The organism is Sphingobium lignivorans (assembly GCF_014203955.1).
Lineage (GTDB): Bacteria > Pseudomonadota > Alphaproteobacteria > Sphingomonadales > Sphingomonadaceae > Sphingobium > Sphingobium lignivorans.
Window position 1 is genome coordinate 1,872,872 of record NZ_JACHKA010000001.1, and the last position, 57,671, is coordinate 1,930,542.

Here is a 57,671-nt window from a genome sequence, read left to right on the forward strand (position 1 = left end):
GTATCTCGACTACACCGTGGATGATTATGGCGGGTTCCTGCGCGCCGTGGACGATCGCAATCTCGGCCGCCTGCGCAACCGGCTGATCCTCGGCGCCAATCTCCACAACGGCACGATGGATACCGAGCAGTTCGTCAATCTACCCGGCGCGGTGAAGGGCGACCTCACCCAATCCATGGTCGACAAATCGCGGAATGTCTCCATCTATGCCGAGGATTCGCTCTACGTTCAGCCCAACCTCGCGCTGATCGCGGGCGTCCAGTATCTGCACGCCACCCGCGATCGGCGGGACCGGATCGGCGCCGGCTCGGGCCGCCAAAGCTTCGACCTGTGGAGCCCGAAGTTCGGTGTACTGTGGGACGTGCAGCCGGACGTCCAGCTCTTCGCCAACATCTCGCGCAGTGCCGAAGTGCCGAGCTACGATGCGGGCATTTTCTCCTCGCCGACGACGAGCATGAAGGCGCAGCGCGCGACCACTTATGAGATCGGCACACGCGGGCGCAGCGGCATCATCGGCTGGGATGTCTCGCTGTATCGCTCGGATATCCGCGACGAGCTTCAATGCCTCACGCTCTTTCCCTGGGCGCCATGCACGACGACCAATGCCGATCGCACCGTCCATCAGGGGATCGAGGCGGGGCTCGACGCGACCATTCCGCTCTCGGCCTCCGGTGATAGCCTCGCGCTGACCGCGGCTTACACTTTCAGCGACTTCTTCTTCGACGATGACGCTATCTACGCCGACAATCGCATCCCCGGCGTGCCGAAACATTATCTGCGTGCCGAGATGCTCTACAAGCATCCGGGCGGCTTCTACGCTGGCCCGAATGTCGAATGGGCGCCGGGCCATTATTTCGCCGACAATGCCAACACGCTGACGGTCGATCCCTACGCGTTGCTGAACCTCAAGGCCGGGTTGGATCTTGGCGAGCGCTGGTCGCTCTATGTCGAGGGACGCAACCTCACCGACAAGCGATACATCTCCACGGTGGCCATTGCCGGCACAGCCAGCCCGACGTCGGAGATCTTCAATCCGGGCACGGGCCGGGCGGTCTATGGCGGCCTCCGGTTCCGCTGGTGACCATGCGCAGCCGCAACCTGACCTTCATCAAGCGCTCCTGAGGACAACCGACATGGCAACCGGACAGCCCCGCCCGAACAGCTATCGCACGATCTGGCGATGGCATTTCTACGCCGGGCTGTTCGTGCTGCCGTTCATCATCACCTTGTCGCTCTCGGGCGCGCTCTATCTGTTCAAGCCGCAGATCGAGCGCTGGGAGGAGCGGGGCTTCCGGGGATCGCCGGTCGCGACGCAGGTTGCGCCATCGTGGCAGGTGGACGCTGCGCTGGCCGCCTTTCCGGGTGCGCGCCTGCTGGACTACCGCTTGCCCGAGCGCGCCGGTGACGCGGCAATGGTGCGTGTCGATCTGCCGGATGGCGGAGGCGTGCGGGAGACGTTCGTCGCTGCCGACGGGGCGGTCGTGGGGAGCCTGAGGCCAGAGGCGCGCATCATGGCGCTGGTCAAGACCGTCCACAGCCAACTGATGATCGGCAAGGCCGGCAACTGGCTGGTGGAACTGGCGGCGAGCTGGGCGATCCTGATGATCGCGTCCGGCCTGTATCTCTGGTGGCCGCGCGGGCGGGGGATGGCCGGCGTGCTGTGGCCGCGGCTGACGGGCGGGCGGCGCCTGCTCTGGCGCGACCTGCATGCCGTCACGGGCTTCTGGATTTCCGGGCTCGCGCTGGTGCTGCTGCTGACCGGCCTGCCGTGGACGGACGTCTGGGGCAGCGGCTTCAACCGGCTGCGTGCCGAGTTGGGTTGGGTGAAAGGTGCTTCGCCCTGGGTGACCGAAGAGGGGGCGGCCGAGGAACGGCAGCCGATTGCCGCAGCAGAACCCCATGCGCCTCATCATGGCGGCCATTCCGGCGCCGGGCACATGGGCGGGAATGACGGCGCCTTTTCGCCAGCACTCTTCAACACGATGGTGGCGCGGGCACGATCCGAACGTCTCGCCTTTCCCGCCATCGTCACGCCGCCCGGCGCGCCCGGCCGGTTCGGCGCGCCCGGGGAGATGGCGTGGACGATCCGCTCCGACGCGGCCAACGTGCCCCTGCAGCAGACCATCCGCTTCAGCCGCGATGGCAGCGAGCCACTCTCCCGCGAGCGGTTCGGAGACATCCATGTCATCGACCGCATGGTGGGCTACGGCATCGCCTGGCATCAGGGACAGCTCTTCGGTCCGTTCAATCAGGCGATCGGCGTGCTGACCGCCGCCGGACTGATCACCCTGGCCGTCAGCGGCTTCATGATGTGGCGCCGGCGCAAGCCCGCGGGCAAGCTTGGCGCGCCGTCGGCGGCGGAAAGGCCGGGGCGCGTTGTCATCGCCATCCTGCTGGCCTGTGCGGCGCTGCTGCCGCTGCTCGCCCTCTCGCTGGTGCTCATCTGGCTCGTCGAACGCGCGGCTTTCCCCCGATTGCCACGGCTTGCCCGGTGGCTCGGCGCCGCATGACGAGGGCGAGCCCTAGGTCCAATCGACATTCAGCGCTAGCGGCCTGCAAATGGCGCTTTCCCGGTCTTCCGGTGCTCACGTACTTTGAGTACGCTGCGCGCCGGGTCCCGAAAAACCACCATTTTCGTCACGCCATCATCTGGAGCCGAAGGCGTCCGTAGGACAATGTCGATCAGCCCTAGCTGGCGCCGCCGATCGCCCCCGGGGTCAAGGCCAGCGCCAGGATGACCGCCGCGATCGATACATAGGCCCAGAGCCCCATGCCGGCCCATGCGATGCGCACCCCACCGCCTTCGACGCGATCGGCGCGCTGGATACGCCTGGCGTAGATCAGCATGCCAGTTACGGACAGGCCGGTGAGCAGCGCGCCGGCCAGGAACCAGATGATCTTGGTCGTCAGGCCGCCGAACGTGCCGAAGTGCAGCGGGTCCGCCATTTCCGAAATGCGCTGGTGGACGGAGAGGTCGCGGCCATCCAGCATGGCGGTCACGCGGCCGGTTGCCGGATCGACCGCCACGCCATTGGCGCGCTCGCGCACCAGCCAGGCGCGATCCTGCCCCAGGAAGATGACGCCATTATCCGGCGTGAAGCGGATCTCACGGATCGAGAGCGTGGGCTTCGCCGCGCGCACGGTGGCGACAAGCCGGTCGAGCGCGGGCCCTGTCACCGGCGCGGACGTGACAGCAAGGCGCGGCAGCTCCGGCACCGGCGCGCGCCCGCCGAGCGTCTCGACCAGATACCAGATGCCGGTCAGCGTCATGAGCGCTACGAACCACAGGCTCCACACGCCGGCCAGCCGGTGCAACTCCCCCTGGAAGCGCCGCGCGTCCCCACCGCGCGGGAGGCGCAGGAAGCCTCGCCACCATTTCTTGTAAGTGACGATGCCGGTGACGAGCGATGCCAGCAGCAGAAAGGCCAGCGAGCTGACGATGGGAATGCCGATCTTGGTCGGCAGCATGAGGTGCCGATGCACTTGCCGCAGGAAGCGGTGGACATTTGCCCAGCCATGCGTGCCCGTCACCTGCGCTTCCCACGGATCGACATAGACGCGGCGCGGCGCGCCCTTGCCCATGTCCACCCATGCCTCCACGGCGAACCACGGGTCGATCGGCGCATGGAGCGTCTGCAGGCGTCCCTCCGGCTCGGCGCGCGCGGCGGCCTGCGCGATCGCGCCCCAGCTGGCAAGCGGCCGATCCTGCGGCGTGACGCGCATGGCGGGCGTCACCAGCCAGTCGATCTCATGCGCGAACACGGCAAGCGTTCCGGTGGCGAGGATGAAGGTCAGGAAGATCGAGAGCTTCAGCCCCGCCCAGCTGTGCACGCGCCACCACAGGGAGCGCCGCTTGGGTGGTTTCACCGGTCGCATCGGCCGTCAGAACCGGACGCGCAGCTCGGCCAGGAAGGTGCGCGGCTCGCCGGGGAAATGCCCGCTCTGGGCGCTGAAGCCGGATGCGGCATAGACCTTGTCGAAGATGTTATCGACCCGGAGCAGGAGTTCGGCAAAGCCCAGCCCCTTGGTGATCGACGCGTCGAAAATGGTGTAGGGCTGCACCGACTGGCCAGAAAGACTGATGCGGCTGGACACATGCTCGCCGCCGAAGGCGAAGGCCGCGTCAAGAACGGGAAACTGATAACGCGTCCAGAAGCCGACCTTGTGCCGGGGCGCGTTGGCGAAGCGGTCCCCGACTGCATTGGTGATCGCCTGACCGGCGACCGTCCCGGTGATCCGGGTGTCGTTATAGCCATAATTCACCAGCAAGACCCAGTCGGGCGTGATGTCGGCGGCGAGATCCACCTCGAAGCCCTTGCTCGTCACCTCGCCGATCGGGGCGAGCTGGTCGACGCCGTTCACGGGCGGAAGCGAAGGATCAACCTGCAGGATGTTCCGGCGGACGATGCGATAGGCCGCGAGATTGGCCTGGAGCCGACCCTCGAACAACTGCGTCTTCACGCCGCCTTCGACCTGATTGCCGGTGACGGGCGCAAACGGGCCGCCGGCATTGGCATCCTGGCTGGCGGCCGCCTGCGGCTCGAAGCTCTGCGACCAGCTGACATAGGTCGAGATGTCCGGCAGCGGCTTGAAGATCAGGCCCGTGCGCAACGTGACGTCACCATCCCGATAGGAGGAGCGGTTGCTCACTGCCCCGCCGGTGCTGGTCGTCACCTTGTCCTCGAAATGATCGTAACGCACGCCGCCCACCAGCAGCAGGCTGCGCGTCAGGCTGATCTGGTCCTGCAGATAGACGCCCTGCCGCTTGGTCCGGGTATCGGTGGTGGTGAAGGGCAGCAGCGCTGCGCGCGCCGCATCGCCCTCCGCTGCGCCCCCATAAACCGGGTTGGAAAGGCTGAGGGACGTCACGCCCGTCCGCAGGATGCGGGAATCCAGCACATTCTTCTCGTCATACCAGTCCGCCCCGGCCTGGAACTTGTGCTCCATGCCGAGCAGGTCCACCCGGGCCGTGGCATTGGTCATGAACGAAAGGCCGTGGACCGGGCGGATCTGATCGCGGAACTCCCGGCGGACGAGATCGGGGTTGGCCGGATCGAGCCCGCGCGGCTCGTGATATTTCTGGGCCTCGCGCGCATCGAAATAACGCACGCCGGCGTCGAAGGTCACCCGGTCCCCCACGCTCGTCTCATAGCGGGCCTGATAGGCCTGGCTCTTGAGATGCAGGAAATCGGTCGGCTCATTGGCGTTCCAGCGGATATCCGTCAGGAAATTGCCGGCATCATCGACAAGGACGCCGCGCAGCCGGTTGGCGCGCAGATAATTGTCGTAGATCGTGGCCTGCAGGGTGAGCTTGCCGCCTTCATTGGTGCGGATCGCGATCGCACCGTCGGCGATCTTCGCCTTGTTCGTGGTGTTGCGCCGATACGGGTCCATGGCCTCGTAGAAACCGCCGACGCGATAAGTGATGATGCCGTCGGCATCGACGGGCCCGGTCGCCTCCGCCGAGATGCCGACGCGATCATAATTGCCGCCGGTGGCGACCATGCGCAGCGAGGATGTATCGGACGGGGTCTTGGATACGTAATTGATGATGCCGCCGGGCGATCCGGGGCCGAAGAACAGGCCTGCCGGGCCCTTCAGGACCTCCACCCGCTCGATGTTGAACAGCTGCGGGACCGAAAAGCCGATGAACGGATTGCCGCGCTGCCCGTCATAGAAGGACTGGTCCTGCCGGAATCCCCGGAAGGTCACGCCGGCATAGCTGAAGAAGCTGACGCCGGAGATGTTGCGATAGATGTCCGTTGCATCGCGCGCGCCCTGATCCGTGAACAGCTCGGAATTGATGACCTGCACGGACTGGGGAATGTTCATCGGGTCTTCCGCAGCCTTGCCGACCGTCGTCTGCTCCGCGCGATACAGGCGCTGAACACGGCCGGTGACAATGATCGTATCGGCCCCGTCGCTCTCGCCGGCATCAGCCGGAAAAGGCGCCTGCTGCGCGAGAGCCGGCACGGTAGACAGGGCGGCGGGCAGAACGACGGACGCAAGCAGGGTGTAACGGAAAACAGACAAGGCAGCCCCCTCGGAAGATTCGATAATGCGAGTTAGTCGCAACTATTGAAGGGCGCTTAGGAATGCAATGGCCTGTTTGTGGATTTTTCTGTTCGGGAATTGAGAGGGTTGCGCAAGCTGCGAAGGGCCGGAAGGCCGTATTGCCGCCTCGATCGTCAGGTCAGCGGCGGATGAAAGACGCCGTCACGGCGCTTGCGCCGCTTGCCATGGCGACGAGCAGGAAGATGACGGAGGTGGTGCCGCTGCTGTCCATCACCTTGCCGATCAGCGGCTCGCCAAGGCCGGCGAACAGATAGGCGAAGAAGTTCATGACGCCGACCGCGGTGCCCGCGCGGCGATGGCCGACGAGATCCGGGCAGAGCGCCCAGAAGCTCGCCTGTGGTCCATAGACGAAGAAACCACAGAGGAAGAGCACGGCAAGCCCGAGATGAACGGACGCGGCCGGAATGCCGTACATCAGCAGGGCCATCGCCGTGGCGAGCGTCATGTACAGGACGATGGCGACATAGCGGCGGGTCGCGAAATAGCGATCCGAGATGTAGCCATTGGTGGCGGCGCCGATCGCCATGCCGACCGGAAGCGCGATCGTCGTCCATTCCGGCGCGATGAGGCTTCCCGTGCCCGCCGCTGCGGCGCCGTCACCGCCGATGAAATGGACCGGAACCCAGACCAGCAGGCCGTAGCGGGCCGCGTTCTGGAAGCCGATCGCCAGGCCCCCCATCCATATCCGCCAGTTGGAAAGCACCGCCCGGTAGCGCTGCATCGAGCTTTCTTCGCTTGTCTCGGAAACGGCCTCACGCTCGGATGCATGCGGGGAACCGAAACCCAGATCTTCCGGACGCTCTCGCGCGACGAAGAAGAAGGTCAGCCCACCCAGCAGCATCAGCAGCACCGGGATGCGGAAGATCCAGCGCCACTCCATCTCGAAGATATGGACCACGAGTATGGAGGTCACGAAGCTGAGGACCGACGCCATGCCCGCCGCGAAGACATAGCAGCCGAACACCTTCCCCCGGTCGCCCGGCCCGAACCAGTTGGAGAGGACGCGGCTGCCGGGCGCCCAGCCCATCGCCTGAAAATAGCCGTTGAGGCCCCAGAGGAAGCCGAGGCTCAGCAACCCGGTCGAGAAGCTCACGGCCCAGTTCGTCGCGCATGAGAGGATCGCCCCGGCGCTCATGACCGTGCGGCCGCCCAGCTTGTCACCGAGATTGCCGTTGATGGCCTGGCCGATGGCGTAGCACCAGAGGAGCGCGGCGCTGACCCAGCCGAGCGTCTCCTTGCTGACGCCGAACTCCGCCTGAATGCCGGGAATCGCGAAGCCGAAGGTTTGCCGCCCCGTGTAGAAGAACAGATAGCAGAACATGGTCGCAAGCAGCACCTTGCGCCGTGCCCGCAGGAAGGATTGCCGCTTGTCGGACAAGGCGGCGATCATCGCGATCGAACTGGAGGAAGTCACGGCCGGGGGATCCTTGCTGTCGGCTTCCGCCAGAGGGACGTTCGCTGGCCGGGAGACATGTCTTCATGATGACAGCGCGACGGGAGCCCTTGCCGCGACCTCATCGCCGCAGTGGCGCTCACGCGACGGACCGATCAGGAAAGCGGTCGCGCGCCCCGATGAAATTGCGGCCGCGCGGACCGTCAAAGGCGTCGGCCACGATGCCGCGCCATGCCTCGCCACCGATGCCGAAAGCGGCAGGATCACCCGCAATGCCAAGATCGGTCAGCCTGCGGCGCAGGGCTTGCGGGGCCTGGGAGAGCGCGCCGAAAATCGATCCCAGCGCCGTGTCGCACGCATCATCCGCGCCGATCGCGGCGGCCATCACTTCCGGCAGGCAGAAGGAACAGGCGATCCCGTGAGCGACGCCATAGTCCAGCGTGATCGGGTAGGAGATGTTGTGTGCCAGCGCCGTTTGCGTGTTCGAGAAGGCAAGCCCGGCTTTCATCGCGCCGGATGCGAGCATGGAGCGGGCGTCCTGATCGTCGAGGTTCACTTGCAGCCGGGTGAGCGCCGCCAGCACATCGCCGGCCGCCGCAATGGCGAAGCTGCGCGTGATGGGATTTGCGTTGCGGTTCCAGAGGCTCTCGAGCGCGTGGGACAGCGCGTCCAGTCCGCTGGCAAGCGTGAGGGGCCAGGGCAGGCTCGCGGTCAGCTCCGGATCGATGAAGGCCGCTTCTGCATAAAGATCGTCCCGGTTCAGTGACAGCTTGCGCCCCTGCTCCGGATCCCAGATCGTCGCCCATTTGGTGAGCTCGCTGCCGGTGCCCGCCGTGGTGGGAACCGCGATGACCGGCAGCGCCCTGCCGCCAAGCGCGACCTGTCCATCCAGATAGCAGGCCACGCTCCTGAAGTCGCAATGGCCGGCCGCCAGGAACTTGGCCGTGTCCATCACCGAACCGCCGCCAAGCGCCACGATGACGTCTATTCCCTCAGCCCTGGCCTGCAGGAGGCCGCAGACATGCTGCAGCATGGCCAGGCTGGGATTGGGCATGATCGCATCGGCAATGGCGAGGGGCGGGTGGACATGGCCAAGCAGCCGATCGCGCATCGGCGCGAAAGGCGCATCTTTATGGGTGACCAGCAGCCATTGGCGCTGCCCGATCTGTTCCTTCACCCGATCGAACACACCGGCGCCGAAATGCAGGGCGACGGGATTGTGAAAAGACCATTGCCTCATGGCCTTTCGCCGACGGCAAGGCGCGCCTCGATCGCATCGATGATCGGCGGGAGATCGGCGATCGTGTCGATCACATAATGGGCGCCCGCCCGAACAAGGACCGGAAGGCCGCGACCCCGATGCGCATCCTGCTCGTCGGCGGACAATGCCGTCCAGTCCTCCAGCGACAGGCCGACTTCGTTGCCGCTGGCCAGAATGCCGATCGCCCACATGCCGGCCGCGCGACCGGCGGTGAGGCCGCTCGGGCTGTCATCCACGACGATGGCGCCGCGCACGTCGGCGAGGCCGAGCGCGAGAGCATTGGCGAGGATCATGTCGGGATAGGGGCGGCCGCGCGCGACATCGCTCACGGTGATGCAGCAATCCGGCTCATAGCCCTGCGCCGCCGCAAGGGGGATGAGCCCATCCATGATGCTGCGCGGATAACCGGTCGTGCTGCCGATCGCGATTCCTCGCTCGCGCAGGGCGCCGATCGTTTCCAGAGCACCCGGGATCAGCGCACTGTGAAGCGCGCAGTTCACCTGATCGATCCTCAGGAAATCCGCATAGAGCGCATCGACGTCCTGCTCGTCCGAGGGCTTGCCATGGTAAGCCAGCCAGCGCCCGGCGACGGCTTTATCGGCCAGGATCAGTTCGATGTGCGTGCGTTTCGCCGCCCCCATGGGCGCGCGCGCTTCCGCCTCGCTGATCGGCACGCGGGCGTTGGCAAACGCCTCCTGGAAAGCGGCGACAGGCGCGATGCATCCGAAATCGAGGACCGTCCCGGCCCAGTCAAAAATAGCGGCAGTGATCTTGCCTGAATAGGCGAGGGGGGAAGCAATCTCGTTCATCAACCTGCTCTGATGGTCTTGGTCAGAGCGGCTCTAGGGCGCGAACATGACAGTCATATGCCTGAAACATGCGTACCATATCGATTGATCGACCGATATTTTCGGTGGATTGGAAGCGGGCCTTCACGTGACGCTCACGCAACTTCGCAGTTTCATCGCGGTCGCGCGCTACAACGGCTTCACGGCTGCTGCGCGCGCCTTGCGCACGAGCCAGACGACCATCACGTCGCAGATCCAGGCCCTGGAGGAGGAGCATGGCGCTCGCCTTTTCGAGCGGCGGGGGCGGCGCATCGACCTGACGCCGGTCGGCACCGAATTCCTGCAGATCGCGCGGCAGATGATCGAGCTGGAGAATGACGCCGCGATCCTGCTGAAGGACAGCGGCGCCCTGCGGCAGGGAGCGATCAAGATTGGCGCGGTAAGCCCTTTCCATGTGATCGCCATGATCGAGGCGTTTCACAGCCAGTATCCGGACATCTACACGTCCATGAGGCTCGGCAACTCAGGCGACGTCCTCACTGACCTGGGCAATTATGCGGCGGATGTCGGCGTCGTCGCCCGGGCGGACGACGATGATCGCTATTATATGCAGCATTATGCGAGCTATCCGGTGACGGCCTTCGTGCATCGTGATCACCGCCTGGCCGCCAATGGCTCGATCGAGCTGGCCGAGCTCTCGAAGGAGCGCCTGCTGATGCGCGAGACCGGCTCCACGACGCGCCGGGCGCTCGAGGATGCCATGGCGTCGATCGGCCGCAAGCCGCGCATCGCGATGGAGATCGGCAGTCGCGAGGCGATCCGCGAGGCCGTGATCCGTGGCCTCGGCATCGGCACCGTCTCGCAATCGGAATATGTACCGGACGAGCGGCTGGTGCCGCTCCCCATCACGGGCACCGCCGTCGTCACCCACATCTATCTGTGTTGTCTTCGGGAGCGGCGGCGCAGCCTGCTGATCTCTGCATTTCTGAATGCCGTGACCCGGCGGACCCCCTGAAAATAACGCCGTCCCGCTCTTTCAGCATCGCGCTCCAATCCATCGAATTGTTCGGTGATTGTATCGACGGAACACGGGTAAATCCGCAGCATTGCGGTCACGCACCCTGTCTATCTCACCGGTCGAGGCGAAGGGCCGGGGCTGTCCAGAAGGCGAGCGACATCGCCTCAACCCCGGCCAACGCAGTCCTTTCCGGAACAATCAGGGGTCTCCACGTGAACATTCGACTTTCAGCCATGACCGGCAGCGCCCTTTTCGCGCTCGTCGCCGCCCATTCCCAAGTGAGTGCAGCCGAGGCGGCAAGCCAGTCCGACAGCGCGATCGCGCAGCCAACGCCCGGCGACGCGATGAGCGACACCATGGGCGAGATCGTGGTGACGGGCACCAACCTGCGCCGCTCCACCAGCGAAGGAGCGCTGCCGATCAGCGTCATAACGGCGGACGACATCGCGCTGCGCGGCGGCTCGACCGGCGCCGATCTGTTCGCGACGCTGCCCATGGCGGGTCCGCCGTCGATCAACGAAGCCACCATCGGGTCGCAGGCCGCGCGTGGCGATGTCATGTCCGTCGACCTGCGTGGCATTGGCGCGGGCAGCACGCTGATGCTGATCAACGGCCGCCGCATCGCCGCGCATCCGCTGTCCGGCACGGACCAGGGCGTGCCGGCCTTGTCTCCGAACGCCAACGTCATCCCCACCGCACTGCTGAGCCGCGTTGAAATCCTGCGTGACGGCGCATCGGCGATCTACGGCGCAGACGCCGCCGCGGGCGTCATCAATTCGATCGTTTCGCCCAACGCCCAAGGCGGGCGCCTCTCGATCGAGACGGCGCAGACGCAACATGGCGGTGCCGGCGAATATCGGATCACCGGATCGAACACGTTCAAATTCGGTCGCACGTCGATCGGCCTCTCGCTCGACCTCTTCAAGCGCGACAAGATGATGGTCAGCGACCGCGACTGGGGCACGCAGAGCGACTTGCGCCGCACGCGCGACCTGCCGGCGCCGTGGAACGGTCTTCCCGTCGTCGATCCGAAGACCGGCACGGCCTTCGCGGTCGACAATGATTTCGACAACAGCAGCACGATCACCAATTTCGGCCAGTTCCGACGGGGCTACATCCAGCCCGACTTCCAGACCTTTCTGAGCGGCCGGCCGACCGGCAATGCGGGAATCGTGACGACCGCCAGCCCGACCGGCGGTGTGGCGACCATGGCTGCGGACGGCACCTTCTTCCTTGTCCCGGACGGGAATGGCGGCATCAATTTCAAGCAGAGCACGCCGAGCCGGACGCTGGGCAATGTGGAGAACGGCTATTATCACAACCGGCTGCCCCACCGCACGCTGATCCCCGGGGTCGAGCGCATCAACGGGGCATTGTTCATCGAGCATGAGGTGAACGACAATCTCACCCTGTTCGGCGACGTGCTTTATTCCGGCTCGCGCGCGAACAGCCAGCGGGAATCCGCCAATCTCCAGAATGTGAACGAGCCGGGCATCTATGTCCCCGCGTCGAACCCGTACAACCCGTTCGGCGAACGCTTCTACAATATCGATGGCCTGCCCAATGCGGACGGCACGCCGCGCATCAAGGGGGCTCCGGCCGATGTGACGATCGCCGCAGGCACCATGCCCAATGGCACGAAGGACCGCTATATCCAGGTCGACTCCAGCTTCTACCGGGCCCTTGCGGGCGTCCGGGGCACGATCGGCAGCGACTGGTCCTGGGAAAGCGCGGTCATGATGTCGGGCGCCTACAGCCACGAGACCGAGACCAATATCTACCGCGAATCCCTCGTTCGCAAAGCGCTCGAGCGGACGGACGCTACCGCGTACAATCCGTTCCCGGTCACCTTCAAGGTCGAGAACGGCAAGATCGTGGTCGACAAGCCCTATACCAATCCGGCGTCAGTGACCGACCCGATGTACGATATCGACAATCGCTACGGAAAGACGCGGATCATCACCTGGGACGCGAAGCTCTCCGGCGAGCTGTTCCAGCTGCCATTCGGCGGCGGTCGCGTCCAGGCGGCGGGCGGCACGGAAGTCCGCTGGGAGAATTACGATGCCTGGAAAGCTCCCTATGCCGGCCTGAACCCGCCGGGATCGGGCGCGCAATTCCCCTATCTGCGCGAGAATGACAACGACTTCATCTCGATGAGCCCGAACGCGGACGTCAGTGCGCATCAGCGCGTGCTTTCCGCTTATGCCGAGATCGGCCTGCCGCTCATCACGCCCGCGAACGCGCTGCCGCTGATCCATCGCCTCGAACTGGGCGCCGCGGTGCGCCACGAGCGCTTCTCGATCCATGGGGAAAGCACGACGCCCAAGTTCAGCCTGTTGTGGAGCCCGACGCCATGGCTGAGCCTGCGCGGCTCATACAACAGGAGCTTCCGGGCGCCCAATCTCGCGCAGACCGACACGACGCAATTGCTTCGCGTGAACTACACGCAGGATCCCTATCGCTACAGCGTCACCGGCTTTGCGCTGGACGGCAGCGGCCCGCGCCGCACCTATCGACAGGGCAACAACAGACTGAACCCGGAACGCGCAGAGAATTTCGGCCTCGGCTTCGTGCTCGACGTGCCCGGCGTTCGCGGCCTGTCGATCACCGGCGACTATTGGCGGATGAAGCAGCGGGACGCGATCAGCGCGCTCAGCAATGCCGATGTGCTGGCGCTGGACGAGCTGGCGCTCGATCTGGCGACCCAGGCCGCGCTGGCCAGCGGAAAATCGATCGACCAGATCGACCTCGGCTCGGGGACCGGCGCCTATGCCGGCAGTGCCCGCGTCGTTCGCCGTGCCGTGACCGCCGCTGACCGGGCGGCCTTCGATGCCTACAACGCTGCGCAGACGTCCAACGCCTCGAAGCGGGCAGTCGTGGGTGAAATCGAGAATATGGTCGTCGACTATATCAACCTCGGGTCGCGCACCCTGTCCGGTCTCGATTTCGGCCTGCAGTATCGCTCGCCCGAAACGGCTTTCGGCCGCTTCACGATGCGTGCCGAGGCCACGCGCAATCTGCAGCGCGACGAGGACCTCACCGATGAAGGCGTCACCATCGATCAGCTGGGCCGCAACGGCTACGCCAAATGGATCGGCAATGCCGCCATTGGCTGGTCTAAGGGCGGCGTGTCCGTCAACTGGCTGACGACCTATTATGGCTCTTTCTCGAGCACCTCGGCGGCCACCACCGAAGCGATCTATGAAGCCCTCGGCCGCCCCGATTATATCAATGTCGTCGATGATAATGGCGTGATGCGCTATTATTACCGGGTGAAACCGGCCATCCAGCACACGCTGAGCGCCAGCTATGCCTTTGGCCGCACGGTGAATGACGGCAAGCCGCGCCACGCCCTGACGTTCACGGTGCACAACCTCTTCGATGCGGACCCGCCGGTGGCAGACGAAGACAATGGCTTCGTGGTCGGCACCGTCAATCCGCGCGGTCGCCAGTTCCGGCTCAGATATACGTTCGGCTTTTGAGGACCGTCATCGCCCGCTGGAAGGCAGCTTCGCGCTGCCTTCCATCCCCGCCAAGCCAGCACGGACAGCCCATGAAAATCCTTCGCCTCATGATCGGCGCGACCTGCGCCCTGCTTCTGGCCCAGGCATCCGCGCTTCCGGCATCGCCACCGGCGCAAGCGGATGAGAGCGTGCGCCGGGCGAATAGCGAGGAGAAGCCGCATCGCCCGGTTCTTCTCGTCAGCATTGACGGCTTCTCGCCTGACAGCCTGCTCGGGCCCGAAAAGGACCGGCCGAACCTCCCGGTGCTGCGCGGCCTGCTGCGCGAAGGCAGCCATGCCGAGCGCGTCGTCAACGTCAACCCGACCGTCACGAATCCCAATCACACGACGCTGGTGACCGGCGTTTCCCCGATCGAGCACGGCGTGTTCAACAACCGTCCGTTTGCCGCAACGGCCAGGCTGCCGGAGTCCTACAGTCAGTATGAGGCGATCAAGGTGCCGACGCTCTGGTCGGCCGCGAAGGAGGCCGGGCTGCGGACAGCCAGCCTTTACTGGCCCGTGACCCGGGGCGCCGCGCCGATCGATATCAACGTCAGTTCCGGCGATTCCAGCGACGACGAGCAGATCACCAAGGACGCGATCCGGATCATCACCGAATATCAGCCTCATCTCCTGACGGTGCATTATGTGTCGCACGACAAGGAACAGCACGCCCACGGACCGGGCTCGGCAGAGGGTCGCGCGGCGCTGGAACGGATCGACCGGGAAATCGGCAAGCTCGTGGCAGCGTATCGAGCTCAGAACCCGCAGGGCGTGATCGCGATCGTGTCCGACCACGGCTTTGACCGCACGACCCGGGAGGTCAACCTGAACATCGCCTTCGCGGATGCCGGGCTCATCACCTTCACCGACGAGACGCGCAGCGAAGTGAAGTCCTGGCGCGCCTTTGCATGGTATGTCGGCGGCAGCGCGATGGTCGTGCTGCAGGACCCCAGCAATCGTGCGCTGGAAGCGGAGGTGGCCGCATTTCTTGGAAAGCTCGCACGGCAACCCGAAGCCGGCATCGCCGCCATCCTGCCCGCCGAGGATCTGCGGCACAGCGGCTTGTCGGATCAGGCGCGTTTCGTGATCGCCCTGAAGCCGGGCTATCGCATGGGAAATGCGATGAAAGGGCCGTTCAGCCAGGCTTATGCAGGCGGCTCCCATGGCGCCTATTCGACCATCAACACGCGCCGGGACATGCACGCCGCTCTCATCCTGGTGGGCGAGGGGATAGCGGCGAACAGGAATCTCGGCACGATCGACATGCGCCGGATCGCCCCGACGCTCGCCGGATTTCTGAATGTGCCCCTTGCCGCTGCGCGGGGCGCGCCGCTGGACGTTGGCGAATGATCGGGCGATCGCTGAATTGGGATGAGGCGGCAGGCGCCCGACGCCCGCCGCCTCGCCCAGGTCAGAATGCGTGACGCATGCCGATGGCGACGCTGCGGCCGCGCAGCGGCGATTGATCCTTCACAAATGAGGTGTGCGCGAACGCCAGCTCGTTGAGAAGGTTGGTGCCGCGAACATAGAATTCCACCGCCTTTGCCCGGCCGAGATCGAAACGGTAGCTCAACGTCGCGTTGAGCATGTCATAGCCCGCCGTGCGCGTCTCATAAGAGGCGACCTTGTCCTGCTCGAACGTGTGATAATATTCCACATCGCCCGACAAGGGACCCGCGGTGAGATCATAGCGGGCGCCGATCCGCCCGGGAGGAATGCGCGGAAGATTGTCATCCTCGCTTTTCAGCCTGGCGTCCACATAGTCCCCGAAGATCGTCACGCGCGATTGCGGCGTCAGCTGATAGCTGATTTGCCCGTCGATCCCGGCGAAGCGGACGTTGGCGGCCGTGTAGATGAGAAAGTTGTGCGGGACCCCGGTTTCCGTCTCGGTCTCGATCAGCCGTGCGAAGACATAATCCTCGATATCCTGGTAGAACAGGCCCACTTCGAAGGCGAGCGGTCCGCCCCTCTTGCGGAAGGTCAGGTTGATCGCGTCCGTAGTCTCGAGCACATCCTCGGGCGCAATGCCGGCATCGTTGAGGAGGGGATTTCGGGCAGCGAGCCCGAGCTCGTAACTGTTCGTGGCGAGATTGTTCCCGCGCGCGTAAAGCTCCCGCACGCTCGGCGCTCGCTCGGTGTGCGCAAGCGACAGCGACGCGGCGAAGCCATTGCCGACATTCCATGTCGCGCCGAACGAGACCGAGAACGGATCATGCCTGACGGGCGGATTGCGGCTGAGAAAGGACTCAATCGTTTCGTCCTCGATCGCCTTCTTCCAGTCGGGGCCATAGAAATCGCGGAAGATCGTGTCGTAGATCGCTTCCATGTCCGGCGTCAGCGTGAACAGGAACTGCGGTCTTGCGGCCCGGATCCTGCGCCAGTCCTTGCGGGCGGCAAGCTCGACATCGACCGCGCCGAATGACCGGCGCTCGCTGAGGAAAAGGCCCACATTCTCCGTGAGGTGATAATAAGGCGGGACGGTGCCATAAGCATTGTCAGGGAACGGCACGTGAAGGTCTTCGACATTGATGCCGCTGAACTTGCCGTCGGTGTACTGAACGCCCAGCGTGCCGGTGAAGCCGAAGATCGGCTTGTGGGTCAGCTCGAGCCGCCCGTCCCAGACCTCGTTGGTGTAGCGGGTGAACAGCAGTTCACCGTCGATCTCGTCATGGACGTAGTCGGTATAGGATCCGCGAAGGCGCAGATGGGCAAGGCCGGGCAGAAGATCATCATAGTCCGCGCGCAGGTCGACCCGGTCGGCACGCAGCCTGATATAGGCCGTATGATCGTCGGATCCGCCGAACGGATCGTCGAACCCGCCATGCGCCTCGCAATGCAGATCGAGGCCATGAGTGTGGCACACGCCATTGATGTGGCTGTGACCGGGCAGGCCATACTCGCTTTCCATCCGGCTGTAGGACGCGCCGATATAGCCCTTTGACGTGACCCAGGATGCGCCGAAGGCATAGCTGGTGCTGTCTGCAAAGGAATCGCGCAGCTTGTCCGTGCCAAAGCCATTCGGCACATCATAATCATCGGCCCTGCGACGCGCGCCCTCGGCGTGGATGGCAAATTGCCCGAGCCCGGCGGTCACACGGCCGACGAGTGTCTTCTCCTCGTCGCCTGTGCCGAAACGCACCTCAGTAGCGCCGGTGAGGCCGCCGACCGGAACGACCTTCGGCACCTTGCTGTCGATCAGGTTGATCGCGCCATTGGTGGCATTCCCGCCATAATGGATCGCCGCAGGGCCGCGCTGGATCTCGATCGCATCGAGCAGAAGCGGATCGGCGGTGATGGCGTGATCGGGCGAGATCGACGACACGTCGAACAGATTGGCGCCATCGGTCAGCACCTCGATGCGCGGCAGCGTCTGGCCCCGGATGACAGGGCGCGACGCGCCGCCACCGAAATTGTCCAGATGTACGCCTGGCAGACCGGCCAGAGTCTCACCCAGTCCGCCCTGACGGCGATGGGCGAGTTCGTCACCGGCCAGAACCTGCACCGGCAGGGCTGTCTCTTCCGTTCTCAGGGACTGGCCGGTCACCACGATGTCTCTGCGCGCCGAACCACGCTCCCTCGGGTCCGGATCGTCACGCTCCACTTGCGGTTCCTGTGCCCATGCGGGGAGGGGGCCGGACATGGCGACCGTTGCGAGAAGCGCTGCTGCGCGATGGGAAATATGTCGTAAACGCAATGACTTTGCTCCGCCCTGAGTTGGAGAGCGGCGTGTATGATATGTTATATCGTAATTTCAAGAGGGATTGCGCTTTCTGCCCCCAGATATCAAGATCGACTTCATAGACCAGCCGCCCGTTCGCGAATGTCAGATAGTAGTTTGGCGGCTGGTTGAGGCGAGAATTGTCTTTGGGGACGATTTGCCCGCCTTCATCGACGTGCGTACCCACACGCGCGGTAGAGAGGTCCGGCGCATTGACGCCGATACGCCTCGCCTTCAGTGGCCGGAGAATTAATGCATCGACGGTGAGGCCTTACTGCGCATTGGCGTCGACCCGGTGGGCAAGTTGCTTGGCTCGACGGCCGGGCTCGCTTCCGACGTGTCCAAGGCCGCCGGGGCTCCGATCGGGGCGGCCACTGGCGACGGGATCACCGACAGCCAAGCCGAAGCCGTGAAGCGGCTCGTGCCGTTCCAATCCTATCTCGGGATGGGGCAGGTGCTCGATCTGCTGACGGCCGATGACTAGCTAGGCGCGTTTGCAATCAGCTCAAAGGCGACCCTTAGCGCAAGAGGGCAGAATGTCGTGTGCTCGGAAAGCACGTGCTCGATCACCGCTTTCACGAGTTCGCCCCGGCCTCTGCTTCTCCATTTGTTCAGCGCCGGAAACTTTTCGGCGAGAGCCGCTTCGAGGGCATGGTCGTCAGATTCGAGATATGTGCGGAAGACGTTCCCCTTCGCTCCGCCAAGGTACGCAACTTCCACTCGCTCGGTCGCTTCGGGGAACAGGGCCATTTGAATGGCGTCGATAAGCCGTTGTAGATCAAGAGACCCGAGGCTGGGAACTCCCGTGAAACGGTCAATATCCTCTAGCCCTTCTGGCAGTCGTCGCTCCTTCATCAGGAGCAATGCTACAAGCAGAGGGTCGAGCAAGACGTTTTCAATCCCGTTTCGCTCTCCTTCCGCCACCACCTTGATTCGGTCCGTGGAGACGGCATCGCCGTCCCAATCGACGATGCCGAAGATCGATGAGTTATCAAGCTCGGCCAGGCGATCGACAGTCTGCTTGACGATTGTGCACCCCGCGTTGATTTCGCCATTGTCCTTGTCACGCAGGCCGGTGGAAAGAAAGTTCAGTTCTCGATCGCACTCGATGTGCGATTTGATGAGCGTATAGACGCTCTCGTAGATCGCAGCATCGGTGTCGCTTTCTGCGAACACCTGACGACGGCCGGTATAGTTGATCGAAAGCGTAGGCACACTGGCCTGCTGCCGGTTTGGTGGACACCGAGATAGGGTGTTTTCACCTATCGGAGGCCCACAATGCAACGAAGGAAGTTCAGCCGCGAGTTCAAGCTTGAGGCGGTAAGGTTGGTCCGTGAGCGCGGTGTGGCAGTTGCGCAGGCGGCCCGCGATCTGGATGTGCACGAGAACCTGCTGCGCAAATGGGTAAAGGAGTTGGCCGCTGATCCTGGCCATGCCTTTCCCGGGCAGGGTCAGATGAAGCCGGAGCAGTTGGAGATCGACCGTCTGCGCCGGGAAGTGGCCAAGCTGAAGGCAGAGCGCGACATTCTAAAAAAAGCCGCCGCCTACTTCGCGAAGGACTCGATATGAGGTTCGCCTTCATCGCGAAGCACCGAGGGATCTGGCCGGTGGCATGGATGTGCGGGGCGCTCGGTGTCTCGCGGAGCGGCTTCCATGCCTGGCTCACCCGGGCGCCGTCACAGCGTGCCCGCGACGACGAGGTGATCGGCTCGAGGGTCAGGGCCAGCCATGTTGGCAGCTATCGCACCTATGGCGCCCGGCGTGTCTGGCACGACCTGCTCGCCGAAGGCATCTCCTGCGGTCTGCATCGGGTCGAACGGCTCATGCGAGCGCAAGGGCTGCGGGCCAGGCCACGCCGCCGTGGACTGCCCAAGGATCAGGGCGAACGCTCGGTCATCGCCGGCAACGTTCTGGGTCGCCAGTTCACGGCCGACAGGCCCAACCAGAAGTGGGTGGCAGATTTTACCTACGTCTGGACTGCCGAAGGATGGCTCTACGTGGCCGCCGTCATCGACCTGTTCTCGCGCAGGGTGGTGGGCTGGTCGATGAGCGACACGATGACCGCCCAGCTCGTTACCGATGCGCTCATCATGGCGATCTGGCGACGCGGAAAGCCCGATGCCCTGCTGCATCACTCGGACCAGGGTAGCCAATATACCAGCGAGCAGTTCCAGCGGCTCATGGCCGACAACGGCGTCACCTGTTCGATGAGCAGGTCCGGCAACGTCTGGGATAACGCCGCGATGGAAAGCTTCTTCTCCTCGCTCAAGACCGAGCGGATCGGGAAAAAGGTCTACCGCACGAGGGCGCAGGCGAAGGCGGACGTGTTCGATTACATCGAGTGCTTCTACAATCCGACCCGGCGTCACTCGACCCTGGGTTACCTCAGCCCTATCGACTTCGAGCGAGAAGCTGGGGTAGCCTAAATGAGCCTATCTCGGTGTCCACCAAACCGGCAGCAGGCCAACTGAAGGAAATGCCGCGATAGACAGGTGCCGTTGCCGAAATTCTAGCTGCACTTCCGATTCCCCCGTTTGGCTAACCCTACCTAAACTTGCTCTCCCATAAAAATGTTTTCGGAGCGATCACACGTTGGCGATGCCGTCCTCCCGAATTGGAATGCATGTGGAACACATAGCCGAAACCGTGTTCCAGCCATTTACGAGAGGGTGCGCTAAACTGCTGATTTTTGGGGAAGAAGTGGTGGACGCACTAGGGCTCGAACCTAGGACCCGCTGATTAAGAGTCAGCTGCTCTACCAACTGAGCTATGCGTCCACTCGCCAAACAAATGACCCTGCAATGCAACGGTCCCGTTCAGGAGCGGCGCCGTTAGCATGGGGTTTGGGTGTTGCCAAACAAAAAATGCGCGATGCGGTGATTGTATCGTTCCGGAGGTGAAGAGGGGGAGGGGACGGACTTGAAATGGGGCAGTGACGCCACGCCTGAGAGGCGAATGCGGGGTGGATGGCCGTTTCGGTCGCGCTCTGCGGGCGGGGGGAGGCGGTCGGTAGAATGCCAGCGTGCCCGGCAGAGCGATGCGGGCGGCCTGCGCGCCGTTGGTGCGTCGCATTCAGCACAGGCATCCGGCGCTTGTAATGACTTCGCCTGCGGTGCTGGGGGAAGCGCTCCGGCTGGCCGTCATGGTCAGCGCGCGAACCTACCCAGCGCGCCGCCCTTGCATTCAGGGCCAGCGTTCGCCCAGCGCCTTGCGGTTGCGATCGATGTTCATGATGATGCCGACGCACAGCATGACGGTGAGCATCGATGATCCGCCATAGGACATGAAGGGCAGGGGGATTCCCACCACGGGTGCCATGCCCATCACCATCATGAGGTTGATGGCGATATAGAGGAAGATGGTGGTGGTGAGGCCGCCGGCGACGAGGCGCGCGAAGCGGTCCTCGGTGCGCTGCGCCACGCGCATGCCCCAGCGCAGCAGCAGGAACAGCGCGATGATGAGCGCCAGTCCCCCCACCATGCCCCATTCCTCCGCCATGGTCGCGAAGACGAAATCGGTATGGCCCTCGGGCAGGTAATCGAGATGGCTCTGCGTGCCGTTCAGGAACCCCTTGCCGAACAGGCCGCCCGAGCCGATCGCGATCTTCGACTGGCTGATATGATAGCCAGCGCCCAGCGGATCGCTCTCCGGATCCATGAAGATCAACACGCGCTTCTGCTGATACTCATGCAGGAAGCTGAAGGCGATGGGGATGAGCGCCGCGCCCGCCAGCCCCGCGCTCACGAAGAGCCGAAGCGGCAGGCCCGCCAGGAACATGACGGTGACGCCGCCGAACCCGATCATGCTGGCCGTGCCGAGATCCGGCTGGAGGAGCACGAGAAGCACGGGCATGCCGATCAGCACCAGCGACGGCCAGATCGCCATGAACGTCCGGATGAAGGCGCTTGGCAGGAGCGCGTAGAAGCGGGCGACGGCAAGCACGATCGCCACCTTCATGAACTCGGAGGGCTGCAACTGCATGAAGCCGAGATTGATCCAGCGCTGGCTGCCGCCGGCAACCCCGCCGATGAGCTCCACCAGGAACAAAGCGACGAGCACCACGACATAGATCGGGAAGGCGCTCATCCGGATGTAGCGGAAAGGCACGCGCGAGATGACTTCCGCCATTACCAGGAAGATGCTGAAGCGGATGATCTGCATGCCTGCCCATGGCGTCACATGGCCGCCGGCGGCGCTGTAGAGAACGATGGCGCCGAACGAGGCGAGCGCGATCAGCAGCACGTACAGGCGCCAGGGGAGGCGCGCGATCGCATCGGGGACGGGGACCAGCCGGTTCATTCGGGGTCCACGGCGTTCTGGCCGGCGGGCCGAACGATCGAGAGAGAGGCTTCGTCCTCCGCCCCGAGATCGTCTCCGGCGACGGGGCCGCTCTGGCCGGCACCGGTGGCGCCGCTTGCATTGGCAGCGGGGTCGGACGCATTCCCGTTCCCCGTGGCGGCTTCCAGGATCGGCGCGGCGGCGGCGAGGCCCCGCGCGACGCGGAACTCGTTGAGCTGCCGCTCCAGCCGCTGCTGCGGCGTGCCGCCCCAGCTCCCTTCGAGATTGGTGAGCTTTTCCATCGCCTTGGCCGGATCGTACAGATAAGTGATGCAATCGCCAGAAATCATCGGCGCATCCTGGTTCCGGTCGAGATGGCCGCCATGCTCAACAATGCAGGCAATGGCATAGCGCGGATTGTCATGGGGCGCGAAGCCCTGGAACAGCGCATGGTCGCGCCGCTTGTAGGGCAGGGACGCGCTGCGCATGCCGCGGGCGGAGACGGCGCCCACCTGTGCGGTGCCGGTCTTCCCCGCGAGCAATATGTTCGGCACGGGAAGCCGGGCGGCACGTCCGGTGCCGCCGCCATTCACCACATCCTTCATGGCGTTGCGAATGACGGTGAGATGATCGAGCCCGATGCCCAGCGGCTGCCCTTCATGCTTCTTTCCGTCCATGAGAAGATGCGGCTGGAGATCCATGCCGGTGGCGAGCCGCGCCGCCATGACCGCCATCTGCGTGGGATTGACCAGCATATAGCCCTGGCCGATCGTGGCGTTGACGGTGTCGTAGGTCTGCCAGTCCTGCTGATATTTGCGCTTCTTCCAGGCGGGGTCGGGCACGGTGCCGTAGCTCTGGCTGGGGAAGGGCAGATCGAAGCGCTGGCCCAGCCCCAGCCGGCGGGCCATCGCAGCGATGGCGTCCATCCCGATCTTCTGCGCGAAATAATAGAAGTAGATGTTGCAGCTCTGCTCGATGGCGCGGTGCATGTTCACCCGGCCATGGCCGCGCCGCGAATGGCAGTGGAACAGGCGATTACCCACGCGCAGCGCGCCCGTGCAGGTGACCGTGTCGTCCGGCGAGAGACCCGCTTCCAGGAAGGACAGCGCGATCATGGGCTTCACGGTCGAGCCGGGGGGATACAGGCCCGCCAGCGTCTTGTTGCGCAGCGGGACATGATCGTCCTTCGAGAGCATTTCCCATTCGAGATGCGATATGCCGTCCGAGAAGCTGTTGGGATCGAAACTCGGCATCGAGGTGGAGGCGAGGATGTCCCCGGTCAGACAATCGACGATGACCACGGCCCCGCTCTGGGTGCCGAGCCGCCGACCGGCGAATTCCTGAAGGCCGGCATCGATGGTGAGCTTGATGGTACGGCCGGGCGTATCCGGGCGGGTGGTGAGATCGCGCACGACGCGGCCGCGCGCGGTGACTTCCACGCGCCGCGCGCCGGGCTTGCCGGTCAGGAGCGTGTCCAGCGATTGCTCCAGCCCCTGCTTGCCGAGCTTGAAGCCCGGCGTGATGAGCAGCGGATCCTTCGTCTTGCGATAATCCTCTGCCGAGGCGGCACCCACATAGCCAAGGAGATGGCCCACGGCAGGCCCGGCGGGATAATGGCGAGAGAAGCCTTGCGCGGGCGCGACGCCCGGCAGCTCGGAAAGGCGCACCGAGACGGCGGCATATTGCTCGTAGCTGAGGTCATCGGCGACCTGCACCGGCTGGAAACCGGCGGCCTTGTCCAGATCCTCGCCGATCCGGTCCACCGTGTTGGGATCGAGCTTGAGCAGGTCGGTCAGCTCGGCGATCACCTTGGGGCGGTTCTGCAACCGGTCGGGAATGAGGTCGACGCGGAAGTTCGTGCGGTTGGACGCGAGCGGCAGACCGCGGCGATCCACGATCCACCCGCGCCGGGGCGGCGTGATGGTGAGATTGACCCGATTGCTCTCCGAGAGGAGCTGGTATTTCTCGTTCTCGGCGATGGCGATCCAGCCCATGCGGCCCACGAGCAGCCCGCCGACCGTGACCTGCGCCGCGCCCAGGAAGAAGGCCCGGCGGCTGAACGTGAAGGACTGGCTGGCGTCGGTTACGGTCTTCTTGCCAAAGAGATTCACGGCAATCGCCATCTGTCGAGTGCAGCGCAAAGGCGCACGATGATCGGGAACAGACCGATACTATAGGCAATCTGCGGCAGGATTTGAATGATCGGCCCGCCATGGCCGGCAAGATGCACTGCCAGCCAGCCCCCGGCCAGCGCGAAGGCCATCGCGACGGACGCGACGAACCAGCCATGCCAATAGTCCCGCCAGGTGTGGCGCTGGCTCTCGAAATCGAGCGCAAGGAGAATGATTGTCCACAGGAAGATCGCGCTGCCGAGCGGTTGCCCGCTCATGAGATCGTCGAACAGGCCGAGCGGCAAGCCGATCCACAAGGGCCAGATATCGGGCCGCAGCAGGCGCCAGGCGAGGAAGATCATGAGGCCGAAGGGCGGCAGGAGCGGCGTCTGCGCGATCACCGGGGCGACCGCGACGATCATCGAGCCGATCATCACCGAGACGACCGGGGTTCCCCGGATGTGGAGGAGCGTCCGGTCCCGGCCGATGCGGTGATCGTAGCGCGGCACTATTCTGCGCCCGCATTGCTGGCTTCGACTTCGCGTGCCGCTGCCTCGCGGGCGGCCTCGGCGGGCCGATAGGGCGTCTGCACCAGCACCAGCTCCACGCGCGAGGGATTGGCGAGCGGGAAGGCGACGGCACGGTCCCCCTCCAGCCGCGCCACGACCGCGACGGGGATGTTGGGCCGATAGATGCCGCCGATGCCGGACGTCACGAGGATATCCCCGGGCTTGAAAGGATTGCGCTCCGTGTTGAGAGCGCGGATCTCCACCGTGCCGTCGCCACGGCCCGAACTGATGCCGGGAATATTGTCCGTCGTCCGACGCACCGGCACGACATTGCCCTCGTCGATCAGCAGCAGCACGTCCGAGCTGTTGGGACCGGCCCGCAGCACGCGGCCGACCAGCCCCTCCGGCGCGCGGACGGGCATGCCCGGCTGCACACCACGCGCGCGGCCGATGTCCAGACGGGCGAGGCGCGCGGCGCTGCTGCTCGTGGAGGATATGAGATGCCCGGCGGAAACCACGCCGGTCTCGCTCTCGGTCAACCGCAGCAGGCGCTTGAGGCGTGCATTCTCCTGCCGGATGGCCTCCGCCTCGATCAGCCGGGTGCGATTGGCTTCCACCTGCCTGAGCAGCGCCGCATTCTGCGAGCCGGCATTGATATAGGCCGCGACCGCCTCGTCCAGATTGCCGATTCCCACCACCACGGTCCGCAAGCCGCTGGACACGGGGCGCGTGATCTCGGCCGCAACGGATCGCAGCGCCGCGAACCCGGTCGGGTCGGCAATCGAGATCATGAGCAGCAGCAGGCCAAGGGCCGCGCCGGCAAGAGCGATCACATAGCTGGCGAACAGGCCATATTGCGCCTTCCGGTCATAACCGGGGCGCCTCTTTCCTGGTGGCGGCACGACGCGCCGCCCTTGATCAGGCAGTCTGGAGCACGCCGCGGAAGACCGGGTCCTCCATTGCGCGCCCCGTCCCGATCGCGACGCAAGTCAGGGGATCCTCGGCGACGGTGACCGGCAGGCCGGTCTCGTCGCGCAGTTCCTCGTCAAGCCCCTTGAGCAGCGCGCCGCCGCCGGTCAGGACAATGCCCTGATCGACGATGTCGGCCGCCAGCTCCGGCGCCGTGTTCTCCAGCGCGATGCGCACGCCTTCCACGATGGTGCCGATCGGCTCCGCCAGCGCGTCGGCGATCTGGCCCTGATTGATCGATATTTCCTTGGGCACGCCGTTCACGAGATCGCGGCCCTTGATGTGGATGATGGCGCCCACGCCGTCCGCCGGCTTCTGGGCAATGCCATATTCCTTCTTGATGCGCTCGGCGGTCGCTTCGCCGATCAGCAGATTGTGGTGTCGGCGGACATAGGAAACGATCGCTTCGTCCATCTTGTCGCCGCCCACGCGCACGCTGGTGGTGTAGGCAAGGCCGCGCAGCGAAAGCACGGCGACTTCCGTCGTGCCGCCGCCGATGTCGACGACCATCGAGCCGATCGGCTCCGTCACCGGCATGTCGGCGCCGATCGCGGCGGCCATCGGCTCCTCGATCAGGAACACCTGGCTCGCGCCGGCATTGCTCGCGGCATCGCGAATGGCGCGGCGCTCGACGCTGGTCGAGCCCGAGGGCACGCAGATCACGATTTCCGGGAAGCGCGGGAAGCGGCGATGGCCGTGCACCTTGCTGATGAACCACTTGATCATCTGCTCGGCGATATCGATGTCCGCGATCACGCCGTCGCGCAGGGGACGGATCGCCTCGATGGAATCGGGCGTCTTGCCCATCATCAGCTTGGCATCCTCGCCGACGGCCTTGACCCGCTTGACGCCATTGATCGTCTCGACCGCCACCACCGAGGGCTCGTTGAGCACGATGCCGTGGCCCCGGACGTAGACGACCGTATTGGCCGTCCCCAGGTCGATCGCCATGTCGCGGGAAGTGAACTTGAACAAATTGGAGAAAAACGACATCGAATGTCCTGTTCATGCCAGCGCGCCGGGACCGGCGCGTTTCGCGATCCTTTGGGAATGTCCGCTCTGGCGACTCCAACCATTTCAGGAAATGAATGGCTTTCGCTCGCGTAGGTCGCTCGCTTGGTCTAGTCGCCATCAGATGTCAATACGCCGCCTGCCCGAGACTCTGGTGAATCGCATTGCCGCTGGCGAAGTGGTCGAAAGACCCGCCAGCGCGCTCAAGGAACTGATCGAGAATGCGCTGGATGCGGGCGCCGACACGATCGCCGTGACACTGCGGCAAGGCGGCCTTGACGGCATCGCCGTGACCGACAACGGCCATGGCATCGCGCAAGGCGAGATCGCGCTCGCGCTGGAGCGCCACGCCACATCCAAGCTGCCCGACGAGGCGATCGAGCAGGTCCGCACGCTCGGTTTTCGCGGTGAGGCGCTGCCCTCCATCGGCAGCGTCTCGCGCCTCACCCTGTCGAGCCGGCAGCCGGGCGCCGACGGATGGCGCCTCATCTGCGACAATGGCGCCATCGCGCCGCTGGTACCTTGCGCGATGCCGGCCGGCACGCGCGTGGAAGTGGACGGCCTGTTCGCCCGCGTGCCGGCCCGGCGCAAGTTCCTGCGCAGTGCCCGCTCGGAATATGCCGCCTGTCTCGACATCGTGCGCCGCCTCGCCATGGCGCGCAACGATGTGAGCTTCGTGCTCGAGCATGACGGCCGGCGCGTGCTCTCGCTGCCCGGCGGGCAGGATCGCGAGGACCGCGTGGCCCAGATCATCGACCGGGAACTGGCGGACAATCATGTGATCGTCGCGCTGGAGCGTGAAGGCGTCTCGCTGGCCGGCGTCGCCTCGCTGCCGACATTCCATCGCGGCAGCGCGGATCATCAGTATCTCTTCGTGAACGGGCGGCCCGTGCGCGACCGGCTGCTGGTCGGCGCGGTCCGTGGTGCCTATGCCGACTTCATCGCGCGGGACCGACATCCGGTGCTGGCGCTGTTCCTGGCGCTGCCGGTGGAGGAGGTGGACGTGAACGTCCATCCCGCCAAGACCGAAGTGCGCTTCCGCGACCCGGCATTCGTGCGCGGCATGATCGTGAGCGGGCTACGGCGCGCGCTCGACGAGGCCGGGATGCGCGTCGCCAACCGCCCGGAGGCGGGCTCGGGCGATCTCTGGCAGCGCGAGCCGGCGGCCATGGCGGAGATGGCCGCCCTGGCTGCGCAGGGCATGCCGTTCGGGCCGAGCGGAGCGGGGGCGGGCACGGGCCCCGGAGTGGGCGCTATGTCCCGGGGCGGGGCTTATGGCGGCGCGCCGCTCCTGGGCGATCGGCAAGCGCGCTTCTCCGGTTTCGCGCCTTCGGGCCGTGCCGAGCCGGCGCCACCCACGGCTCCGGCGGGGCAGGACGCGCGCGAGTTTCCGCTCGGCGTGGCACGCGGGCAAGTGGCGCGGACCTATATCGTCGCGGAGGCCGAGGACGGCCTTGTCATCGTCGACCAGCACGCCGCGCACGAGCGGCTGGTGCTGGAGCGGATGCGCCGGGCGCTGGCCGATGGCGCGGTGGCTCGTCAGGCCCTGCTGCTGCCCGAAGTCATCGAGCTGGACGAACCCGCCTGCGACAGGATCGAGGCGCGGATTCCTGAACTGGCCGAGCTGGGCCTGGAGATCGAGCGTTTCGGGCCCGCCGCCATGCTGGTACGCGCCGCACCCGCGCTGCTCGGGTTGAGCGACGTCGCCGGGCTCGTGCGCGATCTGGCGGACGATCTCGCGGCGCTCGGCGATGCGACGTCCCTCAAGGCGCGGCTCGATCTGGTCGCGGCCACCATGGCCTGCCACGGCTCGGTGCGCGCCGGACGCATCCTCTCGGTCGCCGAGATGAACGCACTGCTGCGCGAGATGGAAGTGACACCCCATTCCGGCCAGTGCAACCATGGCCGCCCGACCTGGATCAAGCTCGCCCATGGCGACATCGAGAAGCTGTTCGGCCGCCACTGAGGGGCGGGTCAACCGCGCGGCTGCGCGCCTTACCCGTCTGCCGGGCGGCGTTTCTGCATCGCGATGGACATGAGGCTCAGCACCTCCTCGTCATGCTGGTTGATGATGCGGGTCTGCCATTTGAGGATGCCCATCTCCGGGCGGGAACGGCTGGCGATCTTCTCGATCAGTTCACTGCTGCCGCGCAGGACGTCGCCGGGGAAGACCGGGCGCTTCCAGCGTAGCTCATCGATGCCCATCGCGCCGAGCGACTGTTCCTGCCAGCCGGGGACAGCCTGCCAGCGCTCGACCATGGCGGCCATCATCATCGCGCAGGTGTGCCAGCCGCTGGCGGCCAGCCGCCCGAAATGGGTCTGCGCCGCCGCGTCCTCATCGAGGTGGAAGGGCTGGGGATCGTAGCGCCGGGCGAAAGCGATCACTTCCTCGCGGTCGACCGTGAAGGGGCCGAAACTGTCACTGATGCCCGGCTCGAGATCTTCCCAGTAATAGCTCATCGTCAGGAACGGCTCCCTGCCAGCAAAAGCCCATTGTCGGCCGCGGCTCAGCCAATGTCCAGAGCGACGGTTCGGCGCGGGACAGTCGCCGTCGCGCGTCGACTGAGCGTGCCGCCCGGCGTCGTTACCCGATCGAGCACCATGAAATGGGTGCGCCAGGCCTCCGGCGTCACCTCGCATATACTGTAGCCGCGCTGATCGTTCATGAAGCGCAGCTGGGGATTGTTGGCCATCATCATGTCGGTTCCGGTCCGCTTGTCCTGCCCGTCACCACCGCTGGAAATGGACGTGGTGACGCATTCGACAGCGACGGGGCGATCGCGATCGTACAGGAGTCCGGCGAAATTCTGGTGCTCGTCGCCGGTCAGCACGACGGCGTTGTCGACGCCCGCGAGGCGGCGCATCAGGCGATTGCGCGGGGCGTCATAAGCGGCCCAGCTGTCGAGATTGAGGATCTTCTCCGTCTCTTCTTCGGAGCGTCGCCTGTCGAGCGGCATCATCATCACCTGCTGGGCGAGGCAGGTCCACACGGCGTCCTTGCGAGCAAGGTTCGCGTCGAGCCAGCTTTCCTGCGCTTGCCCCAGCACAGTCGCCTTCGGGTCCGCCACGTCGGGGCAGAAAGGCCGGAAGCCATCGCCGCAAGGCTGGTCGGACCGGAAGCTGCGGGTGTCCAGCAGGTTGATGCTGGCGAGATTGCCATATTGCAGCGCGCGATTGGCATGAATGAAGGAACCGCGCGGGATCATCGCAGCGCGCACCGGCATATGCTCGTACCAGGCCTGCATCGCTGCCTGCCGCCGCAGGGCGAAGATCTCCGGCGGCACATCGCCATGCTGCTGGAAATCCTGCACCCAATTGTTCTCGACCTCGTGATCGTCGAAGGTCGAGAGGAAGGCGTGGCGGGAGCGGGCGGCCTGCAGATCGATATCCAGCAGATATTGCGCATAATGGGCGCGGTAATCATCCAGCGAATACAGCACCCGGAGCCGGTGATCGCGCACCTTGGGCACGGGCAATCCCTGCTGGAAAGCATAGTCCGAGCGATATTCGTAGATGAAGTCGCCATAATGGAAGACGAAGGCCAGGTCTTCCTGCGCGAGATGCCGATAGGCAGTGTAGAGACCGGCTTCGTAATGCTGGCAACCGCACACGCCGAACCTGAGCGAAGAGACCGGTGCGCCCGCGCGGGGCAGGGTCCGTGCGCGGCCGAAGAGCGAGCGATCCGATCCGAGGCGAAAGCGATACCAATAGGGCCGGTCGGGCTCGAGCCCGGTGACTTCCACATGGACGCTGTGGCCCAGCTCCGGCCGGGCCGTCGCCGTGCCGCTGGCGACGATGGTCGCGAACCGGTCATCGCTGGCGACTTCCCACAGGACTGGCAGGGCGGACATGGGCATGCCGCCATGCGGCGCGAAAGGCTCGGGCGCCAGCTTCGTCCAGATCACGAAGCCGTCCGGCGCGGGATCGCCCGAGGCGACGCCAAGCCGGAAGGGCGTGTCCGAAAACCAGTTCTGCGCGCGCACGATGGCAGGCGCGCCGGCGATGCCCAGCGCAGCAGCCGCGCCGCCGGTGGACAGGAAATCTCTACGTGTCAGCATGGCCGGATGCATTAACCGCCAAGTGTGACGGGTCAGGGACAGGCTGGCGAGGGTGAGGCGGCGTCACCACTCACGCCTGCGCCAGCGTCTCCCTTTGCGAGGCCAGATGCGCGGCGCGGGCGGCCATGCCGTCGCACATGCGGCCGAGCGCTTCCAGCATGAGCTTGCGCACCTGCGCGTCACCGGGCTGGATCTCGCCCATCGCGCGGCTCATGGCGTCGATCCATTGCGTGGCGGTGGTTCGCGCAAGACCCGGCAGCACGACATGCATCGACATGATGCAGGCGCCCGGCCGCTGCTCGAACCAGTCCCGCGGCCCACCCGTCCATGCGACCAGGAAATCGGTGAGCGATGCGACCATCGGCGCGAGCTCTGGCCCGTGCATGGCGCGCAACTCCGCATAAGCCGGATCGCTGTCCATGATCTGGTAGAAGCGCTCGACAAGCCGGGCGATCGCCGCGCGACTGCCCAGGCGCTCAAAGGGGGAGGCGAATTCATCCATGGAGCGGCGCTATCATCCGCGCCGCATCCTCCATTTGATCGGGATCAAGGCACGCCGAGCTGCTGTGAATGCTCAGCTGTGAAGGAAATGCATGACGTCCCCGTCCTGCACCACATAGGCCTTGCCCTCGGCGCGTAGCTTGCCCGCCTCGCGTGCCTTCGCTTCGCCGCCGAATGCCACGAAATCGTCGAACGCGACGGTTTCAGCGCGGATGAAGCCCTTCTGGAAATCGCTGTGGATCTCACCCGCGGCCTCGGGTGCGTGCGCACCCTTGTGGACAGTCCAGGCCCGCGCTTCCTTGGGACCAACGGTGAAGAAGGTGATGAGATCGAGCAGCTCATAACCCGCCCGGATGACCCGGGCGAGGCCGGCTTCCTCGAGGCCCATGGCCTCCAGAAACTCGGCGCGGTCCTCAATCGGCATCGTCACCAGATCGGCCTCGATGGCGGCGGACACCACGACTGCCTGCGCGCCCTCGGCCTTCGCTTTCTCGAACACGCGGGCGCTGAAATCATTGCCCTGCGCCGCGCTCTCTTCCTCGACATTGCAGACGTAAAGCACCGGCTTGGACGTGAGGAGCTGCGCCTGGCGGAAGATGCGGGCTTCTTCCTCGTCATGGGGCTCGACAAGGCGGGCGGGCTTGCCTTCGCGCAGGAGATCGAGCGCGCGGCCCAGCACGGCGGCGGCGATCTTCGCTTCCTTGTCGCCGCCGGTCGCCTTCTTCTGATAAGCGGGCACGCGCTTCTCAAGGCTTTCGAGATCGGAGAGCATCAGCTCGGTCTCGACCGTCTCGGCATCAGCAATGGGATCGACGCGATTGTCGACATGCTGGATGTCGTCATTCTCGAAACAGCGCAGCACATGGACGATGGCGTCCACTTCCCGGATGTTGCCGAGGAACTGATTGCCCAGGCCCTCGCCCTTCGAGGCGCCGCGCACCAGACCGGCAATGTCCACGAAAGCCAGCTGGGTGGGGATGATCTTCTGGCTGCCCGCGATGGCCGCCAGCTTGTCCAGCCGGGCGTCGGGCACCGCCACCTGCCCGACATTGGGCTCGATGGTGCAGAAGGGATAATTGGCAGCCTGCGCCGCCTGCGTCTCGGTGAGCGCATTGAAAAGGGTCGACTTGCCGACATTGGGCAGGCCGACGATACCGCATTTGAAACCCATTGGACGTCCGTTCGATAGAGCGATTGGCAGCCCATTAACGCCGGGGTGGGCGCAATGCCAGTGCGAAGGGTATCCCGCTCGCTGCCGTCGCCTGCGCCTTCATGGATCCTGTTCACTTGCAAACGCGGCCGGTGTAGAAGATCGAGGGGTTCAAGGGGGGACGTATGAAGCCGGCTATATGGTGTCCATTTCTGTTGTCGCTGGTGTCGCTGGCGATTGCCGGCGATGCGAGCGCGCAAGACGTCGCTCTTCCGACGCGTCTCGCACAATGCCAGCCGCAGAACGCGGCGGCGGATGCTGCCGAGATACGCTACCGGAACTGCTTCCCCGATATCCGCGAGAGCAGCTACGCCGCCGCCTATATCAGCTTCAACAACGACCGGATGAATCTCGACGCCTATCTGGACGGGCTCGAACGAAACCAGCGGAGGAGCTTTCTCACCTTCCTGAGGTCGCTTTTCGTCTCCAACACGGACACGGTGCTGGTCGTCGCACGGATCGTTGCAAAGCCCGGGGGCGGACGGCCGGACGAGCTGGTCGGCAGCTACACGCTGATGAAGATCTTCAAGAGCGATAGGGGCGGCGACCATTTCTCCGTGGAAAAACTGACCAAGGACGGGTTCGAAGGCCCGATCTTCTCAGCGGATTCAACTTCGAGGGTGGTCGTCCAGATTTCCTATGCGGCGGAGCACCGCGCGGAATCCAATGTCAGCGGCGCCATCAGCCAGCTGGGCGACTTGCTCGGCGGCATCAGTTATCTGCGGAAGATTTCCGCGCTCGCCGCCGACAAGAAGGCCGAGATCAAGCGGCTCGACGATCTGATTACCTCCAAGTTCAACCGGAATGCGGATTTCGGCAATGCAGTCGACCTGGGGCTCGACCCTGCCGGGACGCAGGCCTTCTACGGACGGCTGACGCTCGGCAAATATCTGGACAGTTCTGCGGGCGGCAATCTGCATGTCGCCGTGGTGCCGGTGGCTTCCGTGCTGGTGAACAATGCGCCGGTAGATCCATCCAGCATCCAATATGGCGATGGCCGCTGGGATCCGGTCGCGACCCGGCGGATAAGCGACCGCTACATCGATGGCCTGCCGCTTTCCTCCCATGTTCGCCAGGCAATGGGCGACGATTATCTGCTGTTGAGCCGGGCAGCCGACCAGACGACATTCAATCGTGTTTGCGACAGGCTGTCAGAGTTCCTGAGCGATCCGGCTTTCGGTCTCTCCGGTACGGACAGCATGGCGGCCACCTGGGCCTTCATTGCGGGCAACCCCTTACTGAAATCTCCGCCGGTGCGGGCGAATTATTGCCTGAGCGCTTTCGAGCAGCAAGGCATCCTGGAGCGCCACGGCCTCGGCTTGCCTCCGCTTTCCATCGTCCCGGATGCCAAGTTCGACAGCCTCATCGCCGCAGCGCAGCTTTATGCGGCAAGGGCCGATGAAAGTGCGATCGCGGCCCAGCAGGAAATCAACCGTGCCCTCGTCGCCGAAACGCGCGCGGCCCTGATCCCGCCGCCGGAGGGCTATTCGTCGAAGCCACTGGGAGGTCATCGTTATGCGGGGCAAACCGTCGATCCGGTCGAGCCATTCCACGGCGTGGCAACCGAGACGATGTCCGGACGGGAAGGCAATCGATATGAAGGGCAGCTCACGCTTGCCGGCAGCGGGCTCATCTACGAAGGACTGGGGCGTTATGTGGTCAGTCGTCCCGGCACCGCCGGCTGGGAGTATCGCGACTATACCGGGGACTTTCAGGCCAACTGGTTCAGCGGAAACGGCGTGATGCGCTGGCCCGACGGGCGCGAGTTCAAGGGGCAGTTCGCGCGCGACCTGCCAAGCGGCTACGGGATACTGAGTTATCCCTCGGGGGAGCGCTATCATGTCCGAATGGTGGACGGGCTCCCGAACGGACCCGCCGTGAGAGAACAGAATGGGGAGCGCCGGGGCGGCAACTGGATATCGGGCACCTTCGTGCCGGAATGACCCGGGGATGATTATCCCCCGGCAGAATCATACAATGGCGCAGGCACCGGCGGCAGGGGGTCCGCCGCCGGTGCCTGCCATCGTTCAGTTGCCGACCGGCTGGTTGTCCGTCCGCGTGACCACCACGGTCGAGGACCGCGGCTGCTGGCCCGCCACCGGCCAGTTGCCGGTCGGGTGCTGGATGTTCACGAAGAAGGTCCGCAGGTCCGGCGTGTAGGCGAGGCCGGTGATCTCGCAGCCTTCAGGCCCCACGAGGAAGCGCTTGGACTGCTTCGTCGTCTGGTCGATGTAGAACATCGCATTGTGGCCGATCGTATCCTCGATGGACACGCCCGAGACGCCGGATGAGCCGGGGACGCTGTGGTCGGTCTGCACCCACAGGCGGCCCTGCGGATCGATGCGGATGCCATCGGGGCTCGAGAAGGTATCCCCATTGATATTGCCGGCCAGATTCGCGCCGCCCGGTGCCCAGGCGGGATCGCCCGCGAGCAAGAACAGCTCCCAGGTGAAGCTCGTCGCGAGCGGAGAATCGCCGCTTTCCCGGAACTTCAGGATGTGGCCATGGCGATTGGTCACGCGCGGGTTGGCGGCATCGACGACACGACGGCCGCTGTTGTTGGTCAGCGTGACGAAGATCGCCTTGCCGTCGGGTGCGACCGTGATCCATTCCGGGCGGTCCATCACCGTCCCGCCGGCGACGCGCGCGGCGGACTGGCACTTGACGAGCACTTCGGCCTGGTTCGCGAACGAGACCGGCGTCGGCGCAGGCGGTGTCGTGCTCTGACTGACATTGCCGGGATCTGACGCGGTCGCCGTCAGGCCGTTCTGGCCGTGGACGAGCGCGCGCCACTCGCCGGTGCCGTCAGCGTTGAACTTCGCGACATAGAGCGTCCCGTAGTCGAGGAGGTTGGTGTTCGCCGCCCGGTTGGTGGTGCTATAGGCACTGTCCGGAACGAACTTGTAGATGCAGCCCGGGGTGCTGTCGTCGCCCATGTAGAAGGCCACGCGCCGATCGGTATTTGCGAGGAACGTGACGTTCTCATGGCTGAAGCGGCCCATGGCGGTGCGCTTGGTGGGCGCGGCCAGCTCGAGATAGGGATCGATCTCGACGACCCAGCCATAGTTCTGCTCGGGCTGCGCGGGATCGAAATAATTGTCCGTCGTTTCCTCGCAGGTGAGGTAGGTGCCCCAGGGCGTACGGCCGCTGGCGCAATTGTTCAGCATTCCCTTGATCGTGCCGGAGAGCAGGCCTGCGGCCGGGCCGCCAGCGCGATAGCTGGAATTGCCGGTGTAGCGCTTGTTGTACTTCGAGCCGGCCTTGACCGCCCATTTGCCGGTGGAATCGGCGGCGACCTCGATCACGCCGATGCCGACCGCGGAGAGAGCGAGCGCCTTCTGCTCGGCCGTGGCCGTCGCGATGTCCGGCACGCTCGCCATCAGGATGTTGAAATCGGGATATTCGAAGTTGATCGCCAGCAGGCCGCCCTTGTTCGCATCGGTGCCGGACAGCTCGAAATACTCCATGCCGTCATGATTGCCGCCAGACCACTTCTCGGCCTGCTCGAGGGTGGGGAAGCTGCCGGAATAAGGCGTGCCGGCCTCGATGGAGTCACCGGCCTTCAGCAGCACTTCCACCTTGTAGCCGGTCGGAACGGTGACGGTGTCGTTGCGGTTCGCGGGCACCGACGTGAAGCCGATCGTGTAGCTCGGGGTGGGCGTGGGGGTCGGTGTGGGCGTGGGGGTCGGTGTGGGGGTCGGCGTCGGAATGGTCACCGGACCATCATCATCGTCATCACAGCCCGAAAGCATGGCAGCTACGGGGAGAATGGACAGGCCGAACAGGCCATTGCGCAACAGGCTGCGACGCGACGGATTCGCGGCAACGATGGCTTCAAGGCTGTTGGGCTGCGGCTCGCCTTCAACTTCGGTGCGATAGGGCGCGCGCGCCTTATCCGTGAGATAGGACATGATTTTCCCCTTGTTGGCAGTCTGGCTCGGATGCGGAAGCGACGGCTGGCTGCCCCCGCCCTTGGCGCCCACCTGATTGCAGCGGTTCATGTCATCACCATTGCCGGAGCGTTGCTTCGCCATGACAGTTGCATGACGGTGGCGCGGCAGAACCATGTCCGATCCGTTACGGCAGCGGGCGGCTTCCCGGCCGGGCGCAGCTGCGTTAGAGAACGCGCATGACCTGTGCCGATCAGATGAGGGCTCTTCCGTCGGCTCCGCGCCGACGCGGCGGATACGGCCTGATGGCCCTTGCCGGGCTCGCGCTGCTTCTCGCCGGCTGCGCTTCCACCAAATACCGCCCCGTGAGCGACACACCGGTGCGGATCGGCAAGCCTTATGCCGTGCGCGGGGTGACCTATGCGCCTGCCGACGACCGTGCCTACGACCGCCTCGGCTATGCGAGCTGGTATGGCGACGAGTCCGGCAACATGACCGCAAATGGCGAACGCTTCCGCAAGGGCGCGATCGCCGCCGCGCATACGACGCTGCCACTGCCGAGCTATGTCGAGGTCACGGCGCTCGATACCGGGCGAACGATTCTGGTGCGGATCAACGATCGCGGGCCTTTCAGCGGCGGGCGGATCATCGATCTCTCGAAAGGCGCTGCGACCCTGCTCGGCATCGAGCGGCAAGGCGTGGCTGCCGTGCGCGTGCGCCGGGTCGAGCCCCCCGAAAGCGACCGCGCGCGTCTTCGGGCCGGTCGCGAGGCCATGGCGCGCTCCCGGGTCGCGGAATCGACACTGACGCTCTGGCGCGCCGCACTCGCGGACTCACGCACGGGGCAGGGCGGCTGCGGCGCACAGACCGCCCGCTGCTGAAGGCGCGGGGTTCTGATACTGGGGTAATCCTGAGCCCGGGAACCCTGTCGGGGCATCCTCAATCCGCGAGGCGCAGGGCGACTTCGCTCATGAAGCGGGCGTCATCGCCCTTCGCCAGCCATTCCGCTTCGCGCGACATCGCGCCGAGCAGGTCGGCCAGCGGGTCGATCTCGCTCTTGGCATAATTGCCGAGAACATGGCCCGTCACGCGATCCTTGTGGCCGGGATGGCCGATGCCGATGCGCACGCGGCGGAAGGCATTGCCGACATGCGCTTCGGTCGAACGCAGGCCGTTGTGCCCTGCCGTGCCGCCGCCGCGCTTCACTTTCATTTTCATGGGCGCCAGATCGAGCTCGTCGTGAAAGACGGTCACGTCCCCGACATCCAGCTTGTAGAAATCGCAAGCCGCGCGAACGGCCCTGCCGCTCTCGTTCATGAAGGTCTGGGGTTTGAGGAGAAGGATCTTCTCGGACCCGATGCGGCCCTCGGCGGTCAGGCCCTGGAACTGCTTTTTCCAGGGCGAAAAGCCATGATCTTCGGCCATGACGTCCAGCACCATGAAGCCGACATTGTGACGGTGGAGCGCATATTGCGTCCCGGGATTGCCGAGGCCAACCCAGAGTTGCATTGATGCGCTCCCCCTGCGCGGAGAGGCTTAGGCCTCGCCGGCCTCTTCGCCTTCCTTCGTCGTGTCGCCTTCGCTGGACTTGAGCGCGGACGGTGCAACGATGGTGGCAATCGTGAAATCGCGATCGGTGATCGCCGGCTCGGCGCCCTTGGGCAGCTTCACCGCGCTGATGTGGATGGAATCGCCCACGTCGAAGCCGGTGAGGTCAACCGTGATGCTGTCCGGAATCTCGGCGGCATCCACGATCATTTCCAGCTCGTGACGGACGACGTTGAGCACGCCACCGCGCTTGAGGCCGGGAGCGGCCTCTTCGTTCTCGAACACCACGGGCACATTCACATGCACCTGGGCGTGCTCGGAAACGCGCAGGAAATCGGCATGGAGCGGGCGGTCCGTGACGGGATGGAAAGCGACGTCCTTGGGAAGGGTGCGAACCTTCTTGCCGCCAACCTCGACCATCACCACCGAGTTGAAGAAGTGGCCGGTGCCCAGCAGCTTGGAGAGAATCTTCTCCTCGACATGGACCATCTGCGGCTCTTCATTGTTGCCATAAATGACGGCGGGAACGCGGCCCTCGCGGCGGAGAGCGCGGGAGGCTCCCTTGCCTGCCCGATCGCGTGCCTCGGCCGACAGCGTAAGCGTGTCGCTCATATGCGTGTCTCCAAAAGCAGATTGTGTATATTCCGCCACGCCTCCAGGGATGACCATGACGGAAGGCGGCGCGCTTAGCGGCAAATGTAGGCAAAAGCAATGCCCATGAGCAACGCTGCGATAGCGCGGCGCCCGCCGGGCGCTCCCTTCAGCCGAGCACTTCCTGCACCGCAGCGACCAGCGAGCGGGCGCGCACGGGCTTCGAAAAGCTGGGGGCGCCGCTGAAGATCGGGGGCTGCACGTCCGCGAGATAGCCCGACATGACGAAGAAGGGAATATCGTCCTCCTTCAGCCGGCCCGCGAGCGGGGCCGACGTCTCGCCGTCGCCCAGGTTGATATCGAGGAGGGCAAGGGCGCATTCGTGCCGATCGAGCAGCGCCATCGCGGTCGGCACGTCTCCGGCCGGGCCGATGACGTCGAACCCCGCATTCTCCAGCATGGCGGCGAGGCCGAGGCCGACCAGCGGCTCGTCCTCCACGACCAGAATGTTCCGCGCGACCGGCGAGGGTGCCGCGAGCAGGTAACTCCACTCGTCCCCGCGCGATGAGCGGTGCATTGGTCGCTCGGCAACGATGAGCGCGGCCGCGACGATGACGCCGCCGGGATCGCGCACCGCAGAGAAGGCCGCGCTCACCGGAATTTCGGCGCCTGACGCGGCGAGATGCGTCGTTTCCTGCCGGTCCGGCTGCTGGCCTTCCCGCAGTCGGGAAAGCAAGGCTTCCTGATCGCGCCGGAGATGGTGTGGCAGGATGCGACTGAAGGATCGCCCGATCATCTCGCTGGCAGAATGGCCGTAGAGTCGCGCGGCCGCGTCGTTCCAGCTCAACACGATGCCGCCAAGATCGAGGCCGATGATCGCATGTTGAGCGCCATGCACGATGGCAGCGAGCAGCGCGTTGCTGCCAGTGATGAACGGCCCCTCGGCGAGGCCGGATTCATGATCGAAACGGGGCATCCGTGCGCCCTTTCCCGGTTCGTCCCACTCCGGGACGGATAGTGCCCGAGTCGCAGGAGGGGCGCAAACATAATCTCGGGTTAACCGGTCGGGTCGTGTGCGTTGCGGGGCCGGCTCACTGAACCCGCCTCACGTGCCAGCCGCGCCGGGAGAGTTCGTTCTGCAAGCTCGCGGTGCCCAGCAGATGGCCTGCGCCCACAGCGACGAAAGCGATCCCCTGGTGGCGGCGCAGATCGCCATCGAGAGCGGCGCCCCAGCGTGCATTGCGCGCGTCGATGAGCGCCCGGCGCAAGCGCGGCGCGCTGTCGAGCGGCGCGAGGAACTGCCGCTCCATCCGATCGAGGTCGCCTTGCGCCCAGGCCTGCTGCAGATCGGCATGGAGACTGGCTGCCGCATCCGCTTCCCGCACGGCCTGCACGAGCAGCAGGCGCTGGTCCGCTTCCGGCAGCGCATCGAAGATGCCGAGCTGCTCCTCGATGGTTTCGAGCCCCCGCACCGGCTTGCCGGCGGTCTCGAAGGTGCGGGTCAGCACGGTCTCGCCGCCATCCTCCGAGGACAGGCCGAGCTCGGCGGATGCGGCGGCACTGACCAGCAGGGCGGCGGCCCAGCTCTCATAGCCGTCCAGCCCGTGAAGCACGCCGGGCCGCCGCCGGATCAGGGCGCGCAGCGTCTCGGCGTCGGCAGGCCCGAGCCGGGCGGTCGCCGGGGCAAGGCCCGTGGCGCGGCCGAGCCGCTCGAACACCGCGCGGCTGCGGCGCTCCTTTTCCAGCCCGGTCACCTCGAGGATCAGCCGGTCGCTGCGCGCCGTTGCCCGCGCGATCTCTGGCGACAGCCATGTCGTACCACGCTGCAGGGCGTGGACCGTGCCGAACAGATAGGCTTCCCGGCCGTGGCCAGTGACATGCCACAGCGCCGGTCGCGCGGCGACCTCCGCCTGCCCGCCCTGACGCCCGATCTGCCAGCCTGCCCAGGCAAGCACGACCAGCGCGGCAAGCGCGAGGCAGAGGAGCAGCGGGCGGGGCAGGCTCCGGCGGGATGCCCGATCGGCCATGAAGGCTCAGCGCCGCCGGCTGACGCGCCGGGCGGAAATGCCGCGCGCCTTCAGCATCTGCTGCACGCTGCCATCCCCGGCGAGATGGCCCGCGCCCACGGCGATGAAGACCGTGCCGGGCTTCTCCATGCGGGTGCTGATCCAGTCCGCCCAGCGGGCATTGCGATCGATGAGCAGGCGCTTCTCCAGCTCCGGATTGCTGTCCACGGACTCGTTCATGATGGCGGCGAGTTCGTCCGGCTTGCCCTTCGCCCATGCATCGATCATCCGCTCGATGGTCTGCGCGAGCGTGGGCAGTTCGTCGAGCGTCTGCACCAGCAAGTCCACCTGCAGCGGATCGGGCAGGGTTTCAAAAATGCCGATCTGCTCGGCGGCGGTCTCCAGCCCGGCGAGCGTCTTGCCGGCTTGCCTTGCCGCGGCCTCGATCACGCGGTCCGCACCGCTCTGCGGATCATAGCCGAGCCGGTGCAGCGGCGCGACGGTCAGGGTCAGGGTCGTGAACCATGGCTTCACATGGTCGAAAATCTCGGGCGGCAGGTTGTTCGCTGTCAGCGCGGCCTGCAACTTCTCCCGCGACGGCGCGGGCAGGCGGCTGCTCAGGCTCTCGCCACCCGGATCGAACGCGCGCCGCAGGAGCATCTGCTGCGCCTCCGGCTCGTCATCCTGCCCCACGATTTCGAGCACCACGTCCCCGGACTTGTCGAACGCGGCGCGCACCGGCCCCTCGAACCAGCGCATCCCGGGCTTGAGAAGGTGGATGGTGCCGAACAGATAGATGGTCGTATCCTCGTCCCGCACGACCCACAGCGCCGGACGCGCCCGCACGGAGCGCGGCGCCGAAGCAGCACGCGTCGGCGCATCCGCCGATGGTGCCGCAGGCGCGGCAAGGGCAGGGGCGGGCAGGCAGGGGGCGAGGGCCAGCGCACAGCCGAGGATGAATGAGGTCCAGCGCATGATCTCTTTTTCCGGGTCCGGCCGTTGCATCGCGGAGTTGCCGGCGCCGCGCAAGGCCCTTGCATCGCCGCGCCTTGACCCGCGCCCACCCATGCGCCAAAGCGCGCCCGTCCGTTCTCCCGCGGAAATGCGGGAGAAAGTTGCAGGTGAAATGATTGGGCGATGCCGGATACGGAAACCAAGCCGCTGAGTTTTCAGCAACTGATCCTGAAGCTGCATGCCTATTGGGCGGCGCGGGGATGCGTCATCCTGCAGCCGTTCGACATGGAAGTCGGCGCGGGCACTTTCCATCCGGCCACGACGCTGCGCAGCCTCGGCCCCGACCCGTGGAACTGCGCCTATGTGCAGCCCTCGCGCCGGCCGACAGACGGGCGCTATGGCGAGAATCCGAACCGGCTCCAGCATTATTACCAGTATCAGGTCATCATGAAGCCGAGCCCGCCGGACCTTCAGGGGCTTTATCTCGGCTCGCTCGAGGCGATCGGCATCGATCCGCTGCTGCATGACATCCGCTTCGTGGAGGACGACTGGGAAAGCCCGACCCTCGGCGCGTGGGGACTGGGCTGGGAAGTCTGGTGCGACGGCATGGAAGTCACTCAGTTCACTTATTTCCAGCAGATGGGCGGCTTTGACTGCAAGCCGGTCGCCGGCGAGCTGACCTACGGGCTGGAACGGCTCGCCATGTACATCCAGGGCGTGGACAGCGTGTACGACCTTGTCTTCAACGACGCGGTGGGGGACCGTCCGGCCGTGACCTATGGCGATGTGTTCCTCGCCAACGAGCAGCAGATGTCGAAATGGAATTTCGAGGTGGCGGACACCGAGAAGCTGCTCCGCTGGTTCCGGGACTGCGAGGCGGAATGCCAGGCTTCGATCGCGGCGCAGGTGCCGCTCGCGGCCTATGAGCAGGCGATCAAGGCCAGCCATGTCTTCAACCTGCTGCAGGCGCGCGGCGTCATCAGCGTGCAGGAGCGCGCCAGCTATATCGGCCGCGTGCGTGATCTCGCCCGGGGAAGCTGCGAGGCCTATATCGACGGCAATCGCCCGGATTGGGAAGCCAGATATCCCGGGTGGACGCTCTGATGGCCAATTTCCTTCTTGAACTGCGCTGCGAGGAAATCCCGGCGCGCATGCAGGCCAAGGCGAGCGAGGATCTTGCCCGCCTGTTCCGCGACAAGCTCGCCGAGAGCGGACTACGGCCGGGCGAAATCATGTCCTATGTGACGCCGCGCCGCCTTGCGCTCATCGCGCATGACCTGCCGATGGCGACGGACGCGGTGAGCGAAGAGTATAAGGGGCCGCGCACATCGGCGCCGCCACAGGCGCTGGAAGGCTTCCTGCGCAAGACCGGGTTGACGCAGGACCAGCTTGAGGATCGCGACGGCATCTGGTTCGCGCTGGTCGAGAAGCCCGGCCGCGCGACGGCGGACGTGCTGGCCGAGGCGATCCCCGCCATCGTGCGCGCTTTCCCCTGGCCCAAGTCGATGCGCTGGGGCGATGCCAGCCTGTCGAGCGGCAGCCTGCGCTGGGTTCGCCCGCTGCAGGGCATCGTGGCGCTGCTGGGCCATGACGTCGTGCCGTTCGCCATCGAGGGCGTGGCGGCGGGCAATGCCACGGTCGGGCACCGCTTCCATTCGCGCGGGCCGGTCACCATCACCTCGCCGGAGGCCTATGTCACGGCGCTGGAACAGGCGCACGTCATCGTCGATCAGGAACAGCGCAAGGCAATCATTCGTGGCGAAGCCAACCGGCTGGCGCGCGAGGCGGGGCTGGAGCTGATCCCGGACGAAGGGCTGGTGGCGGAAAATGCCGGACTCACCGAATGGCCAGTGCCGCTGCTCGGCCGCTTCGATCCGGCCTTTCTTGAGGTGCCGCCGGAAGTTATCCAGCTAACGCTCCGGATAAACCAGAAATATTTCGTGTTGCGCGATGGCGCAGGCAAGCTCGCCAACGCCTTCATCTGCACCGCCAACATCGTGGCGAGCGATGGCGGCGCGGCGATCGTCGCGGGCAATGGCAAGGTGCTGGCCGCGCGGCTCTCCGATGCGCGCTTCTTCTGGGAGCAGGACCGCAAGACCCCGCTCGCGGTGCAGGCGCAGAAGCTCGGGCGGATCACGTTCCACGAGAAGCTGGGCACGGTCGCGGACAAGGTCGAGCGCGTGGCGAATCTGGCCGAATGGCTTGCGAGCGAAGGCATCGTTCCCGATTGCGACCCCGCCCTGGCGCGTCAGGCAGCGGAACTCTGCAAGGCTGACCTTGTCACCGAGATGGTCGGAGAGTTTCCTGAACTTCAGGGGCTTATGGGCGGCTATTATGCCCGCGCGGAAGGTCTGCCGGATGCCGTGGCCGATGCGATCCGCGATCATTACAAGCCGGTCGGGCAGGGGGACGACGTTCCGACTGACCCGGTGACGGTGGCTGTGTCGCTGGCGGACAAGCTGGATACGATCATCGGGTTCTTTGCCATCGATGAGAGACCCACTGGTTCCAAGGATCCCTTCGCTCTCCGACGCGCCGCCCTGGGCTGCATCGCGATTATGTCGACGGCGGGATTGCGGCTTGGATTGCAGGATGCATTGGGCTGGTGGCGCCATTCGGCAAACCAGACACTCCCTAACGAAACTTACGATAACCTGCTCGACTTCTTCGCCGACCGCCTCAAGGTGCAGCAGCGCGAAGCGGGTGTCCGCCATGATCTCATCGATGCCGTGTTCGCACTTGGCGGGGAGGACGATCTGGTTCGGCTGCTGGCGCGGGTGAAGGCGCTGCAGGCCTTTGTCGGCACGCCGGACGGCGCCAATCTGCTCGCCGGATACAAGCGCGCCGCCAACATCCTCAAGAAGGAACGGCCGGAGGGCATCAAGCCGGAAAGCGAAGCCGGGGAGGAAGATCCCGGCGTGGCGCTCACCGACCCCGACGTGGCGGAAGCGATCCGCGTGCACGACGAGAATGTCGGCCCCGGTTACGAGCCCGAGCCGGCCGAAGCAGCGCTCATGGCCGCGCTCGATGCCGCCGAGCCGCGCGCCGATGCCGCGATCGAGGCGGAGGACTTCGAGGGCGCCATGGCTGCCCTCGCCACGCTGCGGGCGCCGATCGACGCGTTCTTCGACGCCGTGACGGTCAATGATCCCGATGAACGGAAACGGAATTCCCGGTTAAACCTGTTGACCCGAATTCGTGCTGCGGTGCACAAAGTCGCCGATTTTTCACGGATTGAAAGCTAAAAACACGCAAGCGGACACAGACCCGCATCTCATTGTCTGGACATTGGTCGCCCGGACGAACTCAGGCCATCCTGGCTCAAGAAGGTGGAACGGCAGATGACACGATATGTCTATCGCTTCGGCGGTGGTGTGGACGATGGTGGCAAGGGGAACAAGAATCTCCTCGGCGGCAAGGGCGCCAATCTGGATGGCATGGCCGCGATCGGCCTGCCGGTGCCGCCCGGCTTCACCATCACCACGGAGATGTGCACCCGTTATTATGAGGATGGGGAGACCTATCCCGAGAGCCTGAAGGCCGAAGTCGCCAATGGCATCGCGCATATCGAGGGCGTGACCGGCAAGCGCTTCGGCAATGCGGCCGATCCGCTGCTCGTCTCGGTGCGCTCGGGCGCGCGTGTCTCCATGCCGGGCATGATGGATACGGTGCTCAATCTCGGCCTCAACGACGAGACGGTCGAGGGGCTGGCCGCCGTTTCCGGCGACGCCCGCTTTGCGTGGGACAGCTATCGCCGCTTCATCCAGATGTACTCGGACGTCGTGCTCGGACTCGATCATGGCAAGTTCGAGGAAGCGCTTGAAATCGCGAAGGAAGACAAGGGCGCCTATCTCGACACCGAGCTGGAGGCCGCGGACTGGCAAGCGCTGGTCGGCGAGTATAAGAGGCTCGTGGAAACGCTGTGGGGCCGGCCTTTCCCGCAGGATGTGCATGAGCAACTATGGGGCGCCATCGGCGCGGTGTTCGGCTCCTGGCAGTCCGAGCGCGCCAAGGTCTACCGCCGCCTCAACGGCATTCCCGGCGAATGGGGCACGGCCGTCAACGTGCAGGCCATGGTGTTCGGCAATATGGGCGACACCTCGGCGACCGGCGTGGCGTTCACGCGCGATCCGGCGACCGGCGAGAATGCCTATTATGGCGAGTATCTCATCAATGCGCAGGGCGAAGACGTCGTTGCCGGCATCCGTACGCCGCAATATCTGACCAAGGCCGCGCGGGAGCGCGCCGGGGCGAAGCCGCTCAGCATGGAAGAGGCGATGCCGGAGACCTATGCCGAGCTGGCGCAGGTCTTCCAGATCCTCGAGACGCATTATCGCGACATGCAGGACATCGAGTTCACCGTGCAGCAGGGCAAGCTCTGGATGCTCCAGACGCGCGCCGGCAAGCGCACCGCCAAGGCGGCGCTGAAGATCGCGGTGGACATGGCCAATGAAGGGCTCATCACGCGCGCCGAGGCCGTGGCCCGCGTTGATGCGGGCGCGCTGGACCAGCTCCTGCACCCGACGCTTGATCCCAAGGCGCCGCGCGACGTGCTCACCAAGGGCCTGCCGGCCTCGCCGGGTGCGGCATCCGGTCAGGTCGTGTTTGACGCGGAAACCGCCGAGCGGCTCAACGAACTGGGCGAGGCCGTCATCCTCGTGCGCATCGAGACGAGCCCTGAGGACATTCACGGCATGCATGCCGCAAAAGGCATCCTCACCGCGCGCGGCGGCATGACGTCACACGCTGCCGTGGTGGCGCGCGGCATGGGGCGCCCCTGCGTCTCGGGCGCCGGCGCCATCTCCATCGACGCGCCGAGCAAGCTGCTGCGCATCGGCGAGCGGCTGCTCAAGGAAGGCGACATCATCACGATCGACGGCGCCACCGGCGAGGTCATGGCCGGCGAAGTGCCGACCGTACAGCCCGAGCTGGCGGGCGATTTCGGCACACTCATGGAATGGGCGGACGAAGTACGCCGCCTGAAGGTGCGCGCCAATGCCGAAACACCGCTCGACTGCCGCACCGCGCGCGAGTTCGGCGCCGAGGGCATCGGCCTGTGCCGCACCGAGCACATGTTCTTCGATGCCGCGCGCATCACCGCCGTGCGCCAGATGATCCTGGCGGACAGCGAGGCGGGACGGCGGGAAGCATTGGCGAAGCTGCTGCCCGAGCAGCGCGCCGACTTCACGGCGATCTTCACCGAGATGGCGGGCCTGCCCGTCACCATCCGCCTGCTCGATCCGCCGCTTCACGAGTTCCTGCCACACGAGGATGTGGACTTCGCGGACGTGGCGGCGGCAGCGGGCGTGGGCGTCGACCTGCTCAAGCGACGCGCGGCCGAACTGCACGAGTTCAATCCCATGCTCGGCCATCGCGGCTGCCGTCTTGGCGTCACCTATCCCGAGATCTACGAGATGCAGGCCCGCGCCATCTTCGAGGCAGCGCTGGACGTGGCCGCGGCGAGCGGCGAAGCGCCGATCCCCGAGGTCATGATCCCGCTCGTCGCCACGAAGCGCGAGCTGGAGCTGATGAAGGACGTGGTGGACCGCACGGCGCAGGCCGTGTTCGCCGAGCGCGGTGCGCGGGTCGAGTATCTGGTCGGCACCATGATCGAGCTGCCGCGCGCCGCCCTGATGGCCGGCGAGATCGCGCAGGTGGGAGAATTCTTCTCCTTCGGCACCAATGACCTCACGCAGACGACCATCGGCATCAGCCGGGACGATGCCGGGCGCTTCCTGACCCAATATGTCGACAAGGGCATCTTCACGCGCGACCCGTTCGTGAGCCTGGATGTGGAGGGCGTGGGCCAGCTCATCGGCCTCGCGGCCGAGCGGGGCAGGGCGACTCGCGCCGGCATCAAGCTCGGCATCTGTGGCGAACATGGCGGCGATCCGGCCAGCATCGCCTTCTGCGAGGAAACCGGCCTCGATTATGTCAGCGCATCGCCCTACCGCGTCCCCATCGCCCGGCTCGCCGCGGCGCAGGCGGCTCTGGCCAAGGCGAATAAATAACCGGGCCAAGGCGCAAAAAGGGGTTGCCATGGGGGAGGGCCGGGACTATCTGCGCCTCTCCCGGCTGCCCCACAGGCAGCCCGGTAAATGGCTCAAGCACCCGTAGCTCAGCTGGATAGAGCATCAGACTACGAATCTGAGGGTCGGACGTTCGAATCGTTCCGGGTGCGCCATTTCCCAATGACTTAGCGGCGATAGATAAGGGCAGGGCTCCAGCCGTATAACATTCTGGCTAACTTGCCCGGACATGTCAGGTCTCGATGCCCGCTTTTCATCACGACGACATTGTTCGCGTCATCCCGCCGTTTCACCGCGACGTTATGCTCGATCTGATCCTCGCCTGGGCGGAAGTAGACGTCGCGCTGAAGTTGCTCCTGTCCAAAGTCCTGAACGTTGGAATGTCTGATGGGGCCGACCTGATCGGACGAATGCCGGCATCCGCCGTGCTGGCCCAAATTCGGAAGGCTGCTGCGGCGAACAGCGCGTCGCTAGAAGTGCTGAAACTGATCCGGGGGCATCGCCGCCAATACGATAAACACGCCAAACCGAGGAATTTGATCGCCCACTCTAAATGCGTCGGATACTGGATCGTCGATCCCAACTACCTCGTATTTACCAGCTTCGAGAAAACCGCGGAGGGCGAGCTGGCCGTTGATCGCACTCCGTTGGAAGAGATGCGGAGGAGCCATCGATGGGCTTTGGCCATGACAGCTATGGCAATGCGCATTGTGGATCTGAATTAGCGCACTCAAAAGAATCACCCCGGCCTTTCGACCACGGCGCTGCTCCTGGCCGCTTCCCTTTCGGGATGGCTCTTCCTTTTATTCAGGGCTTGAGTGCAGCGCGCCGCCGGGCGTGGGGTCCCGGCGGCGCGTCTCTGTCAGGCGGCCCAGCCGAAACGCTGGCTGCGTTCCTGCAGGTCACGATAGTGCTGGATGCGGGTCTGCCGCAGGCCGGCGAGGCCGAAACGCTCGACGGCACGCTGCCAGCTCGCGAACTCCTCGACGGAGAGATTGTAAAGCGACATGACCTCATCGGCGGTCATCAGACCACCGTTGACGGCCGCGACCACTTCCGCTTTGCGGCGGGGTGTCCACTGGCTGTCTGGCGCGGGCAGATCTTCCCGGCCGATGAGCTCACCGAGCGGTCCGATGACACGATCGGCAGAGGTAACACGTTGATTTCTTTCGAAGGGGACGACATTCATGGCCACGATCCTTTGTCTTTTGCCATGACGTCAATTTTCGGCAATCCCGGTAAAAAAGCTGTTAACCATGCTCTAGGTAATTAACCGGATATTCTCGGTTCGTCGCAAATTGCGCCCTAGGGGCGCCCCTAGCGCCGGAGCAGGCCCATCGCGATCGCCAGGGCGATGCCGATACCAATCCCCGCGATGATATTATCCATGGCAAGGCCGATTGCCACGCCGAGCGCAAGCCCGACGCCAATCCCGACCGCGCTCCTGTTCCAACCGCCCATGATCCGCGCTCCGCTGGCATCCATCAGAGACACAATGCCTTGCTGTGCGGATCGATCCGACAGTTCAGCGGCGGATGACCAGCGAATCGGGCCGTTTGCGGGGCACCCATTCGCCGCGGCCGGGGAAATTCTTCAGCACTTCGCCATCCCACAAGCGCACGGTGCGCCGATGGAAACGCCACTGGCCATCCTCGCCCTTCACCGCATGATCGTCATACCAGCCGGTGAATCGCAGCAGATAGGGCGGCTCGCCCTCGCACTCGGTGACGATGGCGAAGGAGCGCATCTTCACCGAGCCGTCCGGCTGAGGTTTGAACTGGGTTTGCGTCACATGATGCTGACGGCCGGGAAAGCCCGCTGCGTTGCGATAATGTTCGGCAATGCCGCGAATACCCTCATGTCCGTCCCAGATGTCCGGATCCTCAAACACTTCCTCAACCATGCGGGCGTCCGGCGTAAAGCAGGCGACCAGCGCCTCGACATCGCCGGTGTCCAGCGCCCAGCTATAATCGGCGATGAGATCCTGAAGGCCGATCCTGTCCTCGATAGGCAATGTCATCCGCATCCTCTCCCTGGTTGACCGGTCGTGCCGGCCCCGCTGGCATGGCGACAATTTAGTACAAGTTCAATGATTGTCGCGGCCGGCGATTTCCGGCAATCGCGCCGCGATTTGCCGTCATTTTCCTGCACGTGCCGACCGCGCCGACGATCTCGCCGGGCAAGCGCCGATCATGGTCGCGCCGCGCGGTCCGGTCAGGGAAGTGACAGCTTTCACCGATTATCGCATTCCGGACACCACTCACCAGCGAGGCTGATCCTGCCCATGAACCATTCGTTCCGTTTCTCCGCCATGATCCTGGCCACGGCATCTTTCGGCGCCTTGGCCGGGGCAGAGGCCAGTGCCCAGACGCTTGACGAGAAGGAAACGGAGCAGACGGACGGGACGATGTTGCCGCCGGTAGGGGCGGGCACCAGCGGGGAATTCGGCGACGAAGAGGAGATCGTCGTGACCGGTGCGCGCGAACGCGGCGCGGTGGTCGGCGACACCAAACCCGAGCAGCAGTTCCACGCGGCGGATATCCGCGCGCTGGGCGTCAGCACGATCAGCGATCTGCTGACCGAACTCGGGCCGCAATTGCAGAGCGCGAGCGGCAAGCCCCCGGTGACGCTGCTGGAAGGCCGGCGCATCGCCAGCTTTCGCGAGATCGCCTCGCTGCCTGCCGAGGCGATTGCCCGCGTCGACATCCTGCCCGAGGAAGTGGGGCTGCGCTACGGATACAGCGCAGACCAGAAGGTGATGAACATCGTCCTGCGCCAGCGTTTCCGTGCCTTCACCGGTGAGGCGGGCACGCGGCTCCCGACTGCGGGCGGCGCAGCTACGCTGGAGGCAGAGGGTGGCTTCCTCGCCATCCGCAATGGCCAGCGCGTGAACATCTCGGCGGAATGGACGCAGACCAACGGCCTGCTGGAATCGGATCGCGGACTCACCCGGCCGGAAAGCCCCGCCCGCTCGCTCGTTCCGCAGCGTGACCAATTGACCATCAACGGCAGCTATTATCGCCCGCTGAGCGAGCGCACGCATGCGACCTTGAGCGCCGAGATCGGCACGACCGGCAGCGAGAGCGATGTCGGCCTCGCCTTGCCCGGCGTTACCATCCCCGGTGGCACGCTTTATGCCGGTGGCCCCGAGGACAGCATCGTCTATCCGACCGGCCCCGGCATCGGTGCTCTCGGCCGCTCGTCGAGCACGCAGAATGGCGAGATCGGCCTGACGATCAACGCGCAGCGCAGCTCGGGGCAATGGACGCTGACCGCCAATTACGCCCGGCAGGAATCGCGCGGCATCACGGCCCGGCCCTTCGACCTCACCGCTTATGCGCAGGCGGTCGCGGCGGGCGATCCGACCGCCGACCCTCTGCTGCCGCTGGCGGGCAACTGGCTGGTCGGCCGGCCCGCGGACGAGACGCGCAGCACGCGCGACACCGCCAATGTCGACCTGCTCTACAATCGTTCGCTATTTCGGCTGCCGGCGGGCGATGTCGCGGCGACGGCGCGGGTCAGCGGTTCGACCCTGCGGATCGACAACAGCCTCGACCGCGATCTCGTCCTTACCCGGCGAAATCTCGCGCGGGATGCCGCCAGCGGCGCGCTGACGCTGGAAATCCCCCTCACGTCGGCTTCGAGCCCGATCGGCCGCCTCTCTGCCAATGCGAGCGGCGGGGTGGAGCATCTCTCCGACGCGGGGACGCTGCGCGAACTCGGGCTCGGCCTCAACTGGACACCGCGCCGGGGCATCGCTTTCTCGGCTTCCTATCGCGACGAGAAGACCGCACCGACACCAGCGCAACTGGGCGATCCGGTCACTTTCACCCAGTTCGTGCCGGTGTTCGATTATGTGCGGGGCGAAACCGCGCTGGTCACTACCATTTCCGGCGGCAATGCCGGGCTGGATGCGCCGCGTGCGCGGAATTTCCGCTTGGGCGTCGTGGTAACGGCGCTGGACGACCCGAACCTGCGCCTGAGCCTCGACTATAGCCGGCGGCGGACCGATGCCGGCATCACAGGCTTCCCCGGCATCACGGCAGAAACCGCAGCGGCCTTCCCGGACCGTTTCATGCGGGATGGCGAGGGCAGGCTGACGCAGGTGGACCTGCGGCCGATCAACATCAGGGAAGAGAAGCGCGATTCGATCCGCTGGGGCATCAATTTCAGCAAGCGGCTGCGGACACCGCAAAGCCAGATCGATGCGATGCGGGCGGCGTTCCAGCGGCGGGGCGCTCAAGGTGGGCAGGGCGGGGCAGGGCGGCAACCCGGCCAGGATGCGCCTGCGCCGGGCGGCGAGGGCGAGCGGCCGCCTGCGGAGGGGGCGTCGGGGCAGGGCATGCGCGCCGATCGCGGCCCAGGCGGCGCCGGTGCCGGAGGCGGTCCGCGCGCCGGGGGTGGCGGCCGCTTCGGAGGCGGCGCCGGCGGGCCCGGTGGCGGCGGGCGCCTCAGCTTCGCGCTGTATCACGAGATCCAGCTCACCAACACGACGCAGCTGGCGACGGGCCTGCCGGTGCTCGACCTGCTCGACGGCGCGGCGCTGGGCAGCGGCGCCGGGCCTTCCCGCCACACGGTGGAAGCGCAGGCCGGCTTGTCACGTAGCGGCTATGGCCTGCGCCTGACCGGAGAATGGAAAAGCGCGACGCATATCGATGGCATGGTGGGCGTCCCCTCCAGCCAGCTGCGGTTCGGTGACCTTGCGACCGTCAATGTGCGCCTGTTCGCCAACCTGACGCAAATGCCCGGGCTCGTGACGAAAGTGCCGCTGCTGCGCGGGGTGCGGGTGCAGATCGGCGTCGACAATCTGTTCAACAACCGCCAGCGCGTCACGGACGGCAATGGCTACACGCCCTTCGCTTACCAGCCCGCCTTCGTGGATCCGCTGGGCAGGACGATCCGGCTGAACATCCGCAAGCTGTTCTTCTGATCCGGCGGGCTCAGCCGAGCGGAATGACCTCACAGGGCAGCGCGGGGGGCACCACACCGGCAAACTGCTCGTCCCAATGGGCAAAGGGCCGCACGGCACCGAGGCTGCGCCAGAGCGGCACGCGCGCCGCCTCGACCCGGACATGCACCCACTGCGCTTGCCCCGGCGCACCCGAGGCCAGCACGCCATCCTCCGGCGCGTCGCCATCCGGCGGAGCGAAGAGCCCGGCCGCGCCATAATTCTCGTCCAGAACCGGCGACCAGGGCGCCATCCCGACCGTGGGAGCCTGCGCGACGAAGCACTGGTTCTCCAGTGCCCGCGCCTGCGCGCCGATCCGCACGCGCCAGTAGCCCTGCATGCTATCCGTGCAGGACGGCGCGAGGATGAGCGTCGCGCCCGCCTGGGCCTGCGCCCGGGCGATCATGGGAAACTCGATATCGTAGCAGATCGAGATTCCGATGAGGCCGATCGCGGTGCGGAACAGGCGGATCGCGGTGCCACCGGATATGCCCCAGCGCTCGCGCTCGAAGCGGGTCATCACGATCTTGTCCTGATGGCCCATCTGTCCCCCCGGCGTGAACAGGCGCGCGCGGTTTACGACGCAGCCATCCGGCAGCGGGCAGGGCAGGCTGGCGGCGAGGATATGGACATCATGCGCCGCGGCGAGAGCGCGGTGATGCGCATCGATCTGTGGAGCCAGCCCCGCCACGAAACGGAGCGAGCCCTGCAGATCGCTCATGCTGGCAGGATCGAGCGCGGCCAGTTCCATCGCGCCATATTCCGGAAAGACCAGCAGCCGGGCACCGGCATCGGTCGCTTCCTTCACCCATCGGGCCGTCTTCGCTTGCCATTCCGCGAAGCTGGCGAGCCGGTCGATGGGATATTGGGCGAGGGCGAGATTGAAGGCGCTCACAGGCTTTTGTGCCAGAACTGCATGGGATGAGGCGTCTCCCGGGGCTGATCGAGGTCCTTCCAGTCATAATGCGCGATGACGCCCTCGAGCGGTGCGTAGCCCCGCTTGCGCCAGAACGGGCCGAGATCACGGGCGTCCGCCGGCCGGAGATCATGGCCGGCGGGCCGGATCACGCCGCAGAAGCAGGCTGAGCGGGCGCCGGCCGCCCGCGCCGCTGCCTCGCGTGCATCGAAGAAGGCATGGCCGAGACCGTGGCCGCGATGAGCCGGCAGCAGCACCGATTCCCCGAAATAGGCGAGGCGCGCGACGTCATGCCCGCGCTGCTCGAAGGGCGCGCGGAAGGCCGCTTCCTGCCCTGCCATGGGCGAAGCAGTGGCTGCGCCGACAATGACATCGCCGGCGCGCGCCACCACCAGCACGGCGCCCGGATCGTCGAGGAAATGCGCGAGATAGCGACGCTCGTAATCGAGCGACCCGTCGTAGAGGTAAGGCCACTCGCGGAACACGGTGATGCGCAGCCGCGCGAGATCCTCCAGCACGGCAGCGCGTGCCTCCGGCGCCAGCAGGGTCTCGACGGCGACCGCGTTCACGCGGCCGCCTCTTCCTTGCTCACCTGCGCGATCCAGTCGGCGAGGTTGTAATAGACGGTGACGCGGGTGATGAGCCCGTCGGCGAGCGTGAAGAAAGCGCCCGCCGGCAATTCGTAGCGCTGGCCTCGCGCGGGAGGGAGGCCTTCCTCGCCCTGCAGATATTCCCCATGGACGACGAACTCGGCGGCGGCCCGGCTGCCATCGTCACTGGCCATGATCGCGATGTCGGTCAGCCGCTCGCGATAGGCCTTGTCCATCCGGCCCAGGAACGCGCGGAAAGCCGCCTTGCCGGTTTCGCGACCGCCCTGATTGACGTCATGAGCGATATCGTCCGCGAGACAATCCAGCATGGTCTGGTGATCGCCCGTATTGAAGGCGGCGTAGTAACGCTCGATCAGGGAGATGGCTTCGTCACGCGTCATCTGCTCGCTTCTCCGTCCAGAATTGTACCCCGGGGTCTCTATCGCCCCTCGCGCATTTCGCTAAGGTCAAATCCAAATAAAGCAGGAGAAGACTCATGCTTGTCGGCACAGTCCGGGAAATCAAGACACATGAATATCGCGTCGGCCTGACGCCTGAAAGCGTCCACGAACTCGTCACGCATGGCCATGACGTGCTGGTGGAAAGCGGCGCCGGCCTCGGCATCGGCGCGACCGACGAGGACTATCGCAAGGCGGGGGCACAGGTCGTCCCGACCGCCGGGGAGGTTTTCGAGCGCGCGGAAATGGTGGTCAAGGTGAAGGAGCCGCAGCCCGTCGAACGGGCGATGCTCCGCAAGGACCAGATCCTCTATACCTATCTCCACCTCGCGCCCGATGCCGAGCAGACGGCCGATCTGGTGAAATCCGGTGCGACCTGCATTGCCTATGAGACAGTGACGGATGCCCATGGCGGCCTGCCGCTGCTCAAGCCGATGAGCCAGGTCGCCGGGCGCATGTCCATCCAGGCGGGCGCGACGGCGCTGGAGAAAGCGCATGGGGGCAGGGGCGTGCTGTTGGGTGGCGTGCCCGGCGTGCTGCCGGCCAGGGTGACGGTGATCGGCGGCGGCGTGGTCGGCTTCAATGCCGCGCAGATGGCCGCGGGGCTGGGTGCGGACGTGACGATTCTCGATCGCAATCCCGAGGTGCTGGAAAAGCTCGGCACCTATTTCGAGGCGCGGGCCAAGACGCGCTTCTCCAACAAGGCCAATCTCGCCGATTGCGTGGCGCAGGCCGATCTGGTGATCGGCGCGGTGCTGATTCCCGGCGCGGCGGCCCCCAAGCTGGTCTCCCGCGAGATGCTGGGCACGATGAAGCAGGGCGCGGTGCTGGTCGACGTCGCCATCGACCAGGGCGGCTGCTTCGAAACGAGCGTGCCAACGACTCATGCCGAGCCGACCTACATCGTGGATGGCATCGTCCATTACTGCGTCGCCAACATGCCCGGCGCCGTCGCGCGCACCAGCACTTATGCGCTCAACAATGTGACGCTGCCGCACGCCCTGCGCATTGCCGACCTTGGCTGGAAGGAAGCGATGCGCCGCGACAGCCACCTGCTTGAAGGGCTCAACGTGTGGAACGGCCAGGTCACCTGCGCGCCGGTGGCGCAGGAGCATGGCTATGAGGTCGTGCCGCTGGAGAGCGCGCTGGAAGGGTAACGCATCAGCTCTCGTAAGTGCGCTTGAGCGTCACCGCGTCGATCATCAGTCCGCCGGCGATCATCACGGCGCTGACGCAGGCGAGTGCCAGAAGCTTGCCGGGCGTTCCGGGATATTGCTCCATGTAATGGAGGCCCCGGGTGACGGCACCGAGGGCCAGGGCATAGATGGCCAGAAAGGCCTCGAACTTGGTCTTGATCGTGAAGAGGCGCCTGATCGTCTTCATGGCGATCGCTACGCAATGTCCATGCCAGTCCCGCATTCCCGCGCCGGACGATGGTTAATGGTTAAGAAAGTGTAAACGCTGCCGACAGATCAGGCCGCGTGGAGGCATATTCATCCGTTGCCCGGCATCACAGAAGATGCCCGAATTCCTGCACTACCTCGCGGTAGACGGGGCGCTTGAACGGCACGATCAGGTCGACCAGCTCTTCCGCCTGCACCCAGCGCCAGTCGGCGAACTCGGGATGGTGCGTCTCGATATTGATGTCGCCGTCCTCGCCCTTGAAGCGCAGGAGGAACCAGCGCTGGGCCTGGCCGCGATATTTGCCGCCCCATAATTTGCCGATGAGCGGCTCGGGCAGGTCGTAAAGATGCTCGCGGGCCGAACGCGCGATAATGTCCACGAGGTTGGCGGCGACGCCCGTTTCCTCGGCCAGTTCGCGCATCAGGGCCTGTTCGGCGGTTTCGCCCCGATCGATCCCTCCCTGCGGCATCTGCCAGGCATCGCCTTCCTTCGGCTGGATCCGCCTGCCGACGAATACATGGCCCTGCCGGTTGGCCAGCATGATGCCCACGCAGGGGCGATAGGGGAGGTCAGCCTTGTCCGTCACGGTTCTGCTCGCAATCGTCCTTCCTGAGGCGCTGCTTCATCCGATCAGCGCCCTGAGGCCTGCCGATGGCAAGCGGGGAGAGAAAAGGCAATGGCCGCGCGCGGCGCAACGGGCAGTTCATGCCTGCGATGATCCTTTCGGGCCACGGTGCCGCGATAGTCGCCATGTTCCCCCCAACGCCCCCACCTAATCCGGATCTTGTTTCCGGACGTCTTCCCGTGGGGACCGATCCGGAGCCGCCGACAGTAGCATGACCCGCGGCGTGGCGGATATCCTGATCGCGATGAATCCCGCCCCTCTCAGGACGAATTCCGGCCCTTCGCCGGCCCGAGCGTTCATCGCCAATCGCTTGACGGCACGTCAGGAGGACCGGAAGAACAGCGGATGGACAATCTCACGCACAGCATGGTCGGCGCCGTGCTCGGGCAACTGGGGCTCAAGCGCAAGTCGGGCTTCGGCATGCCGACCATCATCATCGCGGCCAATATTCCGGACATCGACGCGACGTGCACCGTCCTCGGCACGCAGTCGCTCGCCTTGCGCCGGGGGCTGACACACGGGCCGCTGGCCATGCTGATCCTGCCTGTCCTGCTTGCCGTCATCATGGTCCTGGTGGACCGGTGGCAAGCCCGCCGCGGGACGCGCCCGGCGGGGAGGCTTCCGGTCCATTTCGGCTGGCTGTGGTTCATAGCTCTTGTCGGGACGCTCAGTCATCCCGCTTTCGACTGGCTGAACAGCTATGGCGTACGCCTGCTCTCGCCCCTCAGCGACCGCTGGTTCTACGGCGACACGCTGTTCATCATCGATATCTGGCTCTGGGCACTGCTGATCGGCGGTTATGTCTGGGCGCGGCGGGGAGAGCGCGTTTCCTTTGACCGGATGAAGACACGCGCCGCGATCATCGTGGCGGCGAGCAGTGCCTATATCTTCGCCAATGGCGCCATCTCCGGCGTGGCGCAGGCGCAGGGCGACACATGGTTGCGCCAGCAAGGGCGGGCCCCCAAGATGCTGGTCGCCAATCCGCAACCCTTCATTCCATGGCAACGCGAGATGCTCTGGCGGGCGGATGGCCTCCATGGCCGCTTCCAATATAGTCTCTTCGGCAGCGCCGGGCCCGTCTCCGCTGCCGCACAGGGTCAGCCTACCGGAATGGACGACCCCGCCATCGAGAAGGCATGCGCGGTCGATCCCGATGCCCGTGCCTTCCTGTTCTGGTCACGCATGCCGCTCGCACGGCGCGAGGCCAATGGCGATCTGGTCCTGAGCGACCAGCGCTTCGACAGGATCCCGGTTCGCAACAGCTTCGTGATCCGGATTCCCGCCGAGGCCCTGCGGTAGCGCCCCGC

Annotated in this window: 47 protein-coding genes and 2 tRNA genes (1 of these 49 cut by a window edge); 18 read left to right on the forward strand and 31 right to left on the reverse strand. The window is 65.4% G+C overall.

Going from position 1 to position 57,671, the window contains the following annotated elements; genetic code table 11:
* Together HNP60_RS08510 and HNP60_RS08515 are read left to right on the forward strand one after the other, a co-directional pair.
* Positions 1-1,081, forward strand: the 3' portion of a protein-coding gene (locus HNP60_RS08510; RefSeq protein ID WP_184152499.1) for a TonB-dependent receptor family protein. 950 nt of this gene lie to the left of the window's left edge; only the last 1,081 of its 2,031 coding nucleotides appear in the window; its start codon lies off the left edge, out of view; it ends in the stop codon at positions 1,079-1,081.
* 52 nt (positions 1,082-1,133) lie between these two features.
* Positions 1,134-2,510 (forward strand): PepSY-associated TM helix domain-containing protein, encoded by a 1,377-nt coding sequence (locus tag HNP60_RS08515; protein ID WP_184152502.1) that lies wholly within the window; start codon positions 1,134-1,136, stop codon positions 2,508-2,510.
* Between the two features lie 178 nt (positions 2,511-2,688).
* Here the strand turns inward: HNP60_RS08515 and HNP60_RS08520 are convergent, their stop codons facing one another.
* The 5 genes from HNP60_RS08520 to phnX all read right to left on the reverse strand — a co-directional run bounded on the left by HNP60_RS08520 (position 2,689) and on the right by phnX (position 9,538).
* On the reverse strand, positions 2,689-3,867 hold the full coding sequence (locus HNP60_RS08520; protein ID WP_338056701.1) for a PepSY-associated TM helix domain-containing protein: 1,179 nt from the start codon (positions 3,865-3,867) through the stop codon (positions 2,689-2,691).
* 15 nt (positions 3,868-3,882) lie between these two features.
* Positions 3,883-6,033, reverse strand: a complete 2,151-nt coding sequence (locus tag HNP60_RS08525) for a TonB-dependent siderophore receptor (protein ID WP_184152505.1) — start codon at positions 6,031-6,033, stop codon at positions 3,883-3,885.
* A gap of 160 nt (positions 6,034-6,193) precedes the next feature.
* On the reverse strand, positions 6,194-7,489 hold the full coding sequence (locus HNP60_RS08530; RefSeq protein WP_338056702.1) for an MFS transporter: 1,296 nt from the start codon (positions 7,487-7,489) through the stop codon (positions 6,194-6,196).
* A 118-nt stretch (positions 7,490-7,607) separates the two neighbouring features.
* Positions 7,608-8,708 (reverse strand): phosphonoacetaldehyde reductase, encoded by a 1,101-nt coding sequence (locus HNP60_RS08535; protein WP_184152508.1) that lies wholly within the window; start codon positions 8,706-8,708, stop codon positions 7,608-7,610.
* Positions 8,705-9,538 (reverse strand): phosphonoacetaldehyde hydrolase, encoded by an 834-nt coding sequence (gene phnX / locus HNP60_RS08540; protein WP_184152512.1) that lies wholly within the window; start codon positions 9,536-9,538, stop codon positions 8,705-8,707. The genes HNP60_RS08535 and phnX overlap by 4 nt, the downstream gene beginning before the upstream one ends.
* Before the next feature lie 127 nt (positions 9,539-9,665).
* On the opposite strand from phnX, the gene HNP60_RS08545 reads away from it, so the two are divergent.
* From HNP60_RS08545 to HNP60_RS08555, 3 genes are all read left to right on the forward strand, one after another.
* Positions 9,666-10,532 (forward strand): LysR substrate-binding domain-containing protein, encoded by an 867-nt coding sequence (locus HNP60_RS08545; protein ID WP_184152515.1) that lies wholly within the window; start codon positions 9,666-9,668, stop codon positions 10,530-10,532.
* A gap of 236 nt (positions 10,533-10,768) precedes the next feature.
* Positions 10,769-14,017, forward strand: a complete 3,249-nt coding sequence (locus HNP60_RS08550; protein ID WP_184152519.1) for a TonB-dependent receptor domain-containing protein — start codon at positions 10,769-10,771, stop codon at positions 14,015-14,017.
* Positions 14,018-14,088: 71 nt separating this feature from the next.
* Positions 14,089-15,390 carry an alkaline phosphatase family protein gene (locus HNP60_RS08555; protein WP_184152522.1) on the forward strand — a complete coding sequence of 434 codons (1,302 nt, stop codon included), beginning with the start codon at positions 14,089-14,091 and terminating at the stop codon, positions 15,388-15,390.
* Between the two features lie 61 nt (positions 15,391-15,451).
* Here HNP60_RS08555 and HNP60_RS08560 read toward each other — a convergent pair whose 3' ends face one another.
* Positions 15,452-17,680, reverse strand: coding sequence for a TonB-dependent receptor (locus HNP60_RS08560; protein WP_260394792.1), 2,229 nt, complete (start codon positions 17,678-17,680; stop codon positions 15,452-15,454).
* A gap of 373 nt (positions 17,681-18,053) precedes the next feature.
* Between HNP60_RS08560 and HNP60_RS08565 the strand changes: the two genes are divergently transcribed.
* Positions 18,054-18,242: a hypothetical protein gene (locus HNP60_RS08565; protein ID WP_184152527.1), complete on the forward strand. Its 189-nt coding sequence runs from the start codon at positions 18,054-18,056 to the stop codon at positions 18,240-18,242.
* Here the strand turns inward: HNP60_RS08565 and HNP60_RS08570 are convergent.
* Entirely contained in the window at positions 18,239-18,973 is a 735-nt protein-coding gene (locus HNP60_RS08570) for a hypothetical protein (RefSeq protein WP_184152530.1), read from the reverse strand. The genes HNP60_RS08565 and HNP60_RS08570 overlap by 4 nt on opposite strands.
* A 63-nt stretch (positions 18,974-19,036) precedes the next feature.
* Here HNP60_RS08570 and HNP60_RS08575 point away from each other — a divergent pair.
* A protein-coding gene (locus HNP60_RS08575) for an IS3 family transposase (RefSeq protein ID WP_184150945.1) occupies positions 19,037-20,184 on the forward strand; the annotation gives its coding sequence in 2 pieces (ribosomal slippage) (positions 19,037-19,295 and positions 19,295-20,184; 1,149 coding nt in all).
* Positions 20,185-20,459: 275 nt separating this feature from the next.
* Here HNP60_RS08575 and HNP60_RS08580 read toward each other — a convergent pair.
* The 6 genes from HNP60_RS08580 to HNP60_RS08605 form a co-directional block, all read right to left on the reverse strand.
* Positions 20,460-20,535: transfer RNA gene (locus HNP60_RS08580), tRNA-Lys, on the reverse strand.
* A 406-nt stretch (positions 20,536-20,941) separates the two neighbouring features.
* Positions 20,942-22,057, reverse strand: a complete 1,116-nt coding sequence (gene rodA / locus HNP60_RS08585) for a rod shape-determining protein RodA (protein ID WP_420825224.1) — start codon at positions 22,055-22,057, stop codon at positions 20,942-20,944.
* Positions 22,054-24,159: a penicillin-binding protein 2 gene (gene mrdA / locus HNP60_RS08590; protein ID WP_184152533.1), complete on the reverse strand. Its 2,106-nt coding sequence runs from the start codon at positions 24,157-24,159 to the stop codon at positions 22,054-22,056. Before mrdA ends, rodA begins: the two co-directional genes overlap by 4 nt.
* A complete protein-coding gene (locus HNP60_RS08595) occupies positions 24,144-24,656 on the reverse strand; it encodes a rod shape-determining protein MreD (RefSeq protein ID WP_184152536.1) in 513 nt (170 codons plus the stop codon). The genes mrdA and HNP60_RS08595 overlap by 16 nt, the downstream gene beginning before the upstream one ends.
* Entirely contained in the window at positions 24,656-25,558 is a 903-nt protein-coding gene (gene mreC, locus HNP60_RS08600) for a rod shape-determining protein MreC (RefSeq protein WP_184049192.1), read from the reverse strand. The genes HNP60_RS08595 and mreC overlap by 1 nt, the downstream gene beginning before the upstream one ends.
* A gap of 16 nt (positions 25,559-25,574) precedes the next feature.
* Positions 25,575-26,618, reverse strand: a complete 1,044-nt coding sequence (locus HNP60_RS08605) for a rod shape-determining protein (protein ID WP_014076041.1) — start codon at positions 26,616-26,618, stop codon at positions 25,575-25,577.
* Between the two features lie 142 nt (positions 26,619-26,760).
* Here HNP60_RS08605 and mutL point away from each other — a divergent pair, with 142 nt between their 5' ends.
* Positions 26,761-28,602, forward strand: coding sequence for a DNA mismatch repair endonuclease MutL (gene mutL, locus HNP60_RS08610; protein WP_184152539.1), 1,842 nt, complete (start codon positions 26,761-26,763; stop codon positions 28,600-28,602).
* A gap of 29 nt (positions 28,603-28,631) precedes the next feature.
* Here mutL and HNP60_RS08615 read toward each other — a convergent pair whose 3' ends face one another.
* From HNP60_RS08615 to ychF, 4 genes are all read right to left on the reverse strand, one after another.
* On the reverse strand, positions 28,632-29,096 hold the full coding sequence (locus tag HNP60_RS08615) for a MaoC family dehydratase (RefSeq protein ID WP_184152542.1): 465 nt from the start codon (positions 29,094-29,096) through the stop codon (positions 28,632-28,634).
* A 47-nt stretch (positions 29,097-29,143) separates the two neighbouring features.
* Positions 29,144-30,694 carry an alkaline phosphatase D family protein gene (locus HNP60_RS08620; protein WP_184152545.1) on the reverse strand — a complete coding sequence of 517 codons (1,551 nt, stop codon included), beginning with the start codon at positions 30,692-30,694 and terminating at the stop codon, positions 29,144-29,146.
* Positions 30,695-30,764: 70 nt separating this feature from the next.
* Positions 30,765-31,196, reverse strand: coding sequence for a globin domain-containing protein (locus HNP60_RS08625; protein ID WP_184152548.1), 432 nt, complete (start codon positions 31,194-31,196; stop codon positions 30,765-30,767).
* Positions 31,197-31,268: 72 nt separating this feature from the next.
* The gene (gene ychF, locus HNP60_RS08630) at positions 31,269-32,366 is read right to left on the reverse strand and encodes a redox-regulated ATPase YchF (RefSeq protein WP_184152551.1); all 1,098 of its coding nucleotides are present in this window, start codon (positions 32,364-32,366) and stop codon (positions 31,269-31,271) included.
* A 203-nt stretch (positions 32,367-32,569) separates the two neighbouring features.
* Between ychF and HNP60_RS08635 the strand changes: the two genes are divergently transcribed.
* Complete coding sequence (locus HNP60_RS08635) at positions 32,570-34,348, forward strand: MORN repeat-containing protein (RefSeq protein ID WP_338056756.1); 1,779 nt, start codon at positions 32,570-32,572, stop codon at positions 34,346-34,348.
* An 84-nt stretch (positions 34,349-34,432) separates the two neighbouring features.
* Here the strand turns inward: HNP60_RS08635 and HNP60_RS08640 are convergent, their stop codons facing one another.
* Positions 34,433-36,316 (reverse strand): alkaline phosphatase PhoX, encoded by a 1,884-nt coding sequence (locus tag HNP60_RS08640; RefSeq protein ID WP_184156971.1) that lies wholly within the window; start codon positions 36,314-36,316, stop codon positions 34,433-34,435.
* Positions 36,317-36,600: 284 nt separating this feature from the next.
* On the opposite strand from HNP60_RS08640, the gene HNP60_RS08645 reads away from it, so the two are divergent.
* Complete coding sequence (locus HNP60_RS08645) at positions 36,601-37,176, forward strand: septal ring lytic transglycosylase RlpA family protein (RefSeq protein ID WP_260394794.1); 576 nt, start codon at positions 36,601-36,603, stop codon at positions 37,174-37,176.
* 58 nt (positions 37,177-37,234) lie between these two features.
* Here HNP60_RS08645 and pth read toward each other — a convergent pair whose 3' ends face one another.
* From pth to HNP60_RS08670, 5 genes are all read right to left on the reverse strand, one after another.
* Entirely contained in the window at positions 37,235-37,804 is a 570-nt protein-coding gene (gene pth, locus HNP60_RS08650; RefSeq protein WP_184152559.1) for an aminoacyl-tRNA hydrolase, read from the reverse strand.
* A 27-nt stretch (positions 37,805-37,831) separates the two neighbouring features.
* Entirely contained in the window at positions 37,832-38,455 is a 624-nt protein-coding gene (locus HNP60_RS08655) for a 50S ribosomal protein L25/general stress protein Ctc (RefSeq protein ID WP_014076051.1), read from the reverse strand.
* A 148-nt stretch (positions 38,456-38,603) separates the two neighbouring features.
* Entirely contained in the window at positions 38,604-39,410 is an 807-nt protein-coding gene (locus tag HNP60_RS08660) for a PAS domain S-box protein (RefSeq protein WP_184152562.1), read from the reverse strand.
* Positions 39,411-39,525: 115 nt separating this feature from the next.
* Positions 39,526-40,461, reverse strand: coding sequence for a TraB/GumN family protein (locus tag HNP60_RS08665; protein ID WP_184152565.1), 936 nt, complete (start codon positions 40,459-40,461; stop codon positions 39,526-39,528).
* A gap of 6 nt (positions 40,462-40,467) precedes the next feature.
* Positions 40,468-41,415, reverse strand: coding sequence for a TraB/GumN family protein (locus HNP60_RS08670; protein WP_184152568.1), 948 nt, complete (start codon positions 41,413-41,415; stop codon positions 40,468-40,470).
* 162 nt (positions 41,416-41,577) lie between these two features.
* Between HNP60_RS08670 and HNP60_RS08675 the strand changes: the two genes are divergently transcribed.
* The 5 genes from HNP60_RS08675 to HNP60_RS08695 all read left to right on the forward strand — a co-directional run bounded on the left by HNP60_RS08675 (position 41,578) and on the right by HNP60_RS08695 (position 48,148).
* Positions 41,578-42,498: a glycine--tRNA ligase subunit alpha gene (locus HNP60_RS08675; protein ID WP_184152571.1), complete on the forward strand. Its 921-nt coding sequence runs from the start codon at positions 41,578-41,580 to the stop codon at positions 42,496-42,498.
* A complete protein-coding gene (gene glyS, locus HNP60_RS08680; protein ID WP_184152574.1) occupies positions 42,498-44,639 on the forward strand; it encodes a glycine--tRNA ligase subunit beta in 2,142 nt (713 codons plus the stop codon). Before HNP60_RS08675 ends, glyS begins: the two co-directional genes overlap by 1 nt.
* 96 nt (positions 44,640-44,735) lie before the next feature.
* The gene (gene ppdK, locus HNP60_RS08685) at positions 44,736-47,405 is read left to right on the forward strand and encodes a pyruvate, phosphate dikinase (RefSeq protein ID WP_184152577.1); all 2,670 of its coding nucleotides are present in this window, start codon (positions 44,736-44,738) and stop codon (positions 47,403-47,405) included.
* Between the two features lie 96 nt (positions 47,406-47,501).
* Positions 47,502-47,578: transfer RNA gene (locus tag HNP60_RS08690), tRNA-Arg, on the forward strand.
* 87 nt (positions 47,579-47,665) lie between these two features.
* Positions 47,666-48,148 (forward strand): hypothetical protein, encoded by a 483-nt coding sequence (locus HNP60_RS08695; RefSeq protein WP_184152580.1) that lies wholly within the window; start codon positions 47,666-47,668, stop codon positions 48,146-48,148.
* Positions 48,149-48,285: 137 nt separating this feature from the next.
* Here HNP60_RS08695 and sciP read toward each other — a convergent pair whose 3' ends face one another.
* From sciP to HNP60_RS08710, 3 genes are all read right to left on the reverse strand, one after another.
* A complete protein-coding gene (sciP, locus tag HNP60_RS08700) occupies positions 48,286-48,612 on the reverse strand; it encodes a CtrA inhibitor SciP (protein ID WP_184049149.1) in 327 nt (108 codons plus the stop codon).
* 128 nt (positions 48,613-48,740) lie between these two features.
* Positions 48,741-48,908: a glycine zipper domain-containing protein gene (locus tag HNP60_RS08705; RefSeq protein ID WP_184157216.1), complete on the reverse strand. Its 168-nt coding sequence runs from the start codon at positions 48,906-48,908 to the stop codon at positions 48,741-48,743.
* A 40-nt stretch (positions 48,909-48,948) separates the two neighbouring features.
* Positions 48,949-49,443, reverse strand: a complete 495-nt coding sequence (locus HNP60_RS08710) for a nuclear transport factor 2 family protein (RefSeq protein ID WP_184152583.1) — start codon at positions 49,441-49,443, stop codon at positions 48,949-48,951.
* 264 nt (positions 49,444-49,707) lie between these two features.
* Between HNP60_RS08710 and HNP60_RS08715 the strand changes: the two genes are divergently transcribed.
* Complete coding sequence (locus HNP60_RS08715; RefSeq protein ID WP_184152586.1) at positions 49,708-52,353, forward strand: TonB-dependent receptor; 2,646 nt, start codon at positions 49,708-49,710, stop codon at positions 52,351-52,353.
* 10 nt (positions 52,354-52,363) lie between these two features.
* Here the strand turns inward: HNP60_RS08715 and HNP60_RS08720 are convergent, their stop codons facing one another.
* The 3 genes from HNP60_RS08720 to HNP60_RS08730 are packed head-to-tail and all read right to left on the reverse strand — an operon-like array spanning position 52,364 to position 54,278.
* A complete protein-coding gene (locus HNP60_RS08720) occupies positions 52,364-53,266 on the reverse strand; it encodes a nitrilase-related carbon-nitrogen hydrolase (protein ID WP_184152589.1) in 903 nt (300 codons plus the stop codon).
* Positions 53,263-53,856 carry a GNAT family N-acetyltransferase gene (locus HNP60_RS08725; protein ID WP_184152592.1) on the reverse strand — a complete coding sequence of 198 codons (594 nt, stop codon included), beginning with the start codon at positions 53,854-53,856 and terminating at the stop codon, positions 53,263-53,265. The genes HNP60_RS08720 and HNP60_RS08725 overlap by 4 nt, the downstream gene beginning before the upstream one ends.
* Positions 53,853-54,278, reverse strand: coding sequence for a ketosteroid isomerase-related protein (locus tag HNP60_RS08730; RefSeq protein ID WP_184152595.1), 426 nt, complete (start codon positions 54,276-54,278; stop codon positions 53,853-53,855). The genes HNP60_RS08725 and HNP60_RS08730 overlap by 4 nt, the downstream gene beginning before the upstream one ends.
* A 95-nt stretch (positions 54,279-54,373) precedes the next feature.
* On the opposite strand from HNP60_RS08730, the gene ald reads away from it, so the two are divergent.
* Positions 54,374-55,492 (forward strand): alanine dehydrogenase, encoded by a 1,119-nt coding sequence (gene ald, locus HNP60_RS08735; RefSeq protein ID WP_014076088.1) that lies wholly within the window; start codon positions 54,374-54,376, stop codon positions 55,490-55,492.
* Between the two features lie 4 nt (positions 55,493-55,496).
* Here the strand turns inward: ald and HNP60_RS08740 are convergent, their stop codons facing one another.
* Both HNP60_RS08740 and HNP60_RS08745 read right to left on the reverse strand, forming a co-directional pair.
* A complete protein-coding gene (locus tag HNP60_RS08740) occupies positions 55,497-55,718 on the reverse strand; it encodes a hypothetical protein (protein ID WP_041392974.1) in 222 nt (73 codons plus the stop codon).
* A gap of 127 nt (positions 55,719-55,845) precedes the next feature.
* Positions 55,846-56,325 (reverse strand): RNA pyrophosphohydrolase, encoded by a 480-nt coding sequence (locus HNP60_RS08745; protein ID WP_014076090.1) that lies wholly within the window; start codon positions 56,323-56,325, stop codon positions 55,846-55,848.
* A gap of 384 nt (positions 56,326-56,709) precedes the next feature.
* Between HNP60_RS08745 and HNP60_RS08750 the strand changes: the two genes are divergently transcribed.
* Entirely contained in the window at positions 56,710-57,663 is a 954-nt protein-coding gene (locus HNP60_RS08750; protein ID WP_184152598.1) for a metal-dependent hydrolase, read from the forward strand.
* Positions 57,664-57,671 lie beyond the last annotated feature (8 nt).

Coding starts and splice junctions, on each gene's coding strand:
- HNP60_RS08515 (WP_184152502.1), top strand. CDS start 1,134: ATGGCAACCGGACAGCCCCGCCCGAACAGCTATCGCACGATCTGGCGA.
- HNP60_RS08535 (WP_184152508.1), bottom strand. CDS start 8,708: ATGAGGCAATGGTCTTTTCACAATCCCGTCGCCCTGCATTTCGGCGCC.
- phnX (WP_184152512.1), bottom strand. CDS start 9,538: ATGAACGAGATTGCTTCCCCCCTCGCCTATTCAGGCAAGATCACTGCC.
- HNP60_RS08550 (WP_184152519.1), top strand. CDS start 10,769: ATGACCGGCAGCGCCCTTTTCGCGCTCGTCGCCGCCCATTCCCAAGTG.
- HNP60_RS08555 (WP_184152522.1), top strand. CDS start 14,089: ATGAAAATCCTTCGCCTCATGATCGGCGCGACCTGCGCCCTGCTTCTG.
- HNP60_RS08560 (WP_260394792.1), bottom strand. CDS start 17,680: ATGTCCGGCCCCCTCCCCGCATGGGCACAGGAACCGCAAGTGGAGCGT.
- rodA (WP_420825224.1), bottom strand. CDS start 22,057: ATGAACCGGCTGGTCCCCGTCCCCGATGCGATCGCGCGCCTCCCCTGG.
- mrdA (WP_184152533.1), bottom strand. CDS start 24,159: ATGGCGATTGCCGTGAATCTCTTTGGCAAGAAGACCGTAACCGACGCC.
- HNP60_RS08605 (WP_014076041.1), bottom strand. CDS start 26,618: ATGTCGTTTTTCTCCAATTTGTTCAAGTTCACTTCCCGCGACATGGCG.
- mutL (WP_184152539.1), top strand. CDS start 26,761: ATGTCAATACGCCGCCTGCCCGAGACTCTGGTGAATCGCATTGCCGCT.
- HNP60_RS08615 (WP_184152542.1), bottom strand. CDS start 29,096: ATGAGCTATTACTGGGAAGATCTCGAGCCGGGCATCAGTGACAGTTTC.
- HNP60_RS08620 (WP_184152545.1), bottom strand. CDS start 30,694: ATGCTGACACGTAGAGATTTCCTGTCCACCGGCGGCGCGGCTGCTGCG.
- HNP60_RS08625 (WP_184152548.1), bottom strand. CDS start 31,196: ATGGATGAATTCGCCTCCCCCTTTGAGCGCCTGGGCAGTCGCGCGGCG.
- ychF (WP_184152551.1), bottom strand. CDS start 32,366: ATGGGTTTCAAATGCGGTATCGTCGGCCTGCCCAATGTCGGCAAGTCG.
- HNP60_RS08640 (WP_184156971.1), bottom strand. CDS start 36,316: ATGTCCTATCTCACGGATAAGGCGCGCGCGCCCTATCGCACCGAAGTT.
- HNP60_RS08645 (WP_260394794.1), top strand. CDS start 36,601: ATGGCCCTTGCCGGGCTCGCGCTGCTTCTCGCCGGCTGCGCTTCCACC.
- pth (WP_184152559.1), bottom strand. CDS start 37,804: ATGCAACTCTGGGTTGGCCTCGGCAATCCCGGGACGCAATATGCGCTC.
- HNP60_RS08655 (WP_014076051.1), bottom strand. CDS start 38,455: ATGAGCGACACGCTTACGCTGTCGGCCGAGGCACGCGATCGGGCAGGC.
- HNP60_RS08660 (WP_184152562.1), bottom strand. CDS start 39,410: ATGCCCCGTTTCGATCATGAATCCGGCCTCGCCGAGGGGCCGTTCATC.
- HNP60_RS08665 (WP_184152565.1), bottom strand. CDS start 40,461: ATGGCCGATCGGGCATCCCGCCGGAGCCTGCCCCGCCCGCTGCTCCTC.
- HNP60_RS08670 (WP_184152568.1), bottom strand. CDS start 41,415: ATGCGCTGGACCTCATTCATCCTCGGCTGTGCGCTGGCCCTCGCCCCC.
- HNP60_RS08675 (WP_184152571.1), top strand. CDS start 41,578: ATGCCGGATACGGAAACCAAGCCGCTGAGTTTTCAGCAACTGATCCTG.
- glyS (WP_184152574.1), top strand. CDS start 42,498: ATGGCCAATTTCCTTCTTGAACTGCGCTGCGAGGAAATCCCGGCGCGC.
- ppdK (WP_184152577.1), top strand. CDS start 44,736: ATGACACGATATGTCTATCGCTTCGGCGGTGGTGTGGACGATGGTGGC.
- HNP60_RS08695 (WP_184152580.1), top strand. CDS start 47,666: ATGCCCGCTTTTCATCACGACGACATTGTTCGCGTCATCCCGCCGTTT.
- sciP (WP_184049149.1), bottom strand. CDS start 48,612: ATGAATGTCGTCCCCTTCGAAAGAAATCAACGTGTTACCTCTGCCGAT.
- HNP60_RS08705 (WP_184157216.1), bottom strand. CDS start 48,908: ATGGATGCCAGCGGAGCGCGGATCATGGGCGGTTGGAACAGGAGCGCG.
- HNP60_RS08710 (WP_184152583.1), bottom strand. CDS start 49,443: ATGACATTGCCTATCGAGGACAGGATCGGCCTTCAGGATCTCATCGCC.
- HNP60_RS08715 (WP_184152586.1), top strand. CDS start 49,708: ATGAACCATTCGTTCCGTTTCTCCGCCATGATCCTGGCCACGGCATCT.
- HNP60_RS08730 (WP_184152595.1), bottom strand. CDS start 54,278: ATGACGCGTGACGAAGCCATCTCCCTGATCGAGCGTTACTACGCCGCC.
- ald (WP_014076088.1), top strand. CDS start 54,374: ATGCTTGTCGGCACAGTCCGGGAAATCAAGACACATGAATATCGCGTC.
- HNP60_RS08740 (WP_041392974.1), bottom strand. CDS start 55,718: ATGAAGACGATCAGGCGCCTCTTCACGATCAAGACCAAGTTCGAGGCC.
- HNP60_RS08750 (WP_184152598.1), top strand. CDS start 56,710: ATGGACAATCTCACGCACAGCATGGTCGGCGCCGTGCTCGGGCAACTG.